The following is a 56118-nucleotide window of genomic DNA, read 5'->3' as shown; positions in this document are numbered from 1 at the left end:
GTCGGTGCGCTGAGCCATTCGCAGCGCACCACGTTCGTGAAGTCCAGCGCGCTCGGACGCCTGCTGACGCGACGGTCGGATCGACGCAACGTCGCCAACCTGGAACACATGGCCGAGGTCGTCGACGAGGTGATTCGTGCCCGCCGCGACAGCACCGAGGACGGCCCCGAGGACCTGCTCGAACTCATGCTGCGGGCCGCCCGGGAGAACGACCCCCATCGGATCGACGAGTTGAACATCCGGCACCAGGTGGTGACGTTCCTGGTCGCGGGACACGAGACCACCTCCGGGGCACTGTCGTTCGCCCTGTACTACCTGTCGCGTCATCCCGACGTCCTCGCAAAGGCGCAGGCGGAGGTCGATGCGGTCTGGGGCGACGAAGAGCCCGCGTTCGAGCAGATCGCGAAGCTCCGCTACGTGCGCCGGGTGCTCGACGAATCGTTGCGGCTGTGGCCGACGGCCCCCGCGTACGGCAGGGAGGCGACCGTCGACACGACCCTCGTCGGCAAGTACCCGATGAAGGTCGGCGACTGGGTGCTCGTCCTCATCCCCGCCCTGCACCGCGACCCCGTGTGGGGTGACGATCCCGAGGCGTTCGACCCCGACCATTTCCTCCCCGAGCGCATCCGGTCCCGGCCCGCGCACGTGTACAAGCCGTTCGGGACCGGCGAGCGCGCCTGCATCGGACGACAGTTCGCCCTCCACGAGGCGGTCCTGGTTCTCGGCACGATCCTGCGGCGCTACGACATCGTGGGCGACCCGGACTATCGACTGAAGGTCGCCGAGCGCCTCACCCTCATGCCCGAGGGCTTCACGCTCCAGCTCCGCAGGCGCTAGACCCGGCGGGCCAGAACTTCCGTCACGACGTGTTCGGCGATGGCGAGGGACGACGTCGCACCCGGTGAGGGCGCGTTCCGGACGTGAACGACGCGTTCCGACCCGGTGATGACGAAGTCGTCCTCGAGGCTGCCGTCGGCGTTCATCGCCTGAGCGCGGATGCCCCGGGGTCCGCGGGTGACGTCGGAGCGGCACACGTCGGGCACGTACTTCTGCGCCTCCTTCACGAACTGGCCCGTGCTGAGGACGGTGCGGGCCTCGCGGACCGCCGCCGCGGTGTTGTGCACGGCGAACCGCCAGAACCCGGGAAACCCGACCGCCGACACCACGTCCGCCGCCGACCACCCCCGACGGTCGTACGCCTCCCGCCCGAAGGAGAGAAAGGCGTTCGGTCCGAGCATGATTCGCCCGTCGATTCGCTTGGTGAGGTGGACCCCGAGGAAAGGGTACCGCGGATCCGGAACCGGGTAGATCAGCCCCTTCACGAGCGAGGACCGTTCGGGCTCGAGCAGGAAGTAGTCGCCGAAGAAGGGCACCACGCGAGGCGATCGCGGTTCACCCGACATCAGTGCCACCCGGTCGGACTGCAGTCCCGCGCACGTCACCACCAGGTCGAAGACCTCGCTGCCGTTCCGGGTGGTGACCACCGTTTCCGCGGTCCGGCTGTCCAGGCCCACGACCTCCCGGCCGAGGAGCACGCGTCCGCCCGCGGCGGCGATGTCCGCGGCGAGAGCCTCCGCGACCGCCACGTAGTCGATGATCGCGGTGTGCGGCGAGTGCACGGCGGCGACTCCGCGTGCGTGCGGTTCGATCTCGGGGATCTCCTCCCCCGCAACCTTGCGGATGCCGGGGACCCCGTTGGCGACCGCTCTGTCGAAGATGGCGTCCATCCGCGCAACTTCGGACGAGTCGTGGGCGACCACCACTTTGCCGCATTCCTCGTAGGCCACACCCTTGTCCTCCGCGTACTGCTGCAGGAGGGTGACACCACGGCGGCACAGGCGCGCTTTGAGGCTGCCCGGCGGGTAGTACAGGCCGGCGTGGACGACGCCGCTGTTGTGTCCGGTCTGGTGGGCCGCGACCCGGGTCTCCTTTTCGAACAGCGTCACCTCGACGGCGTCCATGCGGTGCAGAAGTTCCCGGGCGACCGCCAGACCGATGATGCCGCCGCCGATGACGGCGGCACGAACCTTCGCCATGAGCACCCCTCCGTATATACCGTTTTCGAGATACCATCGATGGTATGTCGACCACCCCTCGACGCACGTCTTTTCCCGGACTGGAGCACCTGTCCGATCGGCGTCGAGCGCTGCTGGACGAGCTCGTCACCACTCGCCGCGAGCGCGGCCTGACGCAGACGGAGATCGCCGCCCACATGGGCACGTCGCAATCGGCCGTGGCACGGCTCGAACGCGGCGACGTCGACCCCCGCCTGTCGACGCTCGAACGGTATGCGGAGGCCGTGGGCCGGACGGTCGACTGGACGATCTCAGCGCACCGGGAGTCATCACCATGATCTGGCCACCACCCACCCCACCACCGGTCCCGCCGTTTCACACCCCCTGGCAGCCGGACCCCCGGCAGCCGCCCGCCCCGATGCCCGTCACGTCCGTGCCCGCTCCCGCTCCCGGTCCCGACTGGCTGGCCGAGCGCCTGTTCGACAAACGGATCGTGTCGCTGACCGGCAGGCTCGACGCCGAGGCCACCAACCGCGCGGCGGCGTCGCTGGCACTGCTCGACGCCTCGGACGACGGGGAGGTCCAGCTGTGGCTGCACGGCGTCGACGCCGACATCGACGCGGCCGCGGTCCTCCTCGACACCCTCGATCTGATGGGCGTCCCGCTGCACGTCCACTGCCGCGGCGACGTCCGGGGAATGGCGATCGCCCTCCTCGCGCCCGCCGACCGCCGGACGTCGGCGTCGCACGCCACGTTCCATCTCCGGGAACCGCAGACGTCCTGCACCGGTCCGGCGTCGGACGTCGCCGTCGCCGCCGAACACCACGAGCAGCAGCTGAGGAGGCTGCAGCAGCGGATCGCCGACTCCTGCGGGCGTCCCGTCGACACGGTGATCGGCGACATGCGGGACCACCGGATCCTCACCGCCGACGAGGCGCGCGACTACGGGCTGATCGACGCCGTCACCGGCGCACGCTCCGTCGACGGCGAGTAATCCGGCAGCCGCACTCCTTTTCGGCTCCCGCGCACGAATTCAGGCGCAATTTCGAGTGCGTGAACCGAGAAAGGGTGCGTCTGTGCGGCTGCCCGCCGCGAGGCGGGCTCTTGCGCCCCGCACCTCGACGGGGGAATCATCCGAGGATGACGGTCGAACGATCGCGCATCACGGTCCACGGGGTCGTGCAGGGGGTCGGCTTCCGCCCGTTCGTCGCGCGACTGGCCGACGACCTGGGACTGCACGGCCACTGCGGCAACGACGACGTCAGCGTGTTCATCGAGATAGAGGGCAAGTCGGCGTCGGTGTCCGAGTTCGTGCGCCGGCTCCGCACGGACGCGCCGCCGATGGCCGTGATCGTCGACGCGACCACTCAGCCCGTTCCGGTGCGCGGCGACGAGTCGTTCCGGATCATCGACAGCCGGCACGTCCCCGGCGCGCGGACGCTGGTGTCGCCGGACGTGGCGACGTGCGCGGATTGTCTTCGCGAACTGGCCGATCCGCACGATCGGCGGTTTCGCCATCCGTTCGTCAACTGCACCAACTGCGGCCCCCGGTTCACGGTGATCACCGACCTGCCCTACGACCGGCCCAACACCACGATGGCCGAGTTTCCGCTGTGCGCCGCGTGCCTCGCCGAGTACCGCGACCCCGCGGATCGACGGTTCCACGCCCAGCCGGTGTGCTGCCCCGACTGCGGTCCGCACCTGTTCGCCGAGGTCGACGGGCACCGGATCGACGGGGACGACGCCGTCCTCACCGCGGTGCAGGGGGCGTTGCGGGACGGCCGGATCGTGGCGGTCAAGGGCCTCGGCGGATTTCACCTCGTCTGCGATGCCGCCGACCCCACCGCCGTCGAGACTCTGCGGGCGCGCAAGCACCGCCCGGACAAGCCGTTCGCGGTGATGACCGCGGACCTGTCCGCCGCCGCCGAGTTGTGCGAGATCTCCGAGCCCGAGAGCGCCCTGCTGCGACACGCGGCACGGCCGATCCTGTTGCTGCACAAGAAGAACACTGCGCCGGTTGCCGACGGCATCGCGCCCGGGATCGACGACCTCGGCGTGATGCTCCCCTACACTCCGCTGCACCATCTCCTGTTCACCCGAACCCCCGGCAGCGACGTCGACCCTCCGCGGGTGCTGGTCATGACGTCCGGCAACCTGAGCGGAGAGCCCCTCTGTTTCGACAACGACGACGCCCGCACTCGACTGGCGGACATCGCCGACGTGTTCCTGATGCACGACCGCCGCATCGCGGTGCCCTGCGAGGATTCCGTGCTCGCGGTCGAGGCCGGGGCGGTGCTGCCGATCCGCCGCTCGCGCGGATTCGCACCGCTGCCCGTCGTGCTCCCCGCGCACGGCCCGGAGATCCTCGCGGTGGGCGCGGAGATCAAGAACACCTTCTGCCTGACCCGGCAGGACTACGCGTTCTGCTCGGCGCACCTCGGCGACATGGGCAGCCTGGAGAGTCAGCGCGCCTTCGAGACGTCGGTGCGGCAGTTGACGCATCTGCACGGCATCACCCCGGAGGCGGTGGTCGCCGACCGGCACCCCGGCTACTCGACGCACCACTGGGCCCGGCGCTACAGCGACAGGACCGGCGTCCCCCTGCTCACCGTGCAGCACCACCACGCGCACGTCGCGTCGCTGATGGCCGAACACGGACTGGTCGGGACGACGGTGCTCGGTGTCGCGTTCGACGGGACCGGGTACGGCTGCGACACCACCGTGTGGGGCGGCGAACTCCTCCTCGTCGGCCCGAACATCCTCGACACGAGGCGGGTGGGGCACATCCAGCCCTTCTCGTTGCCGGGCGGTGACGCCGCCGTCCGGAATCCGGTGCGGGTGGCGCTGGCTCTGCTGCACGAGTGCGGGATCACCGACGTCGACGGGTTGCCGTGCGTGGAGGCGATCCCCACCGCGGAACGCGCGGCCGTGGAGTCGCAACTGCAGTCGGGTCTCGGTTGTGTCAGGACGACGAGCGCGGGCCGCCTGTTCGACGGCGTCGCGTCGCTGCTCGGGGTCCGGCACCGGGTCACCTACGAGGCGCAGGCCGCCATCGAACTCGAGGCCCTCGCCCGGACCGCCCTCCACCCGGCTCCCCTGGCCATGGACGTGGAGAACGACCAGCTCAGGCTGCCTCCTCTGGTGTCCGGACTGGTCGCCGGACTCCGCGACGGGACCCCGCCCGCTGCGCTCGCACTGGGCTTCCACCATGCCCTCGCCGCCGCCACCGCCCGCCTCGTCGACCGGGCCGCCACCGCGACCGGCGCGTCGACGATCGGACTCACCGGAGGAGTCTTTCAAAACCGTTTATTCCTCGCACTGGTGAGAGCACACTGGGAGAGCAGCGGTTATCGAGTCCTCACCCACCACCGGGTGCCTCCCAACGACGGAGGACTCTCCCTCGGCCAGGCGGTGATCGGTGCCGCGGCAACCATGCGCGGACCGTGACGTCGGCAGCCCCCGACCGGCCGGTCCGGGACGGGAGCTAGTGAATGACCACCACCGCAGAGGCGGGCGGGCACCTTGTCGACACGGACCTGTCTGCGGATCTCGCCGCCGCAGCATTGTCACTCGCCCGCAGATTCCATGACGGCGCGACGCTCTGGGTGATCTCACCCCAGTGGGAACCGCACGCCCATCACGTCGCCGTCGAATTCGTGCATCCCGTGATCATGGGCAAACGGGCGCTGCCGTCGGTGGCACTCGTCGAACCCGATCCGGTGGCGCAGGCCCGGGTGGCGAGCAGGCCCGGCGACATCCTGCTGGCCGTGGCGTCGGCGAACGAACCCGCCGTCGTCGACGCGATGCGCCGCGCACCGGCGTGGGGCGCGATGACGCTGTGGATCGGGGCAGGCCCCCGACCTCCGGCCGGTGCGGCGAACCACATCCTCTGGGTCGACTCGGAGGATCCGATGGTCCCGGCCACCGGGCGGTTCGTCCTCATGTACCACCTGCTGTGGGAACTCACCCACGTCTGCTTCGAGCACTCGGGACTGCTGAAGCCCGACGCCGAGGAGTGCGACGAGACGGTCTGCGTCACGTGCAGCGACGAGGGGCGTCTCGGTGAGGTGGTGATCGAGCCGGCCGAACCGCTCGGACCCGCCCTGGTCCGCACCGCCGCGGGTGAGGAGTGGGTGGACGTCAGCGTCCTCGGCGACGTCCAGCCCAACGACCTCGTCCTGGTGCACGCGGGTGCCGCGATCACGCGACTCGACGACGCCGGTCAGGAGGCGAACCGATGACGACACACGACTCGGAGAGCACCAGCTTCCTCTACCCGTTCATCGACTCGGAGGAAACCGACGCCCAGAGCCTCCTCGACGACCTCGCCGCCTCCGCGCGGGGGAAGGCCGCCGAGAGCGCTCGCCTGCAGAAGGAGTCCCTCGACGAGTACGGCGACGGCCTGATGGCTGCCGGCATCGACATGGCCGACAGGTTCCGTCGCGGCGGCCGGCTCTACACGTTCGGCAACGGTGGCAGCTCTACCGACGCCGCCACGCTGGCATCGCTGTTCAGCCGTCCCGCCCGCGGACGCCCGGTGGCGGCGTGGTCGCTCGCCGCCGATCAGGCGGTGGTGACGGCGCTCGGCAACGACGTCGGCTTCGATCTGATCTTCAAGCGGCAGATCATCGCGCACGCCCGGGACCGCGACGTCGCGATCGCACTGTCGACGTCGGGCAACTCCGACGACCTGATGACCGCGCTCACCGAGGCGAAACAGCGGGGGCTGCTGACCATCGGGTTCGCCGGGCACGAGGGCGGCCGGATGGCGGCGATGGCGTCCGCCGGCGAACTCGACTTCTGCTACACCGTCCACTCGCAGAGCATCCACCGGATCCAGGAGAGCCACGCGATGCTCGGGTACCGGCTGTGGTCGGTGGCCCAGGAACACATGACGCGGCCCGCTCCCAACTCCGTGGAGGCTTCATGAGCACCACCGAACCGGCCACCTCGGCGGAACGCGAAGACCGGGTCCTCGAGCGGATCGACAAGTTCCGGCAACGCCGGCCGCGGCTGCTGGACGAGGTGGTGACCCTCGCTCACGGTGCGGGCGGGAAGTCGTCGGCGGCCCTCGTCGACGCGGTGTTCGTCGAGGCGTTCCGCAACGAGGAACTCGAGCAACTCGGTGACGCGGCCGCGCTCACCATGCCCTCGGGTGAGCGGCTCGCGTTCTCCACCGACTCGTACGTGGTTCAGCCACTGCGTTTTCCCGGCGGTTCCATCGGGCATCTCGCGGTGCACGGGACCGTGAACGATCTCGCCGTGTCCGGTGCGCGCCCGCAGTGGTTGTCCGCGGCGTTCGTCATCGAGGAGGGTTTCCCGATCGCCGAACTACGGGAGATCGTCGCCGACATGAGCGAGGCGGCCGTCCTGTCCGGCGTGCAGATCGTCACCGGCGACACCAAGGTCGTCGGCAAGGGCGCCGCCGACGGCGTCTACATCTCCACCGCCGGTGTCGGTGTCATCCCGGAGGGCAGGCGGCTGTCGGCCGATCTCGTGCGCGCCGGCGACAAGGTTCTGTTGTCGGGAACCATCGGCGCCCACGGCATGGCGGTCATGCTCGCCCGCGGTGACCTCGCCATCGAGGCCGACATCGCCTCCGACACCGCCCCGGTGAACGCGCTGGTGGAGACGCTTCTGAAGGCGGCCCCGTCGACGCGGTGGATGCGGGACGCCACCCGCGGCGGCGTCGGCACCGTGTGCAACGAACTCGCTCACGCCTGCCAGCTCGCCGTGATCGTGGACGAGCAGTCCCTGCCCATCGAGCCGCAGGTGCTGGGCGCCTGCGACATGCTCGGCATCGACCCGCTGTACGTCGCGAACGAGGGGAAGTTCGTCGCCGTCGTCGCGGCGGACGAGGCGGATGCGGCCGTCGCGGCGATGCGAGCCCACCCGAGGGGAGCCGATGCCACCGTGGTCGGCGAGATCCTGGCCGAACCGCCCGGCATCGTCGCACTGCGAACCTCGTTCGGCGGCAGCCGGATCGTCGACATGCTCGTCGGTGACCCGCTCCCCCGAATCTGCTGAAGAACAGCCCGAGAAGGAGAACCACGATGTGTCTGGGGATACCCGGTCAGGTGGTCGACATCGTCGACGCCGAACAGCATCTGGCCAAAGTGGACGTGAACGGCGTCCAGAGAACGATCAGTGTGCGACTGCTCGCCGAAGAAGGTCTCGTCGTCGGTGACTGGGTGCTCGTGCACGTCGGTTTCGCGATGGCGAAGATCGACGAGATCGAGGCGCAGCTGACGCTGGATCAGGTGCAGAAGATGGGCGCCGACTACGTGAACGAGATCGACGCGTTCAACTCGTCCGAAATCGCGTGACTACAGCAAGAACGAGGTAACAGGGATGAAGTTCGTCGACGAATTCCGGGACCCGGCGGCAGCTCGCGCCCTGGTCAAATCCATCACCGAACTGGCCCGTGGCGACGAGTTCAAGTTCATGGAGGTGTGCGGCGGGCACACCCACACCATCTACCGTCACGGCATCGAGCATCTCCTGCCGGAATCGGTCGAACTGGTGCACGGACCGGGATGTCCGGTCTGCGTCATCCCCATGGGCCGTGTCGACGACGCCATGTGGCTGGCCGAACAGCCCGGCGTCATCTTCACCACGTTCGGCGACATGATGCGGGTGCCCGGATCCAAGGGCAATCTCATCGAGGCCAAGGCCCGCGGCGCGGACGTCCGCTTCGTGTACTCGCCGCTGGACGCGCTGAAGGTGGCGCTCGACAATCCCGACCACCAGGTGGTGTTCTTCGCCGTCGGGTTCGAGACGACGGCGCCGTCCACCGCGGTGACGTTGGTGCGCGCGCGGGCGCTGGGCGTGAAGAACTTCAGTGTGTTCTGCAATCACGTCACGATCGTGCCGCCGATCAAGGCGATCCTCGAGTCCCCCGACCTGCGGTTGTCGGGCTTCCTCGGCCCGGGCCACGTGTCCACCGTGGTGGGACTGCGGCCGTACCGGTTCGTGTCCGAGGCGTACGGCAAACCGATGGTGGTCGCGGGCTTCGAGCCACTCGACATCCTCGCGTCGGTGCACATGCTGCTCCAGCAGATCCGGGAGGGCCGCTGCGAGATCGAGAACCAGTACAAGAGGGTGGTGCGCGCGGAGGGCAACGTGCAGGCACTGAAACTGATGGCCGAGACGTTCGAACTGCGGCCGCACTTCGAATGGCGTGGGCTCGGTTTCATTTCGCAGAGCGCGCTCAAGGTCCACCGCAACTACGCCGAGTTCGACGCCGAGGAGAAGTTCTCGATGCCGGGTGTGCGGGTGGCGGATCCGAAGGCGTGCCAGTGCGGTGAGGTCCTCAAGGGCGTCATCAAACCGTGGGAATGCAAGGTGTTCGGGACGGCGTGCACACCGGAGACGCCGATCGGCACGTGCATGGTGTCCCCCGAGGGCGCGTGCGCCGCGTACTACAACTTCGGCCGGCTCCACCGCGAGACGGCGCAATTGCTGGGTCAGCGAGGCTGACCGGTGATGCCGCGCGAACACACGATGCCGTCCGGGCACCGTGTGTTCGCGCACTACGCGCACGCCCCGAATGCCCTGGGCTACTGCGGCCCTCCCGGCTCTGAGCGACTACAGGCGGTCGCGTGCGGTGGGGCGCCGGACACCGACGTGGTGGCGCTGGCGAAGCAGTTCAGCGGTGCCTGGCCGTACCAGGAGGTGATCGCCAAGCTCGCCGGAATCCCGGACCCCTTGGACGAGAGGGTTGTTCGAGCCTACTGGACCTCGGACGAACTCTCGGGCCGCATCGATCGCGCGGAGTTCGGCGCGGCACTGCTCGCCCGCCTCGCGTCGCAGGCCGGCCACTACTGGAAGCACCTCACCGAGGACCTGCTCGGGGAGGCGGCCCCCACCCACAACTTTCACGTGTTCGGCGTGTACCCGTGGTCGCGACTACTGGACACCGGGATGCCGCAGCCGCTGCAGGTTCTCGACTCGTGCCGCATCCGCTGGGGTGAGGTGGTCGGTCTCGATCACGATCGTGCCGTCGTCCGGTCGCGCCGCCTGTCGTGGGACGGCACCCGGCTGTCGCTCGGGGCCGAGCAGGACGCCCCGGCCGACTACCGCGTGCCCGAGGGGGCTTTCGTGAACGACCTCACCGTGGGCGACCAGGTGGCGGTGCACTGGGATTTCGTGTGCGACCGTCTCGCCCCCGATCGGGTGGACCGGTTGCGCGAGCAGACGGAATGGCAACTTGCACAGACCAATCAGCGTCTGCTTCGGCAGGCGACCCCGTCCTCGCGGAAACGGACCGACACGAACGTTTCCCAGCTACCATGACTGGAACCCACGGCCTGTGGCCGGATCGGAGCCGACATGAAGAAGATTCTGAACTCGCTGTCCGAAGAAGAGTTCGTCCTGATCCGCGAGACCAAGAAGGCTCAGATGGCCGACTTGGACGAGGACAAGCTGATCAAATTGCACACCCGCGTCCGCCGTGCCCGCAACAAGCACGTGAAGCTGTACCGCCAGGAAGGCGCGGCGACGGTCGCGGACAAGGGCGCGCGCGGAGCCGGTAAGGCGGCCAACAAGCGCAATGCCGACAAGGTGGAAGTCTTCGAGGCAGCGCTGAGCAGGGTGAGCGGCCAGTTGGCGACGGCTGCCCGTGCAAGCGCACGCGACCTGAAGGACGCGCGACTCGCCCGCGCCCGGAGCGACGCCCCGTCCTTCAGCGGGCTCGGCGACAGCGACGGCAAGGTCGGCTCGTCCGGCAAGGCGCGCGTCGACGCCACCCGGAAATCCTCCGGCCGCAAGAAGTTCGAAGCATCCACCATCGCCGCAGGCGCACGGCGGCAAGCGAAGAAGGACAAGCGATAAGTCCCGTCGTCCTGCGTCAGACGCGCACCACCCGCATCCCCGCGGCTTCGAAAGACGCCGTCTCCCCGGTGTCGGCCGAGTCGTCGGTGACGATCGTGGTTCCCGGAGGGATCGGCGCCCACGCGTGGAACGGGCGTTGCCCGAGCTTCGCGGCGTGCGCGAGCACGTACACCTGGTCGGCGCGGGCAATCATGATCTCCTTGAGGCGCGTCTGCTCCAGCTCTGCCTCACAGATCCCCAGATCCGCGGTGACGGCGTCCGCGCCGAGAAACGCGCGATCGAACGTGACGCGTTGGAGCGTGGCCTCGGCCAACGGTCCGACGAACCCCTGACTGAGGTGGCGGAGTGTGCCGCCGATGCACTCGACCCGCACGGAGTCCGCGTCGGCCAGCGATTCGAGGGCGGTCAGACCGGCCGCGATGACGGTGATGCCGTCGATCTCACGGAGAAATTCCCCCATCGCACCCACGGTGGTGCCGGCGTCGAGCAGGATGGTCTCGCCCGGCCGGACCTGGCTCGCGGCCCATTCCGCGATCGCGCGCTTCGCGTCGAAACCCTCGAGAGCGCGCTGACGGAGTGACGATTCCTGATGGGGGTCGAGCGCGATCGCGCCACCGTAGGTCCGGGCGATCAGACCCTGGGACGTCAGTTGGCTCAGGTCCCGCCGGATAGTGGAGGCGGTGACACCGAACTGCGCCGACAGGTCGTCGACACTGGCCAACCCGCTCGACCGGGCCAGTCGCACGATCTCGGATCGGCGTGCTTCCGACTCGCGAACCGCCATGTCTCGTCCCCCTACTTCACAACCGCTGTGCTGGTTGCCAATTCGGCAGCCTGACGAAGAGCTTCGACCATACTGCCGGCCTCCGCAATACCCTTGCCCGCGATGTCGAAGGCGGTGCCGTGGTCGACGGAGGTCCGGATGACGGGCAGTCCCACCGTGATGTTGACCCCTGCCTCGATGCCGAGGACCTTCACCGGCCCGTGCCCCTGGTCGTGATACATCGCCACGATGAGGTCGTAGTCGCCGCGTCCCGCGAGGAAGAATGCGGTATCCGCAGGCAAGGGTCCGTGCACGTCGATGCCGTCCGCCTTCAGCACCTCGACCGCCGGAATGATCTTCTGCTCTTCTTCTCCGTAGCCGAACAACCCGTGTTCGCCGGCGTGCGGGTTGATGCCACACACCCCGATCTTGGGCTCCGGGATTCCGGAGCGCACCAGCGCCTCGTGCCCACGCCGGATCGTCCGCTCGACGAGCCCGGGTTCGATCTTCGCGACAGCGTCGAGCAGGCCGATGTGGGTGGTCACGTGGATCACCTTCAGCTTGGGCGTCGACAGCATCATCGACACCTCCTCGGTGCCGGTGAGGTGCGCGAGAAGTTCCGTGTGCCCCGGGAAGATGTGCCCGGCGGCGTGCAGCGCCTCCTTGTTGAGCGGGGCCGTGCAGATGGCCTGCACCTCCCCCCGCACCGCGAGCTCGCTGGCGACCCGGATGTACTCGTATGCCGCGTGACCGGCGACCGGAGACAGTTCGCCCCACGCCAGATCGTCGGGGAGGAGGTCGAGATCGATGACGTTGACGCGCCCGGGTATCGACTGCGCGTCCGCGACCGACTCGACAGTCACGATGTCGACGTCGATGCCGAGCACATTCGCCGCCAGACGCAGCCGCTTCGCGTCGCCGATGACGATCGGCGTGCACAAGGACAGGGTGGCCTCGTCCAGCAAGGCGGGGACGATCACCTCAGGGCCGATTCCGGCGCCGTCGCCCATGGTGACGGCAACGACGGGAAGGTTCGCGGTATCAGTTGACGCTGTCATGTGAGGTCCTCGCTGTGTGGGGGAATGGGTGGGCGGCTGATCGCCGCGCAGGTAGGCCGCGATCGCGGAGAGACTGGTCTCGTCGCCGAAGCTTCCGGGCCTCGTGACGACGCGCCGTCCATCGGATGCCAGGGAGACGACCGCGCCGTGGTGCACTTCATGGACCGGCCGGAGTGACGTGATCTCCAATGCGTCGACGACGGCACGCGCCGTCTCACCGCCTGTGAGCACGAGGTCGGGTCTGCGGTCACGCTGCACGGCTCCGGCCAACCGGCCGAGTGCTGCCGACAACGTGCGGGCGTTCGACGGGTCCACGTCTCCGGTGACAGTGACGACAGCGTGGCCGTCGTCGAGAGCGAGCCGGAGTCGGGTCGTGTCCACCTCGCCGCGGAGAAGTTCTGTCGCCTCGACCGGAACGTGCCGGACTCCATCGGCAACCAGCGACGCAACCTGTTGTACGGCAACGGGTTCTGCAGTCCCGACGACTATCAGGACGGATTCCGCCTGCCCGGCCCCAGTCGTCGGGACGTGCCCGAGTGGCAGCGTCCGCGCCACCGCCGCCGCGAGAGCGGAAGTCCCGACCAGTCGCACTCCGCTGATTGCCCGGCAGGCGCGGACGATCGAGTCGAGATCCTCGTCGGTCTCGACGTCGCAGACCGCGATGGCACCGACTGACGCCGCGCGGGTGAGCGCCTCTTCGACACCGGGACCGCGGTTCACGCACTGCGTGAGGCTGTCCGGAAACAGTTCGGCGATCGACTCCGGCGGCGGCGTGAATTCCGCCGACCACACCCCGGCCCGATGGAGCGGCGTCGCTCCGACGTGGACCACGCCGTGGCGGACGCTCCGGTGAAGCGCCGGCAGGCCTGCGGCCACAACCACCGGGCCGGTTTCAGCGAGGATTCCCACCTCGGGCCCGATGTTTCCGCGGAGAAGTGAATCGATCTTCTTCACCACCAGTGCGTCGGACGGAACTCGAGCGATCGCGTGTCGCACCGTGCGGGCCGCGTCGTCCGGGCTCATCGATCGGGTGTCGAGATCCGCGATGACGACTGCACCCGGTTCGTACGTTTCGGCGGCACCGAGAAGCAGCGACACGGGTGCACTCCGCCCGAGGAACGCACTCGCCACCTCGGCCGCGCCGGACAGGTCGTCGGCGAAGACCGCGACGGTCGGATGGGATCCGATCGATTTCGGTCTCATGATGCCGCCTCCGCCCGAGTTAATGCGCGTTTCGTGCATTTGATGGTAACAGTAATGCGCATTTCGCGCAGACTGTTCACAGCGAGGCTCCCGCGCATTGCACGATCGCCTGACCCGTGATGCTCCCGCCGTGCGGGCCCAGCAGGAATCCGATCAGCCCGGCCACCTCGTCCGGGGTGATGAATCGCCCCAGCGGTGGAACTCGCGGAGGCGTAGACGTGCGTGCCGGATCGTTCAGCATCGGGGTGTCCGTCGGGCCCGGGGCGACCACGTTGACCGTGATCGCCCGGTCCACCAACTCCGCGGCCCAGGACCGCGACATCCCCACGAGCGCCGACTTGGTGGCGACGTACTGACTCTTGCCCGCCGCTCCCGACATCGTGCGACTGCCGACCAGGACCACCCGGCCGCCATCGCGCATCGACGGAGCAAGTGCGTTGACGAGAACCTCGGCGGCTGCGACATGAATCCGCCACATCTTCAGGCCGTCGTTGACCTGCAGCTTCCCGAGAGGCGCGGAGGATTGCAGGCCGGCGGCGTGCACGACGGCATCCACCGAGCCGACGGCGGCCGCCTGCTCCGACAGTGCGTCGAGGTCGCCCAGGTCGACGGCCGTCCAGGAGAATCGGTCGTCGTCGATGCCGGGGTCGCGTCGGCTGAATCCCGTGACCGACCACCCGTCGCGCAGAAGGTGCCGGGCGGTGGCAGCGCCGATGCCGGAGCTGGCCCCGGTCACGACGGCCCTCTTCGAGTCGCCGTCCGTCACGACCGGCTCCCGTCGGCCAGCCAGCCCTGATCGAGCTCGACGTACTCGATCGCCTGCCGGAATCGGGTGAACGCCACGTGCAGGACGCCGTCGTGTCCGGCGGCGATGCTGGGGTACGAGTATTCGCGGTTCAGTCCGTCGCGAGAATTGTTGGACAGGCAGTACCCGTCGCCGATCTCGATGTCGCGGCGGGTCGGCCAGGTTCGGCCACCGTCCTCGGACATCGCCAGCGTCATCGGGGCGCGAGGTGCACCCCAGAACGCGCTGCGGCTGTCGCCGTCGTCGAGCGGCTCCGGCTCCGCGGCTGCCTGTTCGGGCACTCCGTCGGCGAGGCCGTCGTCGTCGATCTCGTCGTACAGGGACGTCCGCCGCGCGGTGGCGTTCGCTGCACTGGATTCGTTGAATACCAGGGCGAGACGGTCGTCCGGGAGCACGACGAACTGTATGGACGAGTTGTTGTTGGGGAGCTCGGTGGCTTCCGGCTCGGTCCAGGTATCGCCGTCGTCCGTCGAGACGCTGCGGTAGATCGAGTCAGCCCAGCGGCTGCGGTAGAGGGCCACGAGGGTGCCGTCGGCGAGGCGGCCGATGTTCATGTGCACGCAGCCGACGCTGCCCGGCACGACCACCTCGCGCCAGGACTCGCCGTGGTCGTCGGAGATCATCACGCTGCTGTAGTCGCGATCGCCGACCCACTTGCGGCCCTCGATACGGACGCAGTGGAACACGGGAAGCAGAAGCCGCCCGGTCGGGAGTGCGACCACGGGCTGTCGTACGAACACACCACCGGCGTCGGTCTCCGGCAGCAGTGTATGCGCCTCGCCCCACGTTCGGCCGCCGTCCGCGGACACGCGTCGCATGACGCGCGCCGTGTCCTGATTGCCGGCGTGCTGGGACGTCCACAGCAACCACACGGTTCCCGTATTCGTCACGTAGAGAACGGGATTCTGTTCCGACCTCGTCGGATCGTCGGACAGCTGCACCGGCTCGGACCATGCGTCCGCATCCGGGGCGAGCCGGGAGAACCAGACGCTGATGTCCGGAACGCCCTCCTGGGTGCCCGCGAACCACACGCACCCGAGCGATCCGTCCGGCAGAACGGTGAGATTCGCCGCGTGGTTCTGCACCTGCGGTGCGGGAAGCAGGGCGTCGCGCCGACCCGCCTCGGCGATGTCACGTACGGCGCCGTCGGGGAGTCGGGTATCGGTTGCGGAACTCGGTGTGGTCATCTGCGTCTCCAGTGCGTGAACGGGGGCGGGCGAGTTGTCGGTGGCGGTCACGTCACGTCTAGGCACGCAGCGCCGCAACACCGAGGTCGTAGGAGTTCGTGGGGCGCAACGCGACACCGTCGATGCGTGAGCGGCGCGCGAGAACCGCCTTCGGAACGAACGCCCACAGGCACGGGCACGTGTCCCAGATCCGGCGTTGCGCGTCCGCGAGGAGTTCGGCACGCCGGACGGCGTCTGCCTCCTCCGAGGCCTGGGTGATGGTCCGGGTGATCTCGGGAAAGATGTACCCGTGATAGGTGTCCCGGGTCGCTTCCTTCTCCGCCGTGCCGGCGTACATGCCCTGCATGATGGTCAGGGCCAGACCGGTCGGGCTCGGGAAGCCGTTGCCCAGCACGTCCCAGTCGCCGACCTTGCCCTGCCGCCACTGCGAGATGTCGCCACCGGGTTCGAACTGCTGGAGGGTGGTTCGCACGCCGACCGCGGACAGCATCTGCAGCACCGACTCCATGATGTCGGTGTCGGCCGCGAACTCGCCTGTCTCCCAGATGATCTTCAGCTCGAGATCGCGGACACCGAGGGCGTCGAGTTCGCCACGGGCACGGGCCGGGTCGTAGCTGTACTCGCCGGTCTCGACCGCACCGTCGAGGGTGAGGGGAATAACCCCGCGTGACTGGGTGGCGGAGCCCTGCAGGACCTGGTCGACGAGGGCCCGCCCGTCGATCGCATATGTCAGAGCCCTGCGCACCCGAGCGTCGGCCAGCGGGTGCCCCTGCGGCTTTCGGAAGTTGAAGAAGAGCTGATTCAGTCGGACGCCGTCGATCCGATCGATCGAGACACCCGACAGCCCGGCGAGCTGGTCGGCCGCGTCCGGGGTGATGGAGTCGATCACGTCGACCTCCCCACTCCGCAACGTCACGACGCGGTTCGACTCGTCCGGAACGAAGCGGACGCGCACCGATTCGATCAGCGCGGGTGTCCCCCAGTAATTCTCGCTGCGCACCAGGGTGTAATTTCCGGTGCCGCGGTCGCTCTCCGTCACGACGTATGGTCCGGTCCCCACACCGGACTGCAGTTCCTCCGGCACGTTCGCGGCCGCCGGGGTGATGAGGATGTTCGACATGAGGTAATCGAGGACCGGGACGGGTCGCTGGGTGTTCAGGGTGAAGCTGGTGTCGTCGATCTGCTCGACCGTGGGCCACTCGGGGAAGAATCCGCCAACGAACGAGCCGTCGACCTGGCTGTACATCTGCAGGGCTGTCGCGACGTCCTGCACCTGCACCGGGGTGCCGTCCGAATAGCGGACGCCGGGACGCAGGTGCACGAACCACTGGGTGGGTGCGACGAGTTCGAATCGGTCGGCCAGCACCAGCTGGGGTCGCAGGTCCCGGTCGATCTCGGTAAGGGCCTGCCGCACTCCCCGCTGCACCGTCAGCGCGGCATCGAACTGGTTCAGCTTGTTGTCGAGGCTCACGAGCGAGCGGTTGAGGGCCAGACTCACGGTCTTCGGTCCGGGCGTTCCGGTCGGCGTCGCGCATCCCGCTGCGGATCCGAGTGTGAGGCCGGCTCCGAGCAGGAGACCCGACCTGAGCAGCGTTCTCCTCGAAAAGCGCTGTTCGAATAGAGAATTGGTCATCATCGACCTCTCGGGACTATGGGTATGGGGCGCAGCGATCAGGCACGGCGCGAGGTGGTTGCCCACCAGGCGATGTGATCGCCGGCACAACCGAACTCTACTCAGAGTTGCTTGAGATGCGCAAGATGCCGGCAAAGACTTGCGCACAACGCGCATTAGTGCGATTGTGAGCTGAGTTACAAACGAAGCTGCTGTACCCGACACGCCGCGGTGTCGACACCTCCATCGCCGGCGTTATCGAAAGGTCGACGATGACCCCTCACGCAGACACCGAACGGCCGGTGACCTCATGACGCAGCACGCCGCCGACACGGCATTTGCAGCCCAGCCCACCGGCTCGGCATCACCGGCTCCCCGCCGGACCCCGACCTCCCGTGTCCCGAAAGTGCTGACCGCGGCCATGCCCCGCTACGTCGCAAAACGCCTCGCACAGAGCGCGCTGGCCGTCTTCCTGACACTGACCACCGTGTTCGTCCTCATCCGGATGGCGCCCGGCGACCCCGCCTACTCGATGGCCGGCCCGCTGGCCAGCACCGAGGATCTGGCCAGGATCAGGGCGGACATGGGCCTCGACCAGTCCGTGTTCACCCAGTACCTGCTGTATCTCCGCGGCCTGATCCACCTCGATCTCGGCACCTCGTACTCGTTCCAGGCGCCCGCCTTCGACGTCGTCCTCGCCCGGCTGCCGTACACGATCACCCTGTCCGTCGCGGCGATCGTGCTCACGACGCTGGTGGCCATCCCGCTGGGCGTGTGGATGGCCCGCCGCGCCGACACGAGGCGCGAACTCGGGGCCAACGTCGTCACGATCGCCGGTCAGTCCATGCCCGACTTCTGGACCGGACTGATGCTCATCACCCTGTTCGCGGTCCTGATCCCCATTTTTCCCGCAGCCGGATTCACGACCTGGTCCAGCCTGGTGCTGCCCACCGTGACCGTGGCCGTCCTGCAGATCGCCCTGATCTCCCGCATGGTCCGCCGCGAGATGGTCGGCGCGTTCACCTCGCCGTACATGACCGTGGCCCGCTCGCGGGGAGTCCCGGAGCGGGAACTCATCTGGCGGTACGCCCTGCGGAATTCCGCGATCCCGGTGCTGACCGCTCTCGGCACCCGGTTCGCGTCCATGCTCAACGGCGTCGTCGTGGTCGAGGTCGTCTTCGCGTGGCCCGGCGTGGGATCGCTGGTCGTGCGTGCACTCGAGACGAGGGACTACCCCCTCATCCAGGCCACCGTACTGGTGACCGCGGTGCTCGCCGTCCTCGTCCAGCTTCTCGTCGATCTCTGCTATCCGCTTCTCGACCCGCGCGTCCGACTCGGAAAGGGAACGAGTAAATGACCACCGTCATCGATCCCCCGGCGCAGGAGCGGCCCAGCGCCGTCACCACCCGGGACATCGCACGGGCCGGTGCCACCCGCCGCGCCCGCGACAGCCGCGTGAAGATCTGGGTGGGCACCATCTGCGCGCTCGCCGTCATCGCGCCCGTCGCACTGGCGCAAGTGCTTCCCCTGCCCTCTCCGGACGCGACCGACCTCGCCCAGCGACGCCTGCCACCGCTCACGGACGGGCACCTCTTCGGGACCGACCAGCTCGGCCGCGACCTCCTCTCCCGCGTCCTCTACGGCGGACAGGTGTCGCTGACGATCGGAGTTCTCGCGGTCGTCGTATCCGGCCTGATCGGCCTGTGTCTCGGCGCACTGGCCGGATACCTCGGCGGCTGGACGGACACCGTCGTGAGCAGGCTGATCGAGGCCCAGCTGTCGCTGCCGCTCCTCATGATGCTGCTGCTCGTCGTCGCCCTGTTCGGCCCGTCGATCCCGGTCATCACGTTCGTCATCGCGATCGCCCAGTGGCCGGAGATCGCCCGGTTGACCCGCTCACTCGTGCTCGTCGAACGCGAGAAGCCGTATGTGGCGGCCTCCCGGGTACTCGGACTCGGACGCACCGCCATCCTGTTGCGCCACGTGATCCCCAACATCATCAAGCAGGCGTCCCTCGTCGTCCTGCTGCTGCTCGCGCAGGCCGTGCTCCTCGAGAGCGCACTGAGTTACCTCGGCGCGGGACCGCAACGCCCCTTCGCCACCTGGGGCCGGATCATCTCCGACGGCCAGGACTACATCACCACCTCGTGGTGGCTCGTGACCCTCCCCGGCCTCGTCATCGTGCTGCTCGTGATCGGCGTGAACCTGCTCGGCGACGGGCTTCGCGACCGCCCGGCGAGGTCGCCGGAGAAGCGCCGCGGGCTCCTGCACCGGATCTCGCTGCGGAAGGAAGAGGCCTGACATGGGGAACCTCCTCAGAGTCGACGAACTGCAGATCGAACTCATCACCGCCCGGGGCGTCATCCGCGCAGTCGACGGCGTGTCCTTCTGCATCGACGCCGGCGAAACCGTGACCATCATCGGTGAGTCGGGGTCGGGTAAATCGACCACCGCGATGGGCATCCTCGGTCTGCTGCCCGACGACCTCGCCGTCCTCTCGGGTGCGGTGCGGTTCAAGGACTGCGACATCCTCGGACAGAAGAAGGCGCTCGCGAAGGTCCGGGGACGGCACATCGCCCTGATCCCGCAGGATCCGATGACAGCGCTGAGCCCGGTGCACACCATCGGGTCCCAGCTTCGGGAGGCGGTGCGCCACAGCGGCATCACCGGAAAGTCGAAGGAAACCGCGCGGGCCGTGGAACTCCTCGAGCAGGTGCGGATCCAGAATCCGGCGGGACAACTCGGGAAGTACCCGCACCAGCTGTCCGGCGGAATGCTGCAGCGCGTACTGATTGCCTGCTCGCTCGCGTCGGGTCCCGAACTGATCGTCGCCGACGAACCCACCAGCGCCCTCGACGTGACCGTGCAGGCGAGCATCCTCGACCTGCTGCTCGAACTGCAAGAGCGCACCGGCGTCGGAATGCTCGTCATCACACACGATCTCGGCGTCGCCCGCTTGATGTCCGACCGCATCAACGTCATGAAGGACGGCCGGTTCGTCGAGAACGGCGGAGCCGAAGACCTCGTTCTCCATCCTCGCAGCGCCTACACCAAGAAGCTGCTCGACGCCGTGCCGCGGCTCGGCGACTACACCACGACCGTAGGAGCATCGACATGAGTGCACCGCTACTGTCCGTCGAAGATCTCGTCGTCGAATACCCGGTCCCCGACGGTGTGTTCCGCGCGGTCGACACCGTCAGCTTCTCCGTGGACAAGGGTGCGACGCTCGCCGTCGTCGGTGAGTCGGGGTGCGGAAAGTCGACCATCGCGAAGGCGATCGTCCGGCTACTCACCCCCACGTCCGGCCGCATCCTCGTGGACGATGTCGATATCGCACAACTGTCGGAGAAGGCGCTGCGCCCCTTCCGGTCTCGCGTGCAGATGGTCTTCCAGGACCCGTACGGATCGCTCGACCCGCACCTGACCGCCATCGACATCGTCGGCGAACCGCTCCGCCTCCAGGGCGTCCGGAGCAGGTCCGAGCGGGCCCGCAGGGCCGCGGCGCTGATCGATCAGGTCGGCCTGCCCACCACGGCGCTCCACCGTCGGCCCGCCGAGTTCTCCGGCGGTCAGCGGCAACGCATCGGTATCGCCCGGGCTCTGGCGAGCGGACCGGAACTCCTCGTGTGCGACGAGGCCACCAGCGCGCTCGACGTGTCGGTGCAGGCTCAGGTGCTCGACCTCCTCCGCGAGATCCAGCACGACACCGGTCTGACCTACGTCTTCATCTCCCACAACCTCGGCGTCGTCCGCGAGATCAGCGACACCGTGATCGTCATGTCCCGCGGACAGGTGGTCGAAAGCGGTTCCACCACCGACGTTCTCGAACGACCCGCCGAGCCGTACACCCAGGCCCTCCGCGCCGCCGCACTGGATCCGACCACCATGGTCGGGATCAAACCCCGTCACATCGTCTCGCGCCCACCCGGCGCAACCGAGGTTCCCCGAACCGTATCCCGAGGAGTAGCTTGATGCCCGAACTCGACCTGACCTCACTCGTTCTCGGCACGATGACCTTCGGCGACACCGTCGACTTCGACGGTGCCGCCGCAATGGTCGACGCCGCGCTCGACGCCGGCATCACCCATGTCGACACCGCCAACGGCTACGCCGGCGGAGAGTCCGAACGCATCCTCGCCCGACTGCTGGGCACGCGTCGCGACCGGATAACCCTCGCCACCAAAGCGGGAATGCCGCACCCCGACGCGGGCGACAACTCTCCGCTGTCTCCCGCGGGCCTCCGGGCGAGCGTCGAGGCGAGCCTGAAGAGACTGGACACCGACTACGTCGACCTGTTCTATCTCCATCAGCCCGACCGGGCCACACCCCTCGCCGACACTCTCTCCACCGTCGCCGATCTCGTGTCGGAGGGCAAGATCCGCGCCCTCGGTGTCTCCAACTTCGCGGCCTGGCAGATCGCCGAACTGAACCACACCGCCGACGCCGTCGGCGCACCCCGCCCGATCGTGGCCCAGCAGTTGTACAACCTGCTGGCCCGCCGGATCGAGGAGGAGTACGTCGAATTCGCCGCGGTCACCGGACTGGTCACAATGGTCTACAACCCACTCGGCGGCGGTCTCCTCACCGGGCGTCACTCATTCGACGCCCAGCCTGCCGATGGACGCTTCGGTGATTCACGATTGGCGCAGATGTACAAGGAGCGGTACTGGAACACCGCGATCTTCGATGCGATCACGCAGTTGTCCGTGATCGCCGACAAGGCCGGGATCCCGCTCACCGAACTGGCTCTGCGCTGGCTCGTGTCCAAGCCGGCGGCGGGGCCGATCCTTCTCGGCGGATCCAAGGTCGCGCACCTGCAGTCGAATATCGCCGCTGTCGCGAAGGGCACACTCGACGACGAACTGATCGACGCGTGCGACGAAGTGGGCAGCGCCCTGCGCGGACCCATGCCCAACTACAACCGCTAGGAGATATCGCCCTCATGAGCGCCCAGGAATTCGCCGCCCGCCTCCGCGGCCGGGAACGGATCGTCGGCTATTGGTCCGTGATCGACAGCCCGGTGTCGACGGAATGGCTCGCCCACGTCGGCTGGGACTACATCGCCCTCGACCTCCAGCACGGCCTGATCGGATACTCCGGCATGGTCGCGGGACTCACCGCCATCGATGCCTCAGGCTCAACGGTCGGCATGATCCGGGTCGAGTCGAACGATCCGACGCCGATCGGCCGGGCACTCGACGCCGGCGCGGCAGGAGTGATCGTTCCACTGGTGAATACGGCAGAGGAAGCTGCCCGAGCCGTTGCTGCCGCCACGTACCCCCCTGCCGGCGTTCGCTCGTACGGGCCGATGCGCTCACAACTGCGGATCGGCCCGACCCCGGCGGATGCCAACCGCGACACGGTCGTCGTCGTGATGATCGAGACGCCGCAGGGTCTGGCGAATGTGGAAGAGATCTGCGCCGTCCTCGGACTCGACGGGGTCTACGTCGGGCCGTCCGACCTTCGCCTCGCCGTGGGTGGTGCGCACCCGAACGATCCGACCGTCGACGACGAGTTCGAGGCGGCCGTGGCCCGCGTCCGTGAGGCTGCCGCGGCAGCAGGCATCGCGGCGGGCATCCACACCCCCGACGGTGCGGTAGCGGCTCGGCGACTCGCGGAGGGATACACGTTCGCGACGGTCGCTTCCGACCTCACCCATCTCAAAGCCGCCTCTGCCGCGCACCTCAAAGCCGCGACCGGGGAATGACAGGCGCTCCGCGCCCGTGCGCCTTTTTGGTTGTTCGCGCTACCAAAAAGGCGCACGGGCGGCGAAGCCGCCTGATTCTGGATTCCTTGCCCGAGGAAGAGATGCAACGAAGGATCGAATCATGCCTGACATCATCGAGTTGATTTTCGACGACCACGAGTGGTTCCGACGACAGTTCGCCGCACTGGACGAACTGAAGGCTCGACGCCGGGTGGACATCACTGCCGTCGAGGCGGTGTGGACCCCGTTGGCGAAACGCTTGGATCTGCACGCTGCAGCCGAAGAGGAAATCTTCTATCCCCAGCTTCTCCGCATCGGCGAGGAGGACGCCGAGGAAGAAACCCTCGACGCGATCGGGGACCACAACGACATCCGCGACGGTGTCCGAGCCGCGGCGGGATACCCCATCCTCTCCGAGGAGTGGTGGGCGGAAGTCGGCCGAACGCGCCGGGCCAACGACGAGCACATGGCCGAGGAGGAACGCGAGGGGCTGGCAGATTTCCGGACCGCCCCGGCAGAACTTCGCGAGTCGCTCGGGCGACGCTTCGCCGAATACTTCCTCGTTCACCGTTCCACGAAAGATGTGGACACCTCGGACAAAGATCCGCAGGAGTACGTCCGGGAGGTCGAGGAGGAACTCGACGAGGACAGCAGCGCGGGGTCGCTTCGGATCGGAAGCTTGAAGGGCCGGTAACGACGCACTCCCCACATCACAGACCGCGCGGTCTGTGTTCTATAGTTCGGCGGGTCCGCGGCATCGGGCCGACCGGTTCTGTGGGGAGATGGGGTTGTGGCGCGAGTTTCCCGTCCGGTGCCCGATGCGCTTCCCCCGATGTCGTTCGAGCGGACCGTGCCGCGCAGGTACGTCCATCGCCAGTCCGTGGCCGAGGTCTTCCTCACCGACTGTGTGTCGCTACCGGGACCGGATCGGTTCGTGCTCGCCGCGCAGTGGCCCCGCCTGCACGGCTTCTACCGCGCCCGGGGTGGGCGCTACGACACCATGCTGCTGGCGGAAACGCTCCGGCAGACCGCGATCTACCTGGGACATACCCGCTTCTCCGTTCCGCTGCCGAACCGGTTCGTCATGCAGCACCTCCGGGTGCAGGCGGTGCCCGGCGCGCTCGAGGTGGGCGCCGCGGCCGCCGACGTGATCGTCGAGGTCGCTGTGTCCGAGCACGTGTACCGCGGTGGGGCGATGTCCGCCTTCCGGGTGGACCTGCGGTTCCGGCTCGGCGGACAGGATGTGGGCACCGCGACGGGTCATGCAGCAGTGTTTCCGCCGGCCGCGTACTCGCGGGCCCGGTGGGGTGAGCACGGACCGCGGTCGATCGGGGCGCCGTGGTGTCCCGTACCCGCCCCGGCGGGGCTGGTCGGTCACGTCGACGACGCGCACGTCGTCCTGGGTCCCCGGTGTTCCGAGAACGAGTGGGAGTTGCGGATCGACGACGCGCACCCCGTGCTGTTCGACCATCCGTGTGATCACATTCCCGGGATGCTGATGCTCGAGGTATTCCGGCAGGCCGCCTGCGCCCGGCTCGACGTGCCGGAAGCGCACCTCGTTTCGCTGGGCGCCACGTTCCACCGTTTCGCCGAACTCGACGAGCGGGCCACGATCCGGCTGGACGTGGTGGACGACGGCGCGCTGTCGATCCGCGGATCGTTGGTACAGGGCGGAGTGGCGGTCGTGCGAGGCACCGCGGCGCTGGCGCCTACCGCGGTGAGCGCATGCGCGCGCTAGTCGGCGTCGTCGGGTGTCCAGCGGGCCCGGCGGATCCGGGCGATGTCCTGATGCCGGGTCGCGGGCATGATCCCGGGGAGCAGGAAACCCCACATGTCGTCGACACGTTGTTCGAGGTCCGTGCGCTGCGTCAACACCTGGGACACGGTCTGGACGCCGGTGAAGGCGCCGATGACGAACCGCGCCAGCCTCGGCGGGTCGATGTCCGGGAGGAGATCTCCCTGCTCGACGGCCCGCGTGGCGAGCATCTCGCAACTGTTGATCCAGTCGAGATAGGGGTCGGCGGGGCCCTGGTCGTCGGCGCTGAGTTCGAGGGTGATCCGGATACCGGCCCGCACGATCGGGTCGTTCACGATCTGCCGGGCCATCTCGTGACAGAGCATCACGATCTGCTCGATCGCCGACACCTGCTCGCGGCCGATCGCCTCGACCGACGCGATGGAGATCCGGTGTTGCTCGCCGATGATGAATCGCGCCAGATCCTCTTTGGAGCGGAAATGGAAGTACAAGGCCCCCTTCGTGATTCCAGCGTTCTCGACGATGTTGCCGAGTCTGGCTCCTTCGAACCCCGACTTCTCGAACATCTCCGCCGCCCCGCGGACGATCTGCTGTCGGGTCGCCGCAGCACGCGCCTGCTGAACCACGTTCACACCTTTCCCTGCCGCACGAGAGAAGAACGATGACGATGAAAGCGCGGACTACGCGCCCATTGCCCGGAGAGACGGTACCAGCGTCGACCGCGACCGACGACGGTCGAACACCCTCCACGCCGGTCCGTGTCGCGGTGGTGGGAGCCGCGGGCTTCGTCGGATCGGCCACCGTGACGGCACTGGCGTCGGCCGGAATCCAGTGCACCGCGGTGGCGCGCACACCTCCACACACCGACATTCCGGGCGTCGTGTCGGCCCGGGCGGATCTGACCGATCCGGCGAGCCTCGAAACAGCGCTCACCGGCGCCGATGTCGTGATCCATGCCGCCTCCTACACCGGGAACGACCCGGCGCACTGCGTCGCCGTCAACGTCGCGGGCACCGAGAATCTGCTTGCCGCCGCGGCCCGGAACGGCATCAGCCGGGTGATCTACGTCAGCACCATCGGCGTGTACGGGTCCGGGCCGCACAGCGGAATCGGCGAGTTCGATGCCACGCCCGCACCCGTCTCGGCGCTGAGCGCGAGCAGGCTGGCCGCCGAACACCGCGTCCTCGAATGGGGTGGTTGCGTCGTCCGGCCCGGCTTCGTCCACGGCCCCGGCGACCGCTGGTTCGTTCCCGGCTTCATCCAGATCGTCGAGGCGTTGGGGGCCTGGGTCGACGAGGGACGATCCCGGATCTCGATCATCTCGGTGAACGACCTCGCCCGACTCCTCGCCGCCCTCGCCGCGCAGTACCCCGCACGCACCGGCGACGTGTTCCACGCCTGCCACCCCGACCCGGTGACCGTCCGCGAACTCGGGCAGGCACTCGCGGACTCGGGCCGCCTCCGACTGCCCGCCACGAGTCTCACCTTCGACGACGCGGTGACCGCCGGCGCCCGGCACGGTCTCCCCGAACGACATCTCGACCTGATCGGCCGCGACCACTGGTACGACCCCACCCGCCTGTGGACCGCCACGGCTGCGACCGTCGGTCACGGTCCTTTGGACCACTTCCCGGCGTGACGTCCGTCGACGAGTCCAGGGACGAACATCCAGTCTTCGTCCGCCGTCCGCGAGCGGGGTGTATACCCGGATAGAGGATGATTTCCCCCACCTGACGGAGTGTCGAGATGGCCCTTCTCGCCGAGATCGTCGTGGACACCGAAGGCGACAGCCGGGTAGTGGTCCTGTTTCCCATGATGTGGTTGTTCTTCGCGGTCCTGGTCACGTTCATCGTCACCCGGACCATCACCCGCCGTATCCGGTCGCGGTCGGGAGCGGCGCCCACGGACGACGGCACGGAGTCGGGGGGCGGGCTGATCAACGACATCACCGTCGGCGGAGTGCACCTGCACCACCAGGTTTTCGGGATCCTGTTCATGACGCTGGCCGGGCTGGCACTGATCGCCACCACCCCGGAGGGCACCGCGCTCAACGTGTTCGCCGCCCTCTTCGGAGTGGGCCTCGCACTCACCTTCGACGAGTTCGCGCTGTGGGTGCACCTCGACGACGTGTACTGGAGCACGTCCGGCCGGAAGTCGGTGGACGCAATCTTCTGCGCGCTCATGATCACCGGTCTGATGATCGGCGGCGCCGAACTCGTGACCGGCCGGATCGGCACCCCGGAGTGGTGGTCGTCGATCGGCTATCTGGCCATCTCCCTCGCCATCTCGGTGATCTGCATGCTCAAGGGCAAATTCGTCACCGGGATCGTGGGGATCGTGTTCCAGCCGGTGGCGATCATCGGCGCCATCCGCCTCGCCAAACCCGACTCCTGGTGGGCGATGCGCCGCTACCCGAACAAACCGCGCCGGATGGCCCGTGCCCGGTCACGATTCGGCGAGCGCTACCACGCCCGCTGGAACCGGGCACGCGACTTCGTCGCCGGACCACCGGACGTCCGTGAGGCCGGGATGCGGTGATCTGGGCCGTCAGTCGTCGTCGGCCGTCCGCGACCGCCCCATCATCTCCAGCCCGGCCATCGCCTTCTCGGCGCCCGCCTCGTCCACCTTATCCATGGCGAAACCCATGTGGATGACGATCCAGTCGCCCGGTTCCAGGCTGACGTCCTCGGGCAGCATGCCGACGTTCACCTTGCGCTGTTCGCCGACGACGTCGACGAGCGCGAGTTGATTGCCGTAGCCGTCCAACATGCGCACCACCTGACCGGGAATACCGAGACACATGATTCAGCCCTCCGTCCCGTCCGGTTGCAGCGTTGCCGCGGAGTCGGACTCCAGCAGTTGATCCACGATCTCGAACACCATGCCGACGGCCGGTCCTACGGCGGCCTCGACCCGCGGTGAGAGCCCGATTCCCTCGCCGGTGTTCGCCACCTGGCAGCCGAGAACCACGGTCCGCGGCAGGGTTCCGCCGAGCGCGCGTAGGCTCCCGAACACCGCCCCCGGATCCATGCTGTGCGCGTCGAGCGGCGCAACCGGGACGGAATCGGGTCCCACCTCGAACGCCCTCAGCGCCCCGGGCTCACCGCGGCCGGGCACCGCGTCCACCAGCAGCAGAGCGCCCCACCCGTCGAGCAACTCGTAGGCCAGATGCGTTCCACGAATGCCGAAGTCGACGGCGCGGACGCCCGGCGGCAGCGACCTCGTCGCGACCCCGCGCAGCACCTCGGGTCCGAAACCGTCGTCGCCGAAGAAGATGTTGCCCACACCGGCAACCAGAACCCGCCTGCCCACCGTCACGCGCGTCTCACATTTTCCGGATACGCAGATATCGTCTGATGTCGGGTATCGCGATGACGGCGATCGCGACACCCGCGACCGCAACCAACGCCAGAGCCGCGGTGGTCATCTCTCCGAGAATCTTCATGGCTGTCCATCCTTTCCGGTGTCTGCCGAGACCGGCTCCACCTCGTCCGGGGCGAAGTACAGATACCGTCCGTACCACTCGTGCAACTCCGACGCAGGGTCGTCCTCCAGCACGACGCCGACGTGGGTGCCACCGTCGACGTCGGCGTGCACGGTCACCACGCGAGCCAGCTGTCCCGCGAAGAACAGGTCCTGGGCGTCGGCGCGCCGCGACGGGTGGATCCGCACCACAGTGCCCTTCGCCACCCGGACGCCGTTCACGATCACGCCGTCGACGTCGGGGCGAACGGCTGTGTCGGCGTCCGGATCCCACCACGGCGTGTCGTCGGTCAGTTCCGGGACGAGACCCATGTCGGGGAGGCCCGGGTCCGGGAGGTGCGGGTCCGGGAGGTGCGGATCTCGGAGGATGCCGTGCATCTGGGCGAGCGTCGCCGGCGACATCTGGTCGCACCGGTCGATGATCTGGGCGGCGAGCGGGTCGGTGGCGCGGGCCTGTCGCTTCTCCTCCTCGGTGAGGGTCATGACACGCAGAGTGAGGATCTCGTCGATCTCGGTGGCGTCGAACAGTGCCCCGTCGCTCTGCTCGGCCACCTCGGGGTGGTCGTACAGGATGATCGGCGACACCAGGACGAGGTCCGTCTCCCCCGGCAGCCCGGCCAGCACCGGGTAGCACCGTTCGTGCGCGCACGTGCCCGCGAGTTGCTCCGCCTCCGCGGGAGGTTCGAGGAGTGAGACGAACTCGGTGTTCTCGGCCGCCAGGATCAGATGGGCGCCGATCAGCGACTGCCGGATCGCCGAATCCTTGCCCCAGACTCCCGCGTCCCGCGGTTCGGTGTCCCAGCCGGCGGCGTCTTGCGCGGTGGTCACGTTCTCGACCGACACCCGCACCCGGTTCAGCCCGTCGACGCCGTCGCTGCCCACCGTCACGACGGCGTGTGCGGGCCACCGGGTGCGCACCACCCGGCCGGCGAGGGATCCGTCCTCGCCCCGCAGTTCCTCCACCTCCGTGCCGCCGTCGATGTGGACGTCGAGGTTGCGTTCGCCCGGCCACTCCGCGGGGCGCAGGATGCCGAGATCGAATTCGCGCTCCACCGCCTCGTCCCAGCTGAGCCAGCTCGCGCCCGCGACGGTCAGTTCGTCGACGGGAACGAACTCCGCCGAGTCCGCCACCGCGCGTTCGATGCTGCGCACCTGAAGCTGCAGGAATCGGAGGGTGACGTTCACCCCCGCTCCGGTGCCTGCCCGCATCAGGGTCTGACAGGACATGCGCGGTTCCTCGCCGACCCCCGACTTCGCCGCACCCGACGGTCCGAGGACGCCGAACTGCCACCGCGACTGATTCTTCGACGAACTCGCACGATACGGATACAGCAGGTAGCCCTCGTACAGGACCGCGTCGGCCACGGCACGTACTCGCTGCAGGGACGCCGGGGAGATCATGCGATCACCTCCCCGGCTCCCTGCAGCAGGTCCGAAATGGCGACGTCCAGTCCGATCAGACCGTGCGCCGCCTTGTAGCGCGCCAGCGCGGCGAGCGTGTCGTGGTCGAGGCGCACCCACCCCGTGTTCGGGTAGTGCGCCCGAACCAGTTCGCGCCACACGCCGACCGGCAGGTCGTAGGTCGACTCGCGGTCCCACGGGATCCGTTCCACCCCGAAACCGGCGACGCCGCGGGTGAAGACCGTCCCGCTGAACAGGAACACCAGCGGCACCGTCGACCCGGCCTCGTCCAGGGCGTGCAGATACTTCGAGGCCGTGACCTCGAAGTCGTACGTGCACGGCAGCGGCAACTCCACCACACTCGACCCGGTGAACCCCTGGGCCACGGTGCTGGTCTGCATCCATTGGAAGGGTTTGAGCGTGGCCGTCCACCGCTCGCGGGGCCCGAACAGATCGAGGAGGCCCTCCGCCTCACCGTCCGTGTAGCGGCGGCGTTGCGGGTCGATACGGACCTGGCACCGGACGGCCATCGCGTGCACGGCGGCACCGCTGGACTCCGTCACCTCAACTCGCGCAGTGAGATTCGGCGCAACCGCGAACGGTTCCGGGAACACGTCCTCCACGTGGAACGACAATTCGGTCACGTCGGCTCCTTCGCGACGCGACTGCGCGCACGCACCGTCTCGAAGAACGTGTCGATGACCCGGCGGGCGTCCTGGCCGCCGTCGAATCCCCGCCACACCTGCCGCAATTCGCCCACCAGCTGGTAGCAGGCGTCGATTGGGACGAGGTAGCACTCGGGGTCGCCGCCACCGTGTTCGGGGACCCGCAGCAGCAACGCCTCCGTGTCGGCGGACAGCCCGCCGAGCACCGGGTTGGCCGCGAGGACGCCGTCCCAGGCGTCGAGGGGCAGCTCCGACTCGGTGGCGCCTGCCGGACCGGGATAGAAGGCGACGGTCTTGGCCAGCAAGGAGTTCCGGAACACGAAGGCGAGCCCGACGGGGATCTCCAGTTCATCCCAGCGACCCGGTGCGAGTTCGAAGTCGGGGAACGACAGGTAGCGTTCCGGGACGGCCCGGAAGCGCAGTTCGGCGCTCTCGTCGGTGAACAGCAGGTAGCACCCACGGCACACGCACATCAGTTGCCGGTCCTGAACGTTCACGACGTGCTGATGCGCGTCGGCGATCGGCACGGCGCACATGTCGCACCGTTCCCCGACCACCGGTGCGGGCCGCTCGGACGCGATGCGCTGCAGGATGCGCAGCCCGTTCCCTGACGGGCTCATCACGCCACCTCCGCGGCGGGCACCGCGACGGACACGACCCCGTCACGCACGAGGACCGGCAGCGGCGAAAGCGGTTCGGCATCGGCGTCGCCGTCCAGGCGGAGGCCCGCCCGGCGCGGGTCGAAGTGTGCCCGGCACGACGGACAGCGCAGCACCGCGTCCCCCACCTGCCCGCCCGCCTTCCGTTGCAGCGTGGCCCCGGCCAGCGAGTTGGTGCAGGCGGCGCAGCGGTCGCGGTAGGCGAACAACTGCTCCCCGATCCGGCACACCATAATCGGGAGCCCGGCCACGGAGAATCCGGCCACCTCACCGGGCGCGAGGTCCTCGAGTTCGGGCACCGACACCCATGTCCCGGTGCCACTCGATCCGTCGGACCCGTCCGGATGAACATGGGAGAACAGTGATTCCGCGGCAATCAGCCCGGACCCGGCCGCGGGGGTGGCACCCACCACCTCGATATCCACGGTCTCCGGTGCGGCGGCCAGCACGGCGTCCTTGACGGCGAGTTCCAACGTCACCGCCGAGGACGGACAGCTCTGACAACTGCCGGTCAGCCGAAGCCGCACCACACCCTCCACCACGCCGAGCAGTTCGACGTCGCCGCCGTGGGAGCCCAGATAGGGGCGCACACTGTCGAGTGCTGTCGCGACCCTCGTCTCGACGTCGTGCGGATGGAGTCCGTTCACCAGCAGCAGACTGGCCACGAGTTCGTCGGCGGCGAGTCGTTCGACGAGGTCGTCGTCGCGTTCACCGATGATCTCGAGGACACGCTGCAGCCCGGCGCCGTAGAGTTCGACCACTTCGCGGACCAGTTGCTCGGCGCGCTCACGTGCCACCGAGCCGCCTGTCGAACTCGCGTCCAACAGGCTGTCGATCCTCTCGCCGGCTGTCCGCCACCGATCGGGGTCGTCTCCTACTTCGTCACTCCCCCACGTCTCCGATCCGCCACTCTCCATGCGTACCTCGTCACTCGCCGGTCACGGACTGGGTGGGCGAATGCAGCTTCTCCAGCGTCTTTCCCTCGCCGAGATACATGTGCACGCCACAGGGCAGGCAGGGATCGAAACTGCGGACGGTCCGCATGATGTCGATGCCCTTGAAGTGCTCCCGATCGTTCTCCTCGAAGATCGGCTGACCCTGCACCGCGTCCTCGTACGGCCCCGGCGTACCGAAGCTGTCGCGGGGATTGGCGTTCCATGGGGTCGGCGGATACGGGTGGTAGTTCGCGATCTTGCCATCGCGAATGACCATGTGGTGCGACAGGACTCCGCGCACCGCCTCCGTGAAGCCGCAGCCGATGCCCTCGTCGGGGACCTCGAACTTCTCCCACGTCTTCGTGTGCCCGGCCCGGATCTCGGCGAGCGCCTTCTCCGCGAAGTGCAGCGCACACGCCGCCGCGTACGCCTGGAAGTAGGTCCGCGCCCGGTCACGCTCGATCGTGTTGCTGCCGTACTGCGGGATCTTCCATTCGAACTCGACCGGGCCCTTCAGCGCGGTCTTCGGCAGGTTGATCTTCACGCTGTGACCGGTCGACTGCACGTACCCGATGTCGACGAGGCCCGCGAGGGCGGTACTCCAGAGTCGGGCCAGCGGCCCGCCGCCGGTGTCCAGCGCGAGATGGTCGGTGCCGTCGAACCACCGCGGCGACATCACCCAGCTGTACTTGTCTTCCATGTCGCGTTTCTGCGGGTGCGGGTTGGTGTGCTGGTTCCACGGATGCCTGCGGTCGACCGGGTTCCCGAGCGGATCGTTCTTCACGAACATCTCCTGGTCGGTCCAGTCGTCGTAATACGAACTGCCCAGCAGGATTCGGATACCCAGATTGATGTCGACGAGGGACGTCGTGATCAGTTTGCCGTCCACCACGATGCCGGGCGTGACGAACATGGCCCGTCCCCACTTCTCCATGTCCTTGTAGGAGAAGTTGCACACCGCGGGATCCTGGAACGACCCCCAGCAGCCGAGGAGCGTCCGGCGCAGGCCGACCTTCTCGTAGCCGGGCATCGCCTCGTAGAAGAAGTCGAACAGGTCGTCGTGCATGGGGACGACCTTCTTCATGAACTCCACGTAGCGCATCAGACGCGTCGTGTAATCGGTCATCAACTGGATCGTCGCGACCGTGCCCACGCCACCCGGATACAGGGTGGACGGATGGACGTGCCGACCTTCCATGAGGCAGAACATCTCTCGCGTCCACCGGCTGACCTGCAACGCCTCCCGATAGAACTCGCCGGTGAACGGGTTGAGCGAACGCATGATGTCGGCGATGGTCTTGTAGCCGTGCTCGCCGGCGTGCGGCGCCTCCGTCTTCTCGGCCTGCGCGAGCACCCCCGGATTGGTCTCGGAGACCATCTTCTCGCAGAAGTCCACACCGACGAGGTTCTCCTGGAAGATGTTGTGGTCGAACATGTATTCCGCGGCCTCGCCGAGGTTGACGATCCACTCGCCGATGTGCGGGGGCTGCACGCCGTAGGCCATGTTCTGGGTGTAACACGAACACGTCGCATGGTTGTCACCACAGATGCCGCAGATGCGGCTCGTGATGAAGTGGGCGTCGCGCGGGTCCTTACCCTTCATGAAGATCGAATAGCCGCGGAAGATCGACGAGGTGCTATGACACTCCACGACTTCCTTCTGCTTGAAATCGATCTTCGTGTAGATGCCCAGGCTGCCCACGATGCGCGTGATCGGATCCCACGCCATCTCGACCAGGCCGTCGGATTCCGACTTGTGCGAAGGTTCCGGAATGATCGTTGTCATCGACGTACCTCTCAGTGTTCGAGGCCGTCGGACTACCGCCCGAGACCCCGAGCGGGACTACCAGGTGCGTGTGGCGCCCGTGGTCAGTTTCGTACCGCGACTGCGCCAGTGCGGCTCTTTGTCCAAGGTGGTCTTGGTGATCTTGCGGAGACTCCGAATGGCGGATCCGTACAGTCCGGACGCCGCAGTGGAGATCTTGCCGCCCGGCGGTTCGTCCATGAACGGCATGAACTTGTCCGGGAATCCCGGCATCGTGCACCCGATGCAGATACCGCCCACATTCGGGCACCCACCGACACCGTTGATCCAGCCCCGCTTCGGGACGTTGCACTTGACGACCGGACCCCAGCACCCCAGCTTCACGATGCACTTGGGCGAGCCGTACTCGGTGGCGAAATCACCCTGCTCGTAGTAGCCGGCGCGGTCGCAGCCCTCGTGCACCGTGGCCCCGAACAGCCACTGCGGACGCAGAGCGTCGTCGAGCGGAATCATGGGCGCCTGCTCGGTGGCCATGTAGAGGAGATACGTCAGCGTCTCCGACAGATTGTCCGGTTGGATCGGGCAGCCGGGTACACAGACGATCGGGATGCCCGCCTTCGACTTCCAATCCCAGCCGAGATAGTCGGGAACGCCCATCGCACCGGTCGGATTCCCCGCCATCGCGTGGATACCGCCGTATGTGGCGCACGTCCCGGCCGCGACGATCGCCGTCGCCTTCGGAGCGAGACGATCGAGCCATTCACTCGTCGTCACCGGCTGACCGGTCTCGGGATTGTTGCCGAAACCGCACCAGTAGCCCTCGTCGTGAAGCTGCTCGTTCGGGATGGAACCCTCCACCACCAGGACGAACGGTTCGAGTTCGCCGCGATCCGCCTTCCAGAACCACTCCAGGAAGTCGTCGGCGCCGCCCTCGGGGCCGTTCTCGAAGTCGATCAGCGGCCAGTGAACGGCCACTTTGGGCAGGCCCGGCAGGGCTCCCAGAGCAATCTCCTCGACACTGGGCTGCGTCGCAGCCGTCAAGGCCACCGAATCGCCGTCGCAACTGAGTCCCGCATTGATCCACAGCACGTGAATCAGGGTGTCCTCGGCGTTGATTGCTTCCTGTGTCGGCATATCAGGTCGCTTTCCGGAGTGAACACAACTCCTGTCGCCACCGGAGTCGACCGTCGGCCCACCTGTGTGGCGCTGATATTTATTTAGCTCCGCCGTCGAGCGGATGTCAACGGTCCTCGGCGCGTCGCACCGGGCAGTTCGACCCCGTCGTGTAGGGGCGTCATTGCTTCGCAATCCAGTCGTACCACTGCGCAATGCCCTGACCCGTCGTCGCCGACAACGTGATCACCTGCAGATCCGGGTTCACCGACCGCGCATACTTCGTGCAGAGATCGACGTCGAAGTCCACGTACGGCAACAGGTCCGCCTTGTTCACGATCACCAGGTTCGCCGCCGCGAACATGTGCGGATACTTCAGCGGCTTGTCCGTCCCCTCGGTCACCGAGATCACCACCACCCGGCTCTTCTCACCGAGATCGAACAGTGCCGGACAGACCAGGTTCCCCACGTTCTCGATGAACAGCAGCGAGTTCGGCTCGGGGTCGAGGGCGGTCAGAGCGTCCCGCATCATCTCCGCGTCAAGGTGACATCCCGCGCCCGTGTTCACCTGCACCACAGCACATCCCGTCGCCTTGATGCGGTTGGCGTCGAGCATCGTCTCCTGGTCGCCCTCCACCACCGAGACGCGTCGCTGCCCACCGATGTCGGCGATGGTGCGTTCGAGCAGCGTCGTCTTCCCCGATCCCGGCGAGCTCATCACGTTCAGCGCGAGCACCCCACGTCCGGCCAGCCAGCCCCGGTTGCGCTCCGCAGTGAGGTCGTTCTTCGCCAGCACCTTCTGCTCGAGGGTCACCGTCTCGGTCGCCTGCTCGTGGGGGTGTTCGTGAGTATGCGGGTGCTCGTGGTCATGCGGGTGGTCGTGCGGGTGGTCGTGGTCGTGCGGGTGGTCGTGGTCGTGCGGGTGCTCGTGGTCGTGCGGGTGCTCGTGGGGCACCGTGATCCTGGTTCCGGTCTCGTCTCCGCATCCACAGGTGGCACACATTTGCGTCAGCTCACTTCCATAGAGAGGATTCGTAGTTCCCGACCCGACGTGACCTCCACGTCCGCACTTCCGCACGGGCACAGCAACACCAGGTCCGTGAGCGCGAAATCCTCGCCGCACTCACGGCAGTGCGCACCGCCCGGGGTGTGGTCGATGTCGAGACGGGCACCGTGCGCGACGGTCCCTTCGGTGACCAGTTCGAAACAGAACTGCATCGAATCGGCGACCACGGCCGTCAACGCCCCCACCTGTACGCGCACACTGTGGACCGTCCGTCCCGCGGCGGTCTCGCAGACGGCGTCGACGACGCTCTGGGTGATTGCCAACTCGTGCATCACGGCCCCGTTCAGGACTCGTCACCTGTGGATTCGAGCGTAGCGCTTCGCGCCCGTGAGTACTTATTAACCGCCCGCGGTTAATAAGTACTCACAGCAGACGTAGTCTGAGGATCCGCCATCCACTTCAGGGAGGGCGCATGGACGCCTGGACCATCCGAGACTTCGAACCGGAGGATCTCGAGGCTGTCGTGCGCATGGACAGCAGTTCCACCACCACGGACCAACTGCCCCTGTTCGCACTCTCGGACGTGGTGGGGAGTCTGTTGAACCGTCACCCCGCGGTCGTCGCGACGAGGGACGGGCACATCATCGGGACGGCGGTCGCTCGCGTCGATGAGGACCGCGCCTGGGTCATGCGGATCTCCCTCGATCCCGAATGGCGTGGGCAAGGGCTCGGCAGCGCCCTGTTGTCGCAGCTCGAGCACCGGCTCCTCGCCAGAGGAGTGCGACGGGTGGCCGCCCTCCTCCCCGAAGGGGAGACCGGTGCCACCGCGCTGAGCAATTCCGGATTCACCGCCCGCAGCGGAGTCACGTACTACGAGAAACTCGGGACGGTGTCGCCCCGCACGGCCGGGGTCCTGGCGACGCTCGGCGGCGCGGTACCGCCCGCCGGACTGTGGAAACAGGTCGCCGGCATGACGCGGGAGAAATCGCTGATCGAACGCAAGATCGTGCTCCCGCTGTCGCGGCCCGCGCTGGCCGCCGACCACGGCGTGGCACCGCCGCGCGCCGTGGTCCTGTTCGGACCACCGGGAACCGGGAAGACGACGTTCGCGCGTGCCATCGCCAGCCGACTCGGCTGGCCGTTCGTCGAACTGTTCCCCTCGCGGCTCGCGGCCGGCGAGAACGGTCTCGCCGCCGGTCTCGGGGAGGCGTTCACATCGATGGGCGAACTCGAGCACGTCGTCGTCTTCATCGACGAGGTGGAGGAGGTGGCGGCGCGGCGCCGGCCCGGATCGCAGTCCGTCGGGGTGGTGAACGAACTGCTGAAATCGATCGTCCACTTCCGTGAACGCGGCGGACGGTTACTGGTGTGTGCCACCAATTCCGTTCGCGCACTGGATGATGCGTTCCTACGTCACGGACGTTTCGACTACGTGCTGCCGATCGGCGCGCCCGACGCGGAGGCCCGGCACGCCCTGTGGGAGCGCTACCTCGGCAACGAGCAGGTCGACGTGTCCGCCCTCGTCGCCGCGACCGAGGGCTACACGCCCGCCGACGTCGCGCACGCGGCACGGACCGTTGCGCAGGCGACGTTCGAGTGCAGCGTCGACTCGGGTGGACGCTGCCATGCCGGCACCCAGGACTACCTGGACGTGATCGGCACGGTGCGTCCCACCCTCACCGCCGAGATGATGCAGGCGTTCACGGAGGACATCGCCGGTCACGCCCGCACCTGACCTGTGAGTACTTGTTAACCGCCCGCGGTTAACAAGTACTCACAGGCGTTCGATGATGGTGGCGTTGGCAGTGCCGCCGCCTTCGCAGATGGTCTGCAGACCGTAGCGGCCTCCGGTGCGCTCGAGTTCGTTGAGGAGGGTGGCCATCAGCTTCGTGCCGGTCGCGCCGAGTGGGTGGCCGAGGGCGATCGCGCCGCCGTTGACGTTGACCTTCGCCGGGTCGGCACCGATCTCCTTGATCCATGCGAGGACGACCGGCGCGAAGGCCTCGTTGATCTCGATCAGGTCGATGTCGTCGATGCTCAGGCCCGTCTTCTCCAGCGCGTAACGCGTGGCGGGGATCGGGGCGCTGAGCATGAAGATCGGGTCGGCGCCCCGGGCGCTGAGGTGGTGGATGCGGGCACGGGGAGTCAGGCCGTACCTCTCGACCGCTTCCGGTGAGGCCAGCAGCACCGCACTCGCACCGTCGGAGATCTGGCTCGCGACTGCGGCCGTGAGACGTCCCCCGTCGGTGAGGGTCTTCAGCGCCGCCATCTTCTCGAGGCTGGTCTCGCGGGGACCCTCGTCCGTCGTCACGTCACCGAACGGGACGATCTCGCGGTCGAAGCGACCTTCGGCGATGGCCGTCCGCGCCCGCTCGTGGCTCTGCAACGCCCAGCGCTCGAGTTCCTCGCGGCTGATGTCCCACTTGTCCGCGATCAGTTCGGCGCCGTTGAACTGCGACACCTCCTGGTCGCCGTAGCGTTCCGTCCAGCCCGTAGATCCGCCGAACGGGGTGTCGAATCCGTACTGCTGACCGACCATCATCGCCGAGGCGATCGGGATCTGGCTCATGTTCTGCACACCGCCTGCGACGATCAGGTCGGCGGTGCCGCTCAGGATCGCCTGCGCACCGAAGTGCACGGCCTGCTGACTCGACCCGCACTGCCGGTCCACCGTGACGCCCGGGACCTCTTCCGGGTAGCCGGCGGCCAGCCACGCGGTGCGGGCGATGTTGCCCGCCTGCCCGCCGATCGCGTCGACGCAACCGAAGACGACGTCGTCGACACCGGCCGGGTCGATGCCCGTGCGCTCGACGAGGGCCTTGATGACGTGCGCACCCAGGTCGGCGGGATGCACGCCGGACAGGCCGCCGTTCTTCTTGCCGATCGGTGTGCGGACGGCGTCGACGATGTAGGCCTCGGTCATGTGAAACTCCTAGTCAGTGGTGGGGACTCGCAAGTCCGTCGAGGACGATCGAAAGGTATTGCTTGGCCACGGTGTCGACCGTGACGGAGCCACCGGGCCGGTACCAGCGGACGGCGACCCAGGCGGTGTCGCGGAGGAATCGGAAGGCGAGCTCGACGTCGATGTCGGACCGGAAGCTGCCGTCCTTCACACCCGCCTCGAGCACACCCATCCACAGCTCGCGGAATTCGGTGTTCAGTTCGGACAGGTACCCGAAACGCTCGTTGGCGACGAGGTGCTTCACCTCGTCCTGGTAGATCGCGACCGCGGAATGCGACGCGTCGATCGCCTCGTACGACGTGGTGACCAGTGCTTCGAGGGTCGCGCGACTGTCGAGTCCGGACGCGACGATCTCGCGGTACTTGCCGAACAGGTCGTCGAGGAAGCCCCGTAGAATCTCGTCGACCATCGACTCCTTCGAGTCGAAGTGGTGGTACAGGCTGCCCGACAGGATGCCCGCGGCGTCGGCGATGTCGCGCACGGTGGTGGCCCGCAGGCCGCGTTCGGCGAACAGGGTGGCCGCGATGTCGAGGAGTTCGGTCCGGCGTCCGGACTTGCCGGACGTGTCGTCGGCGGGGGGTGGCGTCATCGTCACATCCTATCAACCAAGCGCTTGTTAGGGCCTTCGGCCCCGTGCGCCTTTCTGGTTGCTGGAGCTACCAAAAAGGCGCACAGGGCGGCTACGCCCTCTGCGACGAGATCGACACGACCTCGCCGGTGAGGTAGGTGGTGTAGTCGCTGGCGAGCATGGCGATGGTGGCGGCGATTTCCCACACCTCGGCGGCGCGGCCGAACGCCTCGTCGGACGCCAGCTTGTCGAGGAGTTCCTCGCTGGTCACCTTCGCGAGGAAGGCGTGCCTCGCGATGGACGGCGCGACGGCGTTGATCCGGACGCCGTACTCGGCGGCCTCGATCGCGCTGCACCGGGTCAGCGCCATGACGCCGGCCTTCGCGGCCGCGTAGTGCGCCTGCGAGTGCTGCGCCCGCCACCCGAGGACGGACGCGTTGTTGACCAGTACGCCGTTGTGCGGGGCCTCCTTGAAGTAGCGCAGTGCGGCGCGGGTGGCCCGGAACGTTCCGTTCAGCGTGATGTCGAGGACGCGGTCCCACTCCTCGTCCGTCATGTCGACGAGCGGGGTCTCGCCGCCGAGCCCGGCGTTGTTGACGAGCACGTCGATCCTGCCCAGCGCGTCGGCGGCCCCGGAGATCAACGCGTCCACCTGTTCCGTACTGGACACGTCACACGTCAGCGCCTCGACCGCCTGCCCAGGGAACTCGGCGGCGAGTTTCTCCTTGGTCTCGAGGAGGCGACGCTCGTGCCAGTCGGACACCAGCACGTCGGCGCCCTCGAGCAGGGCGCGTCGCGCGGACGCGAATCCGATGCCGGTGCCCGCCGCGGCGGTGACGACGACCTTCTTGCCTTTCAGCAGGTCGTGGCCCGGAGTCTCGACGGGCGCGGTGGCGAGCGGAGTAGTAGTCATGAACGGGCCTCTCGGGGAAGTCCGAGCACGCGCTCGGAGATGATGTTGCGCTGGATCTCGTTGGATCCGCCGTAGATCGTGTCGGCGCGGGTGAAGAGGAAGAGCCTCTGCCAGTCGCCCAGTTCCAGATGTTCGGGGTCCGTGACGTCGGACGACGGATCGGCCGGGGCGAGCAGCGACGCCGCGCCCTGCACTTCCATGGCCAGCTGTCCGAGGTCGCGGTGCCAGTTGGCCCAGAGCAGCTTCGCGACGGACGCCTCCGCGCCGGAGGTCCCGGCGTCGACCGCTTCCAGGGTGCGCAGGGCGTGTGCCCGCATCACCCGCAGCCCGACCCACGCGCGGGCGATCTTCTCGCGGATGCTGGGGTCGGTCGCCGCACCGTTGGCCTTCGCGAGGTCGACGACGCCCTGCAGTTCGCGGGCGAAACCGATCTGCTGCCCGAGCGTGGACACGCCGCGCTCGAAGGTGAGCAGACCCATCGCGACCCGCCAGCCGTCGCCGGGCTCCCCGACCACCAGATCCGCGTCGGTGACGGCGTCGTCGAAGAACACCTCGTTGAACTCGGACGTGCCGGTCAACTGCTGGATGGGCCGGACCGTGACGCCGGGCTGGTCGAGCGGGACGAGCAGGAAGCTCAGGCCCTGGTGCCGCTTGGATCCCGGTTCGGTGCGGCAGAGGACGAACGCCCACTGGGCGACGTGCGCGAGGGACGTCCAGACCTTCTGCCCGTTGATCACCCACTTGTCGCCGTCGCGGCGCGCGGTGGTGGCGACGTTGGCGAGGTCGGAACCGGCGCCCGGTTCGGAGTAGCCCTGCGCCCACAGTTCGGTCACGGTGTTGATGCCGGGAAGGAAGCGACGCTTCTGTTCCTCGGTGCCGAACGCGATGAGCGTCGGGCCGAGCAGTTCCTCGCCGACGTGGCTGACCCGCGCCGGCGCCCCCGACTTCGCGTACTCCTGATGGAACACCACCTGCTGCGCCAGGGTGGCTCCGCGCCCGCCGTGCTCCTTCGGCCAGCCGAGGCAGGTCCATCCCGCCGCGGCGAGATGACGGTCCCACGCGAGCCGTTCCTCGAAGAACTCGTGCTCGCTGCCGGGGCCGCCCTTGCCTTTCAGCCGGGCGAACTCGCCGGTGAGGTTGTCGTTCAGCCACGTCCTGACGGTCTGCGCAAAGTCGTCGTCGGTGATCAGCCCGTCCGGGCTCTCGCTCTGGTCCACGTCTGTAAGATAACCTACCAAGCACTTGCTAGGTAGGTAGGGAGCCCAGTGACCGAACAACCGACAACCACCCCGTCCGCCCTGAATCGGGCCGCACGCGAATTCGGCGAGCTCACAGCCGTGGCGGACGGCGACGTCCGTCTGACCTTCACACAACTGCACGACCGTGTCCGCGATTTCGCCGCCGCACTCAGCTCACAGGACGTGCGGCCCGGCGATCACGTCGCGGTGTGGTCGCCCAACACGTATCACTGGGTGGTCGCGGCGCTCGGCATCCACTACGCCGGCGCGACTCTCGTCCCGATCAACACCCGGTACACGGCCACCGAGGCCCTCGACATTCTCGAGCGCACCAAGACCACCGCACTGGTGGTCGCGGGCAAATTCCTCGGCACCGACCGGTACGCGGCGCTGCGCGACGAGTCGAGCACCCTCGACCTGCCGACCGTCGTCCGGGTTCCGGTCGACGGCGGCGACGCCGAGGTTCCCGGAGTCTTCGACTTCGACGACTTCCTCGCCCTCGCCGACGAGGACACGCGCGCCGAGGCCGACGCCCGCGCGGCCGCCGTCTCCCCCGACGACGTCTCCGACGTCATGTTCACGTCGGGCACGACGGGCCGCAGCAAGGGCGTGATGAGTGCGCACCGGCAGTCGGTGGGCATCGCGCAGGCGTGGGGCGAGTGCGCCGAGGTGACCTCCGACGACAACTACCTGATCATCAATCCGTTCTTCCACACCTTCGGGTACAAGGCGGGGTTCCTGGTGTGCCTGCTGAACGGGGCGACGGTAGTGCCGATGGCGGTGTTCGACGTTCCGAAGGTGATGGCGACCGTGCACGACGAGCAGATCACCGTGCTCCCCGGCGCCCCCACGATCTTCCAGTCGATCCTCGACCACCCCGACCGCCCGAAGTACGACCTGTCCAGCCTGCGGGTCGCGATCACGGGCGCGGCCGCGGTTCCGGTCGCACTGGTCGAACGGATGCAGTCGGAGCTGAGCTTCGACGCCGTCCTCACCGCCTACGGCCAGACGGAGGCGGTGGTGGTCACGATGTGCCGGACCGACGACGACCCGGTGACCGTGTCGACGACGTCGGGTCGCGCCATCCCCGGGATGGAGGTCCGGATCGGCGACCAGGGCGAGATCCTGGTGCGCGGCGAGAACGTGATGCTCGGCTACCTCGACGACCCCGAATCGACCGCCAAGACCATCGATGCGGACGGCTGGCTGCACACCGGCGACGTCGGCACCCTGGACGACCGCGGTTACGTCGACATCACCGACCGCCTCAAGGACATGTACATTTCCGGCGGTTTCAACGTGTATCCCGCTGAGGTGGAGAACGCTCTTGCCCGACTCGACGCCGTCGCGGAGTCTGCCGTCATCGGTGTTCCCGACCAGCGGATGGGCGAGGTCGGGCGGGCCTACGTGGTCGCCAAGCCGGGCTCGACGCTCGCCGAGGACGACGTGGTCGCGTTCTGCAAGGAGCGACTCGCCAACTTCAAGGTGCCCCGGTCGGTGCGCTTCGTCGACTCCCTCCCCCGGAATCCCTCCGGGAAGGTCATGAAAAACGTTCTGCGTGAGGAGAAGAAATGACGGTTCCGGACGAGGGTGACGTCGTCACCTACGAGGTGCGTGACGGTGTCGCAGTCGTGACGCTCAACCGCCCCGACTACCGCAACGCCCAGAACTCGGTGATGACGTACGCCCTCGACGCCGCGTTCGAGCGCGCGGTCGAGGACGACGACGTGAAGGTAATCGTCCTCGCAGGCAACGGGAAGCACTTCAGCGCCGGGCACGACATCGGGACCCCGGGCCGGGACCATCACGTGCACTACGACAACAAGGCCGTCATGTGGTGGGACCACGTCGACAAACCGGGTGGGGACCAGCGGTTCGCCCGCGAGATGGAGGTCTACCTCGGGATGTGCCGTCGCTGGCGCGAGATCCCGAAGCCGACCATCGCGATGATCCAGGGCGCGTGCATCGCCGGCGGCCTGATGCTGGCGTGGGTGTGCGACCTCATCGTGGCGTCGGACGACGCGTTCTTCTCCGATCCGGTCGTACGTATGGGCATTCCGGGGGTCGAGTACTTCGCGCACCCGTGGATGCTCGGACCGCGGTTCGCGAAGGAAATCCTCTTCACCGGCGACCGGTTCACCGCGCAGCGCGCGTACGAGGTGGGCATGGTCAACCGCGTCGTGCCCCGCGAGGACCTGGAGCAGGAGACCCTCGCCATCGCCGGACGCATCGCCGCCATGCCCCGGTTCGGGCTCGCGCTCACCAAGAAGGCCGTCAACCAGTGCGAGGACCAGATGGGCATGCGGAACGGCATGGACTCCGTCTTCGGCCTCCACCACTTCGCGCACGCGCACAACGCCGAGATCGACACCGATCCGCTCGGCGGCATGGATGCCAAGTCGATGGCGGCCAGTGCGCGCAACTCGAACGAAGGGGCGAAGTAAGTGGATCTCGAGTTCGACGACGCCACCGTCGCCTTCCGCGAGGAGGTGCGAACCTTCCTGCGCGACAACGTTCCCGCCGAACCGCTGCCGTCGATGGACACCGCCGAGGGTTTCGAGGCGCACCGCGAGTGGGAACGGACTCTCGCCGACGCCCGGCTGTCAGTGGTGTCGTGGCCGGAGGAACTGGGCGGACGGGACGCGTCGCTGCTGGAATGGGTGGTGTTCGAGGAGGAGTACTACCGCTCGGGTGCGCCCGGACGCGTCAGCCAGAACGGCATCTTCCTGCTCGCCCCGACACTGTTCGAGCACGCGAACGCCGAGCAGTTGGCCCGCATCATGCCGCGGATGGCCCGCGCCGACGACATCTGGGCGCAGGCCTGGTCGGAGCCGGAGTCGGGTAGCGACCTCGCGTCGCTCCGTTCCACCGCGCGGCGCGTCGACGGCGGCTGGGTGCTGAACGGGCAGAAGACGTGGAGTTCGCGGGCGAGCTTCGCGGACTGGGGTTTCGGGCTGTTCCGGTCCGACCCGGACGCCCAGCGACACAAGGGCATCACCTACTTCATGTTCGACCTGCGCTCGAAGGGTGTCACCGTGCGCCCGATCGATCAGCTGGACGGTGAACCCGGTTTCGCGGAAATCTTCCTCGAGGACGTCTTCGTCCCGGACGACCCCGCGAACCCCGGCGAGTCCGGAGTGATCGGCGGCGTGAACGAGGGCTGGCGCGTGGCGATGAGCACCGCGTCCAACGAACGCGGACTGTCGCTGCGCAGCCCGGGCCGTTTCCTCGCGACGGTCGACCGGCTGGTCGAACTGTTCCGGGACAGCGGCCACACCGACGACACGGCCCTGCGGAACAAGGTCGCCGACGCCTGGATCGGTGCCCGCGCCTACCAGCTGAACACGTTCGGCACCGTCACCCGGCTCGCCGATGGCGGGCAGCTGGGCGCCGAATCGTCGATCAACAAGGTGTTCTGGTCGGAATGGGACATCGCCACCCACGAGACCGCACTCGAACTGCAGGGCACCTCGGCGGAGCTCGCGGACAACTGGATGGACGGTTACCTGTTCTCCCTGTCCGGCCCGATCTATGCCGGCACCAACGAGATTCAGAAGAACGTGATCGCCGAGCGGCTGCTCGGCCTACCGAAGGCGGATCGATGAGATTCACACTCGACTCCTCCCATCAGGACTTCGCGTCCAGCATCGACGCCCTGCTGTCGAAGGCGGACATGCCGGCGGTGATCCGGTCGTGGAACACCGGCGACACGGGTCCGGGCCTGAAGGTGTGGCAGCGCCTCGCCGAGACCGGCGTCAACGGACTGCTCATCGCGGATGAGCACGACGGCCTGGGCGCCGACGCCGTCGACCTCGTCGTGGCCGTCGAACAACTCGGACGTCATGCCGTTCCCGGTCCGGTGGCCGAAACCGTCGCGGTCGCGCCCGCCCTGCTCGCGCAGGTGACCCCGGACCGGTTGGCGGCGTTGGCTTCCGGTTCGCTCGCCACGGTCGCGGCCGCGCCGCACGTCCCGTTCGCCGTCGATGCCGACTCGGCCGACCTCGTCCTGCTCGTCGACGGTGCCACGGTGCGCCTCGGAAAGGCCGGGGCGGTGCAGACCTCGGTGGATCAGTCGCGACGGCTGTTCCCACTGACCGCCGGCGACGCCCTCGGCGACGCCGACTTCGCGCCCGCGTTCGATCTCGGCGCCCTGGCCACCGCCGCCCAACTGCAGGGACTCGGACAGACCCTGCTGGACGTGACCACCGACTACGCCAAGCAGCGCAAGCAGTTCGGCAAGGTGATCGGACAGTTCCAGGCCATCAAACATCACCTGGCCGAGGTCGCGGTCGGGCTGGAGATGTCGCGGCCGCTGCTGCACGGTGCGGCCATGTCGGTGCGGGACGGGTCCGTCGACAGTTCCCGGGACGTCTCGGCGGCGAAGGTCGCGTGCGGGGATGCCGCGTACCGGGCGGCGCGGGTGGCGCTGCAGGTGCACGGCGCCATCGGCTACACCCAGGAACACGACCTGTCGCTGTGGCTCACCAAGGTCCGGGCACTGGTCACCGCCTGGGGCACGCCGGCGTTCCACCGCGGCCGCGTCGTCGACTCGCTCGTGGAGGCGTCATGAGTTTCGACAACGAGGAGCGGGCGGCGCTCCGGTCGTCGGTCCGGGATCTGCTGGGTAAGCATTCCAACTCGGCCGCCGTCCGCCGGGCGATCACCACCGACCACGGTTTCGACGACGCCCTGTGGTCGAAGCTGTGCGAGCAGATCGGCGTTGCCGCGTTGGCCGTTCCGGAGAAATACGACGGAGTGGGGGCCTCGCTGCTGGAAGTGCATGTGGTGCAAGAAGAACTGGGCCGCACGCTGACGCCGTCGCCGATGCTGGGCAGCGCCGTGCTGGCCGCGCAGGCGCTGGTGCTGTCGGGGGACGACGACGCGTGCGCCCGACTGCTGCCCGGCATCGCGGCGGGTTCGGTGGCCGCGCTGTGCTGGGCAGGTGCGGGCGGCTGGTCCGGATTCGGGGTCACCGCGTCGGGCGAGACGCTGTCGGGGACGGCGTCGTACGTGCTCGGCGGTGACGTCGCGGACGTGCTGCTGGTTCTCACGTCCGAAGGCCTGTTCGAGGTGGACCCGTCGGCGGACGGCGTGACGCGTCGTCGCGTCCCGGCGATGGACCCGACGCGTCCGCTGTCGGAGGTCGTGTTCGACGGGGTCGCGGCGCGGAGGCTCGTCTCCCCCACCGACCTCGTCGACCAGGTGCGCACGGTCGCACTGGTCGCGTTGTCGGCGGAACAGGTGGGTGCGGCGGCCGCGGCGCTGGAGCAGACGGTCGAGTACGCGAAGTCACGCAAGCAGTTCGGCCGGGCGATCGGATCGTTCCAGGCCCTCAAACACCGCATGGCCGACATGTACGCCCTCGTCGAGACGGCCCGCTCCATGTCGTACGCCGCGGCGCTGTCGGGGACGCACGAGGACGCCGTCATCGCGAAGGTGTACTGCTCGGAGGCACTGCAGCACGTCGCGGCGGAGGCCATCCAGTTGCACGGCGGCATCGCGATCACGTGGGAACACGACGCGCAGCTGTACTTCAAACGTGCGCACGGGAGTGCACAGCTGTTCGGGCAGCCGCGGGAGTACCTGCCCGAGCTCGCCTCGGCGGCCGGACTGTAGGCGGCTTCGCCGCCCGTGCGCCTTTCTGGTAGCTGGAACAACCAAAAAGGCTCACGGGCGCAGCCCCTCCAGGTAGCTGGCGACCCCGTCTTCGTCGTTGCTGGGCAGGACGTGGTCGGCGAGGGCGAGGACTTCCGGCAGCGCGTTGGACGGGCAGAGAGCCGTGCCCGCCCACGTCAGCATCGGGACGTCGTTGATGGCGTCCCCGGCCACGGCGACCTCCTCCGTCGAGATCCCGTCGACCGCGCACAGCTCGGCGAGCGCGCTCGCCTTGGACACGCCGGACGCCGCCATCTCGACGTACGGCGCGCCGGAGTGCGTCAGTTCGACGCCGTCGACGCCGGCCGCCACCGCCGCCCGGTACAGCTCCGCGCTGGGAACCTCGGGGTGCCGGGCGACGATCTTCACCATCGGCTCGTCGATGTCGGGCAGCAGTTCCGACAGCATCATCTCGTGCGGGTGCCGGTGGTGGTCGGCGAACTCGCACAAGGCCGCGTACGCCGGTTCGGCGACGAAGCGCGTCGGGCCGATGTTCGCGAACACGACACCGGGCATCAACGTCCGCACTCGGTCCATCGCCGCCGCAGCCGACGCCATCGCGATGGTCGTCGTCGCCGTGATCACCGGGGTTCCGTCGGCCAGGTCGAGGACCACCGCCCCGTTCGCGCAGATCGCCTTGCCCCGGAATCCGCACGACTGCGCCAGCTCGTGCACCGAGTGCCGGGCGCGGGCCGTTGCCCACACCACCTCGACCCCCGACAGTCGCGCATCTTCCATGGCCTGCGCGGTGCGAGGGGAGATCGTGCGGTCCGACCGCAGCAGGGTGCCGTCGAGGTCCGTCGCCAACAGCCGAATTTGCGTCACCTCCGCATGATGCCAGGCAGCGCATGTACCCCTCACGACCCCACCACAGTCGATAGCCTGGACAGCATGAGTCCTCGAGTACCCAGCATCGTGCTGAATTCCGGAACCATCCTCCCGCAGCTCGGCCTGGGAGTCTGGCAGGCGGACAACGACGAGACCGAACACGCCGTCGGGTTCGCCCTGGACGAGGCGGGCTACCGGCACATCGACACCGCCGCCGCATACGGCAATGAGGAAGGGGTGGGCCGTGGCATCGCGAACTCGGGTGTCGCCCGCGAAGACATTTTTCTCACCACCAAGTTGTGGAACGCCGATCAGGGTTACGAGCCGGCGTTGAAGGCGTTCGACGCCAGCCTCGGACGTCTCGGCGTCGACTATGTCGACCTGTACCTGATCCATTGGCCGCTGCAGGACGACGACCGCATCCTCCGCACGTGGGATGCGCTGGAGAAGATCGCCGAGTCGGGTCGCGCGAAGGCGATCGGTGTGTGCAATTTCGAACCGCGTCACCTGCAGTTGCTGATCGACCGGGGCGGCGTCGTTCCGGCGGTCGATCAGGTGGAGTTGCATCCGCATCTGGCGCAGCAGGAGATCCGGACGTTCGCCGTCGACCACGGCATCGCCGTCGAATCGTGGAGCCCGCTCGGCGGCACCAGCAATTCGGGGTGGGGCGACAACTCGAAGCCGAACACGCTGCTCACCGACCCGATCATCACCCGCATCGGCGACCGGCACAGCAAGAGCCCGGCCCAGGTGCTGATCCGCTGGCATCTGCAGAGCGGGCTGATCGTCATCCCCAAGTCGGTCCACGAGTCGCGGATCCGCGAGAACATCGACGTGTTCGATTTCGAGCTCAGCGAGCAGGACCTCAGCGAGATCGAAACGATGGACGACGGCGTCCGCGTCGGAGCCCACCCGGACGAGTTGAACATCGGCGCACCGGAGTAGGCGGCTCCGCCACCCGTGCGCCTTTTTGGTTGCTGGAACAGCCAAAAAGGCGCACGGGCGCGGAGCGCCTAGAGCTTCACCGGCATCTCCTCGAGCCCGGACACGAAGTTGGCGGGACGACGCCGCAGGGGGCCGTCGTCGACGAGCACCATGTGCGGCAGCCGCGACAGCAGTTGCTCGAACATGATCTTCGCTTCGAGCCGGGCGAGTTGGTTACCGAGGCAGAAGTGGGTGCCGAAACCGAATGCGACGTGCGGGTTCGGCGACCGTTCGATGTCGAACACCTCGGGATGCTCGAACACCGCCTCGTCGAAGTTGGCGGATTCGAACAGCAGCATCATCTTCTCGCCCTCGCGCAGGTCGGTTCCGAAGAATTCGACGTCGCGGGTGACGGTGCGGCACATGTTCTTGATCGGCGACGACCAGCGCAGCATCTCCTCGACCGCCGCCGGGATGCCGTCCGGGTCGTTCACGAGCCGCTGTTGCTGGTCGGGGTGCCGCAGCAGTTGTTCCATGCCGCCGCTGAGAACGTGCCGGGTGGTCTCGTCGCCGCCGATCAGGATCAGCAGGGTTTCGCCGACGATGTCCGGGTCGCTGAGCCGGTGACCGTCGATCTCGCTGTGCACGAGGATGCTGGTGAGGTCGTCCGTCGGATTCTGCCGCCGCTCCGCGATGGTGCGGAGCGTGAATTCGTTGAATGCCAGGTACGCGTTGGCCTGGGCCTGGAGTTCCTCCGGGGTGGCGTTGCTGCCGAGTGCGTTCATCAGGTCGTCGGACCAGTGCAGGAACGTGTCGCGTTCCTCGGGCCGCACGCCGAGCATGTCGCCGACGACGGCCATGGGGAGCGGCGCGGCCAGGTCGCGCACGAAGTCCACGTCGTCCTTGTCGCACGCGGCGTCGATGAGGTGATCGCAGATCGCCCGGATCCGGTCGATCTTCGCTTCCACCTGCTTACGGGTGAAGCCGGCGTTGACGAGGCGACGGTGTTGCAGGTGCTGGGGGTCATCCATGTCGATCATCTGCGGCAGCGGGCCCACCCCGGGGCGGATTCCGCCCGCGTTCGAGAACAACTCGGGGTCGCGTTCGGCCGCCAGGACGGCCTCGTACGACGCGGCGCCGAGAATTCCGTCCGCGCGATACACCGGTTCGTGGGCGCGCATCCATGCGTAGGCCTCCCGCGGGTCGCCGAGTTCGCCCGAGTAGAACCGTCCGTCGATCAGATCGAAATCCGGCCTGTTCGTCATCGAGGTACTCCTCCACGTTGAATCCCGCCGATCGTGCCCCGATAATAGAACGTGTTCCTACTATGACGCAGTGGTATAGCGGCAAGTTTCACAGATCCTCGGCTCGATAATTGACACGAGTTCTATTACCTGGAGGTGTACGTGGTTACCAACGACGGCAGCAGCGGGCTCGCGAAGACGTCCGTACTCGTCACCGGCGGCGGCAGTGGCATCGGACTGGGCGTCGCCACCGCCCTCGCGGCCGACGGCGTCCACGTCACGATCTGCGGTCGCAACGAGGAGAAACTGGTACGCGCAGCGGAGCAGATCACCGCCGGTGATCCCGCGGGGACCGTCGACACGGTCACCGCCGACGTCACGAACGAGGACGACATCATCCGCGCGGTCGCCACAGCGGCCGGGCGCACCGGGCAGCTCGACGGCGTCGTCACGTGCGCAGGCGGGAACGAAACGGTGGGACCCGTGACCCAACTCGACGTGGACGCGTGGCGGCGGACCGTGGACCTGAACGTCACCGGCACCATGCTGACGATCAAGCATTCCGCGCGGGCGCTCGTCGCCGGGGGCGGCGGTTCCATCGTCACAATCTCCTCGATCGCGAGCAGCAACACGCACCGCTGGTTCGGCGCATACGGTCCGTCCAAGGCAGGTGTCGACAACCTGACGCAACTCGCCGCCGACGAACTCGGGGCGAGCAACGTCCGCGTCAACTGCATCCGCCCCGGACTGACCCGCACCGACCTCGTCGCGCTCATCACCGACGGCGGACCCGTCCTGGACGACTACCTGGCCAACACCCCGATCGCACGGGTCGGCGAGGTCACCGACATCGCCGCGCTCGCCAAGTTCCTCCTCGGCCCCGACTCCACCTGGATCACGGGGCAGATCATCAACGTCGACGGCGGCCAGATGTTGCGTCGCGGACCCGACTTCACGTCGATGTTCGAGCCCATGTTCGGCGCCGACGGTCTGCGCGGGGTGGTCGCGCCGTGACGTCGCATCAGATTCTCGGTAAGCAGGTCGACATGCCCGTGGAGATCCGGGCCGCGTCGGCGTTCATGGCGATGTATTCGGTGCCGACCGCCGCCGCCCAGTCGCTGATCGACTACACCGGCCTCGAGATCCTGCAGTTCCGGCCGGGACGTGGCATCTGCGTCCTCGTGTTCGTCGACTACGTGGACGGCGATCTCGGCCCGTACAACGAATTCGGGGTGGCGTTCCTCGTCCGCGACCACCGGGCCGACAGCACCTCGGTCCCCCAGGACCTGAAGGCGCTGGCCCGGGGCCGGGCGGGTGCGCTGATTCATCAGCTGCCCGTCGACGGCGACTTCACTCTGGCCGCCGGCCGCGGCATCTGGGGCTTCCCGAAGTTCCTGGCCGATTTCGATGTCGACCACACCGGTTCCGTCAGGCGCGGTTCGGTGAGCGAGGGCGGGCGGCTGATCGCCCAGTTGAGCGTCAAACCGGGTATTGCGGTGCCGGGTTCGGGCGCAGGCACGTCGCTCGCCGCCTATTCGCACCTCGACGGGCTCACCCGGTTCACCACTTGGGACATGAACCCGACCGGGATCCGCTCCCGGCCCGGAGGCGCGGAGCTGAAACTGGGCAGCCACCCGATCGCGGACGAACTGCGGTCGCTGGGACTTCCGAAACGGGCGCTCGTCACGTCCTCGATCCCCGAATTGAAGATGACGTTCGGGGACGCGCAGCCGATCTGACCGCACGTGAGTGGCGAAGTGTGCGCGGGCACACTTCGCCACTCACGTGGGGGTTGCGCCGATTACCGAACTGGGGTCCAATACCGGCGACGCTTCTGGACGCTTGACCAATTCGTGGCGCCCCAGAGGGACGACCGCCGAAAGGACGATCGATAGTGCAGATCAGACGACGCAGCGTGCTCGCGGGGGCGGCCCTGACTCCGGCGCTCGCCGCGCTCGGCTCCGGGACGGCGGCCGCTAATCCCGACCAGAACTCCGAATTCCTCGTCGGCGTCGGCATTTCCGACGCCACCGGGCCGGTCGCCGACGTCGGGATGATGGGGTACTCCAGCTTCGAGCAGCGCGCCGAGGGACTGCATCAGCGGACCCGTGCGCGGGCGTTCGTGTTCGCCGAGTCCGGCCGGCAGCGCGTGGTCTACGTGTGCGTCGACGTGTGCATGATCTTCCAGTCCGTGCACGACGCCGTGCTGGCCCGGCTCGCGGAACTCCACGGCGACCTGTACACGGAGCGGAACGTCATGCTCACGGCGGTGCACTCCCACGCGGCGTGCGGCGGCGCGTCCCACGACTACGCCTACAACCTCGCCGTGCTCGGCCACAACCGTCAGGTGTTCGACGCCGAGGTCGGTGGCATCGTCGAGGCGATCACCGCCGCGCACGATTCCCTCGCCCCCGGTTCGGTGTCGTACGGCCGCAGCGAACTCACTGATGCCAGCGTCAACCGTTCGCGGATCGCCTTCGACCGCAACCCCGCCGAGGACCGGGACTACTACCCCCTGGGCATCGACACCTCGATGCGGGTCCTGCGAATCACGCAGGGCGGCAGAGACGTCGGGGCGATCAACTGGTTCCCGACCCACGGTGCTTCGCTCACCAACACGAACCATCTGATCTCCGGTGACAACAAGGGCGCGGCCGCCTACTTCTGGGAACACGACCACGAGGGTGTCCGTTACCTCGACGACCAGAAGCCGAACTTCGTCGCCGCGTTCCCGCAGACGAACACCGGCGACATGTCCCCCAACCTCGACCTCCGGCCCGGCCACGGACCCACCGACGACGAGTTCGAGAACACCCGCATCATCGGGCAGCGGCAGGTCGCGGCCGCACGCACGGCGTGGGAGTCGGCGTCGGAGACCCTCACCGGCGGTGTGGACAGCCGAATCATGTACCTCGACATGGCGAATCAGGAGGTCGGCGGCGAATTCACCCCCGACGGCCGCACCTACCGGACGTCCCCCGCGTGTGTCGGGGCCGCCATGAGCGCGGGCAGCACCGAGGACGGTCCGGCCATCCCGATCTTCCCGGAAGGCACCACCAACCCGCTCGTCGACGCACTCGGCGGGATGGACGCGCCGATCCCGCAGTGGCTGCAGGACGCGCAAGCACCGAAACTCGTGCTCGTGGCCGTCGGTCTGCTCCCACCCGACGGGTGGGTTCCGCACGTGCTGAAGATTCAGATCATCCGCATCGGCGACGTGTATGTCGTGGGCGCCCCGGCGGAATTCACGATCGTGTCCGGGCTGCGGATCCGCCGCACCGTCGCCGACAGACTCGGTGTGCCGCTGGAGAACGTGATCTTCCAGGGTTACGCGAACTCGTACGCGAGTTACTGCACCACCCCGCAGGAGTACGACGCGCAGCAGTACGAGGGCGGCTCGACACTCTTCGGCCGCTACACGCTGCCCGCGTACCAGCAGGGATTCGCGGCGCTCGCCGACGCTGTGCGCACCGGCAGCGACATTCCCCGCGGCCCGGCGCCCCGTGACCTGTCGCAGTTCCAGCCGTACGTCGGTCCGGGCGTCGACCGCGACGAACCACCGGCAGGCCGCGTCTTCGGCGACGTACTGACCCAACCTGCCGCGAAAGTGTCTGCGGGCGAACAGATCGCGGTCGAGTTCGTCACCGGCCACCCCCGGAACGACCCGCGCCGGCGTGGCACGTTCCTCGAGATCCAGCGCCGCGGCGGCGGCGACTGGGTGCGTCACGCCGACGACGGCGACTGGTCCACCAAGTTCCGCTGGACGCGCACCAGGCCGAACCAGTCGGTCGCGCGCATCACGTGGGACGTCCCGGCCGGAACTCCCGCCGGGCGCTACCGTGTGCAGCACTTCGGCAACAGCCGCGACGCGGCAGGCACGATCACCGCGTTCACCGGGACGTCGAACGAATTCGAGGTCGGATAGCTCTCGACGTGCCCCCGATCACACGCGGCGACGCGGTGTCTCGCCCACCACATCGGCGTTGCACCCCAACGTATTTCACGACCATCCGTCACACCACCGACCGTGCGATGAAACTGCCCGGCAATACTTCGGGACGACAGTGGGTGCATGAACGATGCCGAGAGAGAACCCGGAGTTCATGTCAACGCGTGCGAGGCGTGCGGTCGGCTTCCGCACCCCCGCCGTCTCCGTCTGGCGCTTGCGAAACTGTGCGCCGTCTTTCCCGTCGAACTAGGGCTTCATGCCTTGGTCATTCATTTCCACGTCTCCTATCTGATGACCGTCACGGTCCTGACCGTCAGCACCACGGTGCTGGTGATCTGGGTGGTGGAGCCGTCGGCGATGAGACTGCTCGGCGGCTGGCTGCACGGTCCGCCCGACGGCAGGCACGGCCATCTCTCGACCGGACAGTCACTCTGGCGTATCCGTGTCCGGGTGAACGACCAACCGGGACAGCTCGAGTCGCTGGCCCGCAACCTCGCGAAGCTGGATGCCAACATCCTGACCGTGCACGTCCATCACCTGGACGGCGGTTCGCTCGACGAGTTGATCGTCGGGGCGGGCCGGGAGACGTCACCGGAGGCGCTGTCGCATGCCGTCCGGGCCGGAGGCGGCCGCAGTGTGGGCATCTGGCCGGCTTCGGCGCTCGCGCTCATCGACGGCCAGACGAAGGCGCTGACGTTGGCGTCGCGGGTGGCGGCCGATCCGTCCGAACTGCCCCTGTCGATCGCGGAGCTGCTCGGCGCCCAGTATGTCGATTCGCTCGTGAGCGACCATCCGACCACGGCGGCGTCGGTCGCGATCCCGTCGGGCGATGGTGAGCCGCTCGTCTTCGTGCGGCCGGTGGACGAGCCGTTCACGCCGGCCGAGATCGCCCGCGCTCGCCGCCTCAGCGAGCTGGCGCAGCGAACCCGCGAGACCGCGAACTCGGGGGGACTCGCCGACCCTGCCACGTGATCTTGCGGACATCCCCGACTACAGCCTGGGTGCGGGAGACACTACGACGGTGATGTTCGCCCGCACTTCGACTGTCCTGACGATCGGCGTCGCCACGCTCGGCCTCCTGGCCACCACCGCCGGTGCGGCGCCGACGTACGCCGTCATCGCCACCGTTCCCGTCGGGTTGACGCCGATGCAGGTGGCGGTCGCACCCAGCGGCGCCGTCACATACGCCACGAACTCCGGGGCCAACAGCGTGTCCGTCATCGACACCGCAACGAACGCCGTCACCGCCACCGTCCCGGTGGGCGGCGGACCCACCGGAATCGCCGTCACCCCGAACGGTGCGCGGGTGTTCGTCGTGAATACCGCTGACCGGAGCGTGTCCGTGATCGACACCGCCACCAATACGGTGGCGGCCACGATCCCGGTCGGCGAATTCGCCTTGGCGGTCGCGGTATCCGCCGACGGGGCCCACGCCTACGTCACCAACGGCGTCGAGAGCACCGTCTCCGTGATCGACACCGCCACGAACACGGTGACCGCCACGGTTCCGGTCGGCGCCTTCCCCATCCAGCTCGCGACCAACGGCACGCACGTGTACGTCACCAACTCCTCCGACAACACGGTGACGGTGATCGACACGGCCACGACGAGTGTCGTCGACACGATTCCCGTCGCCTCCCACCCCAGTGCCGTGACGGCCACGAACGACCGGGCCTACGTGCGGAGCGGCGCGGAAATGTCGGTGATCGACGCGACCACCAACACGGTGACCGCCACGTTCGGCGTCGACGGGACGATGGGCGGTGCCGCGGTGACCGCGGACGGACACACGCTGTACGTCGTCGACTCCGAGGGCGGCGCCGTCACGGTGTTCGATCCGGGCACCAACGCCGAGGTGACGTCGCTCGCCGT

General features: G+C 67.9%; 57 protein-coding genes (2 of these 57 running past the window's edge). 33 read left to right on the top strand and 24 right to left on the bottom strand.

Annotated elements, in window-relative coordinates; all coding sequences use genetic code 11:
- Nucleotides 1–837, top strand: partial view of a cytochrome P450 gene (locus QM693_RS17425; RefSeq protein WP_283352963.1) — the 3' portion only. 561 nt of this gene lie to the left of the window's left edge; only the last 837 of its 1398 coding nucleotides appear in the window; the start codon falls outside the window, past its left edge; the stop codon is at nt 835–837.
- On the opposite strand, the gene lhgD is transcribed toward QM693_RS17425, so the two are convergent.
- Nucleotides 834–2036: an L-2-hydroxyglutarate dehydrogenase gene (lhgD, locus tag QM693_RS17420; RefSeq protein WP_283352962.1), complete on the bottom strand. Its 1203-nt coding sequence runs from the start codon at nt 2034–2036 to the stop codon at nt 834–836. The genes QM693_RS17425 and lhgD overlap by 4 nt on opposite strands.
- Before the next feature lie 44 nt (nt 2037–2080).
- On the opposite strand from lhgD, the gene QM693_RS17415 reads away from it, so the two are divergent.
- The 10 genes from QM693_RS17415 (at nt 2081) to QM693_RS17370 (ending at nt 10847) form a co-directional block, all read left to right on the top strand.
- Nucleotides 2081–2353, top strand: coding sequence for a helix-turn-helix domain-containing protein (locus QM693_RS17415; RefSeq protein ID WP_061042299.1), 273 nt, complete (start codon nt 2081–2083; stop codon nt 2351–2353).
- Nucleotides 2354–2433: 80 nt separating this feature from the next.
- Nucleotides 2434–3009, top strand: coding sequence for an ATP-dependent Clp protease proteolytic subunit (locus tag QM693_RS17410; protein ID WP_283353001.1), 576 nt, complete (start codon nt 2434–2436; stop codon nt 3007–3009).
- A gap of 146 nt (nt 3010–3155) precedes the next feature.
- The gene (hypF, locus tag QM693_RS17405; protein ID WP_283352961.1) at nt 3156–5462 is read left to right on the top strand and encodes a carbamoyltransferase HypF; all 2307 of its coding nucleotides are present in this window, start codon (nt 3156–3158) and stop codon (nt 5460–5462) included.
- Nucleotides 5463–5506: 44 nt separating this feature from the next.
- Nucleotides 5507–6256, top strand: coding sequence for a HypC/HybG/HupF family hydrogenase formation chaperone (locus tag QM693_RS17400; protein ID WP_016884043.1), 750 nt, complete (start codon nt 5507–5509; stop codon nt 6254–6256).
- Nucleotides 6253–6945, top strand: coding sequence for a D-sedoheptulose-7-phosphate isomerase (locus QM693_RS17395; RefSeq protein WP_283352960.1), 693 nt, complete (start codon nt 6253–6255; stop codon nt 6943–6945). The genes QM693_RS17400 and QM693_RS17395 overlap by 4 nt, the downstream gene beginning before the upstream one ends.
- Entirely contained in the window at nt 6942–8042 is a 1101-nt protein-coding gene (gene hypE, locus QM693_RS17390; protein WP_105416728.1) for a hydrogenase expression/formation protein HypE, read from the top strand. The genes QM693_RS17395 and hypE overlap by 4 nt, the downstream gene beginning before the upstream one ends.
- A gap of 26 nt (nt 8043–8068) precedes the next feature.
- Complete coding sequence (locus tag QM693_RS17385) at nt 8069–8341, top strand: HypC/HybG/HupF family hydrogenase formation chaperone (protein WP_005244643.1); 273 nt, start codon at nt 8069–8071, stop codon at nt 8339–8341.
- A gap of 25 nt (nt 8342–8366) precedes the next feature.
- Nucleotides 8367–9494 carry a hydrogenase formation protein HypD gene (hypD, locus tag QM693_RS17380; protein WP_283352959.1) on the top strand — a complete coding sequence of 376 codons (1128 nt, stop codon included), beginning with the start codon at nt 8367–8369 and terminating at the stop codon, nt 9492–9494.
- Nucleotides 9495–9518: 24 nt separating this feature from the next.
- Nucleotides 9519–10310 carry a DUF6390 family protein gene (locus QM693_RS17375; RefSeq protein WP_283353000.1) on the top strand — a complete coding sequence of 264 codons (792 nt, stop codon included), beginning with the start codon at nt 9519–9521 and terminating at the stop codon, nt 10308–10310.
- A gap of 36 nt (nt 10311–10346) precedes the next feature.
- Nucleotides 10347–10847 (top strand): hypothetical protein, encoded by a 501-nt coding sequence (locus QM693_RS17370; RefSeq protein ID WP_283352958.1) that lies wholly within the window; start codon nt 10347–10349, stop codon nt 10845–10847.
- Nucleotides 10848–10863: 16 nt separating this feature from the next.
- Here QM693_RS17370 and QM693_RS17365 read toward each other — a convergent pair whose 3' ends face one another.
- From QM693_RS17365 to QM693_RS17345, 5 genes are all read right to left on the bottom strand, one after another.
- Nucleotides 10864–11631, bottom strand: a complete 768-nt coding sequence (locus QM693_RS17365; protein ID WP_283330498.1) for a DeoR/GlpR family DNA-binding transcription regulator — start codon at nt 11629–11631, stop codon at nt 10864–10866.
- A gap of 11 nt (nt 11632–11642) precedes the next feature.
- A complete protein-coding gene (gene pdxA / locus QM693_RS17360; protein WP_283352957.1) occupies nt 11643–13871 on the bottom strand; it encodes a 4-hydroxythreonine-4-phosphate dehydrogenase PdxA in 2229 nt (742 codons plus the stop codon).
- 76 nt (nt 13872–13947) lie between these two features.
- Entirely contained in the window at nt 13948–14637 is a 690-nt protein-coding gene (locus QM693_RS17355) for an SDR family NAD(P)-dependent oxidoreductase (RefSeq protein WP_283330496.1), read from the bottom strand.
- Nucleotides 14634–15863, bottom strand: a complete 1230-nt coding sequence (locus QM693_RS17350; RefSeq protein ID WP_283330495.1) for a sialidase family protein — start codon at nt 15861–15863, stop codon at nt 14634–14636. Before QM693_RS17350 ends, QM693_RS17355 begins: the two co-directional genes overlap by 4 nt.
- 58 nt (nt 15864–15921) lie before the next feature.
- Nucleotides 15922–17496 carry an ABC transporter substrate-binding protein gene (locus tag QM693_RS17345; RefSeq protein ID WP_283352956.1) on the bottom strand — a complete coding sequence of 525 codons (1575 nt, stop codon included), beginning with the start codon at nt 17494–17496 and terminating at the stop codon, nt 15922–15924.
- A 289-nt stretch (nt 17497–17785) separates the two neighbouring features.
- Here QM693_RS17345 and QM693_RS17340 point away from each other — a divergent pair, with 289 nt between their 5' ends.
- From QM693_RS17340 to QM693_RS17305, 8 genes are all read left to right on the top strand, one after another.
- Nucleotides 17786–18832, top strand: coding sequence for an ABC transporter permease (locus QM693_RS17340; RefSeq protein ID WP_283330493.1), 1047 nt, complete (start codon nt 17786–17788; stop codon nt 18830–18832).
- Nucleotides 18829–19776 carry an ABC transporter permease gene (locus QM693_RS17335; RefSeq protein WP_283352955.1) on the top strand — a complete coding sequence of 316 codons (948 nt, stop codon included), beginning with the start codon at nt 18829–18831 and terminating at the stop codon, nt 19774–19776. The genes QM693_RS17340 and QM693_RS17335 overlap by 4 nt, the downstream gene beginning before the upstream one ends.
- Nucleotide 19777: 1 nt before the next feature.
- Entirely contained in the window at nt 19778–20593 is an 816-nt protein-coding gene (locus QM693_RS17330; protein ID WP_283352954.1) for an ABC transporter ATP-binding protein, read from the top strand.
- Nucleotides 20590–21447: an ATP-binding cassette domain-containing protein gene (locus tag QM693_RS17325; protein WP_283330490.1), complete on the top strand. Its 858-nt coding sequence runs from the start codon at nt 20590–20592 to the stop codon at nt 21445–21447. The genes QM693_RS17330 and QM693_RS17325 overlap by 4 nt, the downstream gene beginning before the upstream one ends.
- Nucleotides 21447–22403 carry an aldo/keto reductase gene (locus tag QM693_RS17320; protein ID WP_283330489.1) on the top strand — a complete coding sequence of 319 codons (957 nt, stop codon included), beginning with the start codon at nt 21447–21449 and terminating at the stop codon, nt 22401–22403. The genes QM693_RS17325 and QM693_RS17320 overlap by 1 nt, the downstream gene beginning before the upstream one ends.
- A 14-nt stretch (nt 22404–22417) precedes the next feature.
- A complete protein-coding gene (locus QM693_RS17315) occupies nt 22418–23182 on the top strand; it encodes an HpcH/HpaI aldolase family protein (protein WP_283352953.1) in 765 nt (254 codons plus the stop codon).
- A gap of 121 nt (nt 23183–23303) precedes the next feature.
- Nucleotides 23304–23876: a hemerythrin domain-containing protein gene (locus QM693_RS17310; RefSeq protein ID WP_283352952.1), complete on the top strand. Its 573-nt coding sequence runs from the start codon at nt 23304–23306 to the stop codon at nt 23874–23876.
- Nucleotides 23877–23972: 96 nt separating this feature from the next.
- Complete coding sequence (locus tag QM693_RS17305; protein WP_283352951.1) at nt 23973–24920, top strand: ScbA/BarX family gamma-butyrolactone biosynthesis protein; 948 nt, start codon at nt 23973–23975, stop codon at nt 24918–24920.
- Here the strand turns inward: QM693_RS17305 and QM693_RS17300 are convergent.
- Nucleotides 24917–25564 carry a ScbR family autoregulator-binding transcription factor gene (locus QM693_RS17300; protein ID WP_005244660.1) on the bottom strand — a complete coding sequence of 216 codons (648 nt, stop codon included), beginning with the start codon at nt 25562–25564 and terminating at the stop codon, nt 24917–24919. The two genes, QM693_RS17305 and QM693_RS17300, sit on opposite strands and share 4 nt — an antisense overlap.
- A 35-nt stretch (nt 25565–25599) precedes the next feature.
- Between QM693_RS17300 and QM693_RS17295 the strand changes: the two genes are divergently transcribed.
- Nucleotides 25600–26577 (top strand): NAD-dependent epimerase/dehydratase family protein, encoded by a 978-nt coding sequence (locus QM693_RS17295; protein WP_283352950.1) that lies wholly within the window; start codon nt 25600–25602, stop codon nt 26575–26577.
- Between the two features lie 107 nt (nt 26578–26684).
- Nucleotides 26685–27476 (top strand): hypothetical protein, encoded by a 792-nt coding sequence (locus QM693_RS17290; RefSeq protein ID WP_283352949.1) that lies wholly within the window; start codon nt 26685–26687, stop codon nt 27474–27476.
- A gap of 9 nt (nt 27477–27485) precedes the next feature.
- On the opposite strand, the gene QM693_RS17285 is transcribed toward QM693_RS17290, so the two are convergent.
- From QM693_RS17285 to hypA, 11 genes are all read right to left on the bottom strand, one after another.
- The gene (locus QM693_RS17285) at nt 27486–27740 is read right to left on the bottom strand and encodes a HypC/HybG/HupF family hydrogenase formation chaperone (RefSeq protein WP_283352948.1); all 255 of its coding nucleotides are present in this window, start codon (nt 27738–27740) and stop codon (nt 27486–27488) included.
- Between the two features lie 3 nt (nt 27741–27743).
- Nucleotides 27744–28256 (bottom strand): hydrogenase maturation protease, encoded by a 513-nt coding sequence (locus QM693_RS17280; protein ID WP_280778935.1) that lies wholly within the window; start codon nt 28254–28256, stop codon nt 27744–27746.
- 7 nt (nt 28257–28263) lie between these two features.
- Nucleotides 28264–28383 carry a DUF6893 family small protein gene (locus QM693_RS37855; protein ID WP_397517833.1) on the bottom strand — a complete coding sequence of 40 codons (120 nt, stop codon included), beginning with the start codon at nt 28381–28383 and terminating at the stop codon, nt 28264–28266.
- The gene (locus QM693_RS17275) at nt 28380–29822 is read right to left on the bottom strand and encodes a hypothetical protein (protein ID WP_283352947.1); all 1443 of its coding nucleotides are present in this window, start codon (nt 29820–29822) and stop codon (nt 28380–28382) included. Before QM693_RS17275 ends, QM693_RS37855 begins: the two co-directional genes overlap by 4 nt.
- Entirely contained in the window at nt 29819–30466 is a 648-nt protein-coding gene (locus tag QM693_RS17270; protein WP_283352946.1) for a DUF6084 family protein, read from the bottom strand. Before QM693_RS17270 ends, QM693_RS17275 begins: the two co-directional genes overlap by 4 nt.
- Nucleotides 30463–31107, bottom strand: coding sequence for a DUF5947 family protein (locus QM693_RS17265; RefSeq protein WP_283352945.1), 645 nt, complete (start codon nt 31105–31107; stop codon nt 30463–30465). Before QM693_RS17265 ends, QM693_RS17270 begins: the two co-directional genes overlap by 4 nt.
- On the bottom strand, nt 31107–32063 hold the full coding sequence (locus QM693_RS17260) for a NifU-related iron-sulfur-binding protein (protein ID WP_283352944.1): 957 nt from the start codon (nt 32061–32063) through the stop codon (nt 31107–31109). Before QM693_RS17260 ends, QM693_RS17265 begins: the two co-directional genes overlap by 1 nt.
- A 10-nt stretch (nt 32064–32073) precedes the next feature.
- Entirely contained in the window at nt 32074–33867 is a 1794-nt protein-coding gene (locus tag QM693_RS17255; protein WP_005258616.1) for a nickel-dependent hydrogenase large subunit, read from the bottom strand.
- A 57-nt stretch (nt 33868–33924) separates the two neighbouring features.
- On the bottom strand, nt 33925–34980 hold the full coding sequence (locus QM693_RS17250) for an NADH-quinone oxidoreductase subunit B family protein (protein ID WP_005244678.1): 1056 nt from the start codon (nt 34978–34980) through the stop codon (nt 33925–33927).
- A 160-nt stretch (nt 34981–35140) separates the two neighbouring features.
- Nucleotides 35141–35962 carry a hydrogenase nickel incorporation protein HypB gene (hypB, locus tag QM693_RS17245; protein WP_283352943.1) on the bottom strand — a complete coding sequence of 274 codons (822 nt, stop codon included), beginning with the start codon at nt 35960–35962 and terminating at the stop codon, nt 35141–35143.
- 5 nt (nt 35963–35967) lie between these two features.
- Nucleotides 35968–36297, bottom strand: coding sequence for a hydrogenase maturation nickel metallochaperone HypA (hypA, locus tag QM693_RS17240; RefSeq protein ID WP_005244680.1), 330 nt, complete (start codon nt 36295–36297; stop codon nt 35968–35970).
- A 140-nt stretch (nt 36298–36437) separates the two neighbouring features.
- Between hypA and QM693_RS17235 the strand changes: the two genes are divergently transcribed.
- On the top strand, nt 36438–37700 hold the full coding sequence (locus tag QM693_RS17235; protein WP_283330477.1) for an ATP-binding protein: 1263 nt from the start codon (nt 36438–36440) through the stop codon (nt 37698–37700).
- A 39-nt stretch (nt 37701–37739) separates the two neighbouring features.
- Here the strand turns inward: QM693_RS17235 and QM693_RS17230 are convergent, their stop codons facing one another.
- The 4 genes from QM693_RS17230 to QM693_RS17215 all read right to left on the bottom strand — a co-directional run bounded on the left by QM693_RS17230 (nt 37740) and on the right by QM693_RS17215 (nt 41625).
- Entirely contained in the window at nt 37740–38888 is a 1149-nt protein-coding gene (locus tag QM693_RS17230; RefSeq protein ID WP_280778942.1) for an acetyl-CoA C-acetyltransferase, read from the bottom strand.
- Between the two features lie 13 nt (nt 38889–38901).
- Nucleotides 38902–39516 carry a TetR/AcrR family transcriptional regulator gene (locus QM693_RS17225; protein ID WP_283330476.1) on the bottom strand — a complete coding sequence of 205 codons (615 nt, stop codon included), beginning with the start codon at nt 39514–39516 and terminating at the stop codon, nt 38902–38904.
- 91 nt (nt 39517–39607) lie between these two features.
- Nucleotides 39608–40408, bottom strand: a complete 801-nt coding sequence (locus QM693_RS17220) for an SDR family oxidoreductase (RefSeq protein ID WP_283352942.1) — start codon at nt 40406–40408, stop codon at nt 39608–39610.
- Nucleotides 40405–41625 (bottom strand): acyl-CoA dehydrogenase family protein, encoded by a 1221-nt coding sequence (locus tag QM693_RS17215; protein WP_283352941.1) that lies wholly within the window; start codon nt 41623–41625, stop codon nt 40405–40407. The genes QM693_RS17220 and QM693_RS17215 overlap by 4 nt, the downstream gene beginning before the upstream one ends.
- A gap of 48 nt (nt 41626–41673) precedes the next feature.
- On the opposite strand from QM693_RS17215, the gene fadD3 reads away from it, so the two are divergent.
- The 5 genes from fadD3 to QM693_RS17190 are packed head-to-tail and all read left to right on the top strand — an operon-like array spanning nt 41674 to nt 47262.
- Entirely contained in the window at nt 41674–43221 is a 1548-nt protein-coding gene (gene fadD3 / locus QM693_RS17210) for a 3-[(3aS,4S,7aS)-7a-methyl-1,5-dioxo-octahydro-1H-inden-4-yl]propanoyl:CoA ligase (protein ID WP_283352940.1), read from the top strand.
- Complete coding sequence (locus tag QM693_RS17205) at nt 43218–44090, top strand: enoyl-CoA hydratase (RefSeq protein WP_283330472.1); 873 nt, start codon at nt 43218–43220, stop codon at nt 44088–44090. Before fadD3 ends, QM693_RS17205 begins: the two co-directional genes overlap by 4 nt.
- Complete coding sequence (locus QM693_RS17200; protein ID WP_283352939.1) at nt 44091–45251, top strand: acyl-CoA dehydrogenase family protein; 1161 nt, start codon at nt 44091–44093, stop codon at nt 45249–45251.
- Nucleotides 45248–46216 carry an acyl-CoA dehydrogenase family protein gene (locus QM693_RS17195; protein ID WP_283330470.1) on the top strand — a complete coding sequence of 323 codons (969 nt, stop codon included), beginning with the start codon at nt 45248–45250 and terminating at the stop codon, nt 46214–46216. The genes QM693_RS17200 and QM693_RS17195 overlap by 4 nt, the downstream gene beginning before the upstream one ends.
- On the top strand, nt 46213–47262 hold the full coding sequence (locus QM693_RS17190; protein WP_283352938.1) for an acyl-CoA dehydrogenase family protein: 1050 nt from the start codon (nt 46213–46215) through the stop codon (nt 47260–47262). The genes QM693_RS17195 and QM693_RS17190 overlap by 4 nt, the downstream gene beginning before the upstream one ends.
- Before the next feature lie 51 nt (nt 47263–47313).
- Here QM693_RS17190 and QM693_RS17185 read toward each other — a convergent pair whose 3' ends face one another.
- Nucleotides 47314–48126, bottom strand: coding sequence for an HAD family hydrolase (locus QM693_RS17185; RefSeq protein WP_247252249.1), 813 nt, complete (start codon nt 48124–48126; stop codon nt 47314–47316).
- A gap of 66 nt (nt 48127–48192) precedes the next feature.
- On the opposite strand from QM693_RS17185, the gene QM693_RS17180 reads away from it, so the two are divergent.
- Nucleotides 48193–49074 (top strand): aldo/keto reductase, encoded by an 882-nt coding sequence (locus tag QM693_RS17180; protein WP_025431798.1) that lies wholly within the window; start codon nt 48193–48195, stop codon nt 49072–49074.
- A 68-nt stretch (nt 49075–49142) separates the two neighbouring features.
- Here the strand turns inward: QM693_RS17180 and QM693_RS17175 are convergent, their stop codons facing one another.
- Nucleotides 49143–50318 carry a cytochrome P450 gene (locus QM693_RS17175; protein WP_283352937.1) on the bottom strand — a complete coding sequence of 392 codons (1176 nt, stop codon included), beginning with the start codon at nt 50316–50318 and terminating at the stop codon, nt 49143–49145.
- 141 nt (nt 50319–50459) lie between these two features.
- Here QM693_RS17175 and QM693_RS17170 point away from each other — a divergent pair, with 141 nt between their 5' ends.
- The 5 genes from QM693_RS17170 to QM693_RS17150 form a co-directional block, all read left to right on the top strand.
- A complete protein-coding gene (locus tag QM693_RS17170) occupies nt 50460–51311 on the top strand; it encodes an SDR family oxidoreductase (protein ID WP_283334848.1) in 852 nt (283 codons plus the stop codon).
- Complete coding sequence (locus QM693_RS17165; RefSeq protein ID WP_283352936.1) at nt 51308–52036, top strand: acetoacetate decarboxylase family protein; 729 nt, start codon at nt 51308–51310, stop codon at nt 52034–52036. The genes QM693_RS17170 and QM693_RS17165 overlap by 4 nt, the downstream gene beginning before the upstream one ends.
- Nucleotides 52037–52191: 155 nt before the next feature.
- Nucleotides 52192–54222 (top strand): neutral/alkaline ceramidase, encoded by a 2031-nt coding sequence (locus tag QM693_RS17160; protein WP_283352935.1) that lies wholly within the window; start codon nt 52192–52194, stop codon nt 54220–54222.
- A gap of 147 nt (nt 54223–54369) precedes the next feature.
- The gene (locus QM693_RS17155) at nt 54370–55218 is read left to right on the top strand and encodes an ACT domain-containing protein (protein ID WP_283352934.1); all 849 of its coding nucleotides are present in this window, start codon (nt 54370–54372) and stop codon (nt 55216–55218) included.
- 52 nt (nt 55219–55270) lie between these two features.
- On the top strand, nt 55271–56118 hold the 5' portion of the coding sequence (locus tag QM693_RS17150; protein WP_283352933.1) for a YVTN family beta-propeller repeat protein. It continues 124 nt past the right edge of the window; 848 of the gene's 972 nt are visible here — the first part of the coding sequence; it begins with the start codon at nt 55271–55273; its stop codon lies off the right edge, out of view.

The organism is Rhodococcus sp. IEGM 1305 (assembly GCF_030058635.1).
Taxonomy (GTDB): domain Bacteria; phylum Actinomycetota; class Actinomycetes; order Mycobacteriales; family Mycobacteriaceae; genus Rhodococcus_F; species Rhodococcus_F opacus_D.
The sequence above is the reverse complement of the archived record's forward strand: the minus strand, read 5'-3'. Positions and strand labels throughout refer to the sequence as shown.

Coding starts and splice junctions, on each gene's coding strand:
- QM693_RS17155 (WP_283352934.1), top strand. CDS start 54,370: ATGAACGATGCCGAGAGAGAACCCGGAGTTCATGTCAACGCGTGCGAG.
- QM693_RS17275 (WP_283352947.1), bottom strand. CDS start 29,822: ATGATCTCCCCGGCGTCCCTGCAGCGAGTACGTGCCGTGGCCGACGCG.
- QM693_RS17345 (WP_283352956.1), bottom strand. CDS start 17,496: ATGACCAATTCTCTATTCGAACAGCGCTTTTCGAGGAGAACGCTGCTC.
- QM693_RS17205 (WP_283330472.1), top strand. CDS start 43,218: ATGACGGTTCCGGACGAGGGTGACGTCGTCACCTACGAGGTGCGTGAC.
- QM693_RS17400 (WP_016884043.1), top strand. CDS start 5,507: ATGACCACCACCGCAGAGGCGGGCGGGCACCTTGTCGACACGGACCTG.
- QM693_RS17195 (WP_283330470.1), top strand. CDS start 45,248: ATGAGATTCACACTCGACTCCTCCCATCAGGACTTCGCGTCCAGCATC.
- hypA (WP_005244680.1), bottom strand. CDS start 36,297: ATGCACGAGTTGGCAATCACCCAGAGCGTCGTCGACGCCGTCTGCGAG.
- QM693_RS17255 (WP_005258616.1), bottom strand. CDS start 33,867: ATGACAACGATCATTCCGGAACCTTCGCACAAGTCGGAATCCGACGGC.
- QM693_RS17230 (WP_280778942.1), bottom strand. CDS start 38,888: ATGACCGAGGCCTACATCGTCGACGCCGTCCGCACACCGATCGGCAAG.
- hypB (WP_283352943.1), bottom strand. CDS start 35,962: ATGTGTGCCACCTGTGGATGCGGAGACGAGACCGGAACCAGGATCACG.
- pdxA (WP_283352957.1), bottom strand. CDS start 13,871: ATGAGACCGAAATCGATCGGATCCCATCCGACCGTCGCGGTCTTCGCC.
- QM693_RS17175 (WP_283352937.1), bottom strand. CDS start 50,318: ATGACGAACAGGCCGGATTTCGATCTGATCGACGGACGGTTCTACTCG.
- QM693_RS17250 (WP_005244678.1), bottom strand. CDS start 34,980: ATGCCGACACAGGAAGCAATCAACGCCGAGGACACCCTGATTCACGTG.
- QM693_RS17190 (WP_283352938.1), top strand. CDS start 46,213: ATGAGTTTCGACAACGAGGAGCGGGCGGCGCTCCGGTCGTCGGTCCGG.
- QM693_RS17325 (WP_283330490.1), top strand. CDS start 20,590: ATGAGTGCACCGCTACTGTCCGTCGAAGATCTCGTCGTCGAATACCCG.
- lhgD (WP_283352962.1), bottom strand. CDS start 2,036: ATGGCGAAGGTTCGTGCCGCCGTCATCGGCGGCGGCATCATCGGTCTG.
- hypF (WP_283352961.1), top strand. CDS start 3,156: ATGACGGTCGAACGATCGCGCATCACGGTCCACGGGGTCGTGCAGGGG.
- QM693_RS17415 (WP_061042299.1), top strand. CDS start 2,081: ATGTCGACCACCCCTCGACGCACGTCTTTTCCCGGACTGGAGCACCTG.
- QM693_RS17375 (WP_283353000.1), top strand. CDS start 9,519: ATGCCGTCCGGGCACCGTGTGTTCGCGCACTACGCGCACGCCCCGAAT.
- QM693_RS17310 (WP_283352952.1), top strand. CDS start 23,304: ATGCCTGACATCATCGAGTTGATTTTCGACGACCACGAGTGGTTCCGA.
- hypD (WP_283352959.1), top strand. CDS start 8,367: ATGAAGTTCGTCGACGAATTCCGGGACCCGGCGGCAGCTCGCGCCCTG.
- QM693_RS17225 (WP_283330476.1), bottom strand. CDS start 39,516: ATGACGCCACCCCCCGCCGACGACACGTCCGGCAAGTCCGGACGCCGG.
- QM693_RS17265 (WP_283352945.1), bottom strand. CDS start 31,107: ATGAGCCCGTCAGGGAACGGGCTGCGCATCCTGCAGCGCATCGCGTCC.
- hypE (WP_105416728.1), top strand. CDS start 6,942: ATGAGCACCACCGAACCGGCCACCTCGGCGGAACGCGAAGACCGGGTC.
- QM693_RS37855 (WP_397517833.1), bottom strand. CDS start 28,383: ATGAAGATTCTCGGAGAGATGACCACCGCGGCTCTGGCGTTGGTTGCG.
- QM693_RS17350 (WP_283330495.1), bottom strand. CDS start 15,863: ATGACCACACCGAGTTCCGCAACCGATACCCGACTCCCCGACGGCGCC.
- QM693_RS17285 (WP_283352948.1), bottom strand. CDS start 27,740: ATGTGTCTCGGTATTCCCGGTCAGGTGGTGCGCATGTTGGACGGCTAC.
- QM693_RS17315 (WP_283352953.1), top strand. CDS start 22,418: ATGAGCGCCCAGGAATTCGCCGCCCGCCTCCGCGGCCGGGAACGGATC.
- QM693_RS17370 (WP_283352958.1), top strand. CDS start 10,347: ATGAAGAAGATTCTGAACTCGCTGTCCGAAGAAGAGTTCGTCCTGATC.
- QM693_RS17235 (WP_283330477.1), top strand. CDS start 36,438: ATGGACGCCTGGACCATCCGAGACTTCGAACCGGAGGATCTCGAGGCT.
- QM693_RS17260 (WP_283352944.1), bottom strand. CDS start 32,063: ATGGAGAGTGGCGGATCGGAGACGTGGGGGAGTGACGAAGTAGGAGAC.
- QM693_RS17335 (WP_283352955.1), top strand. CDS start 18,829: ATGACCACCGTCATCGATCCCCCGGCGCAGGAGCGGCCCAGCGCCGTC.
- QM693_RS17330 (WP_283352954.1), top strand. CDS start 19,778: ATGGGGAACCTCCTCAGAGTCGACGAACTGCAGATCGAACTCATCACC.
- QM693_RS17395 (WP_283352960.1), top strand. CDS start 6,253: ATGACGACACACGACTCGGAGAGCACCAGCTTCCTCTACCCGTTCATC.
- QM693_RS17290 (WP_283352949.1), top strand. CDS start 26,685: ATGGCCCTTCTCGCCGAGATCGTCGTGGACACCGAAGGCGACAGCCGG.
- QM693_RS17385 (WP_005244643.1), top strand. CDS start 8,069: ATGTGTCTGGGGATACCCGGTCAGGTGGTCGACATCGTCGACGCCGAA.
- QM693_RS17220 (WP_283352942.1), bottom strand. CDS start 40,408: ATGACTACTACTCCGCTCGCCACCGCGCCCGTCGAGACTCCGGGCCAC.
- QM693_RS17180 (WP_025431798.1), top strand. CDS start 48,193: ATGAGTCCTCGAGTACCCAGCATCGTGCTGAATTCCGGAACCATCCTC.
- QM693_RS17340 (WP_283330493.1), top strand. CDS start 17,786: ATGACGCAGCACGCCGCCGACACGGCATTTGCAGCCCAGCCCACCGGC.
- QM693_RS17320 (WP_283330489.1), top strand. CDS start 21,447: ATGCCCGAACTCGACCTGACCTCACTCGTTCTCGGCACGATGACCTTC.
- QM693_RS17295 (WP_283352950.1), top strand. CDS start 25,600: ATGACGATGAAAGCGCGGACTACGCGCCCATTGCCCGGAGAGACGGTA.
- QM693_RS17410 (WP_283353001.1), top strand. CDS start 2,434: ATGCCCGTCACGTCCGTGCCCGCTCCCGCTCCCGGTCCCGACTGGCTG.
- QM693_RS17365 (WP_283330498.1), bottom strand. CDS start 11,631: ATGGCGGTTCGCGAGTCGGAAGCACGCCGATCCGAGATCGTGCGACTG.